Raw genomic sequence first — 52,694 nt, forward strand, 5'->3', positions numbered from 1 at the left:
CTCTCAAAGGGGGCTGTAGCGTTCCTTATGGAGAAAGGAACAAGTTTCCATTTTTAAAAAGTTTTTGAAGGGGGTCCAGGGGGAAACTTTTTTCAAAAAGTTTCCCCCTGGCCGCCGGAGGCATTCCCCTATTCCTTATTCCGAATGACGGCTCGGGGTTTGCTGCCCTCCTGGGGGCCGAGCAGTCCGTCGCGTTCCATCTGTTCGATGAACCGCGCCGCCCGGTTGAAGCCGATGCGAAAACGGCGCTGGATGAGCGAAATGGAAGCCTTGCCCTGTTCCATGACAAAATCCACGGCCTGGGGATAGACGGCGTCCGAGGCCGTGTCGTCGCCGCCCTCGCCGCCGCCGAAGTCGCCGCCGCCATTGCCGTCGGCGCTTTTTTGCCAGTCGCTGAAATCCAGAGCGTAATTGGGCGCGGCCTTGCTCTTCCAATGCTCGATCACCGCCGCCGCTTCCTCGTCCGAGACGAACGCGCCGTGCATGCGTGTGGTCTTGCCGCCGCTCGGCTTATAGAGCATGTCGCCGCGCCCGAGCAAATATTCCGCGCCCACGGCGTCGAGAATGGTGCGCGAATCGTGCTTGCTCGTCACCTGGAAGGCGATGCGGGTGGGGAAGTTGGCCTTGATGAGCCCCGTGACCACGTCCACGCTCGGGCGCTGGGTGGCCAAAATAAGATGGATGCCGGCGGCCCGGGCCAGCTGGGCCAGCCGCACGATGCTCACTTCCACTTCCTTGGCCGCGGTCATCATGAGGTCGGCCAGTTCGTCGATGACGATGACGAGATAGGGCAGCGGCTCGAGTCCCGCCAGCTCCTCGGGCCGGTTATCCCCGAGCTTGGCCAGCTTTTCGTTGTAACCGGCGATGTTGCGCACGCCCAAAAGCGCCATGGCCTCGTAGCGGCGGTCCATATCGGCCACGGCCCAGTCCAGGGCGGATTTGGCCATGGCCGTCTCTGTCACCACCGGATGCACCAGATGGGGCAGGTCGTTGTAGACCGAAAGCTCGATGCGCTTGGGGTCGACCAGTAGCAGCTTCACCTCGTCGGGCGTGGCCTTGTAGAGAATCGAAAGCAGGATCCCGTTGATGCACACGCTCTTGCCCGAGCCGGTCGCGCCGGCCACGAGCAGATGTGGCATGCGGGCCAGGTCGGCCACCTGCGGCCGCCCCTGGATGTCCTTGCCGATGGCCAGCGTCAATTTCGAGGACGAGGCGCGAAAGGCCTCGGTGTCGAGCACGTCGCGGAAATAGACCGTCTGCCGCCGGGCGTTGGGGATCTCGACGCCGACGGTATCCTTGCCCGAGAGGGGTTCGATGCGAACGGCCAGGGCCTTCATGGCCAAAGCCAGATCCACCGAAAGGCCCACGATACGGCTGATCTTGACCCCGGGAGCGGGCTTGACCTCGAACATGGTGACGACAGGCCCAGGGATGACCCGGGTGACCTCGCACTGGATGCCGAAGTCACTCAGGCACGTAATAAGGCTTTCGGCCTGCCGGCGGCAGACTTCCGGGTCGGCCGGGGCGGCCTCGGCCGGCGGCGGCACGGAGAGCAGGTCCAGCGGCGGCATGGGATTGTCGCCCGCTGTGGACTTCCTGGCCGGGGCCTTGGCCGCGCGCGCCGGCGCGGGCTTGGGCGCGGCAGGGATGACCGGCGCAGGCGGAGGCGAAAGGGCCGGCTGGGGAACGGCCGGCGGCGCGGCGGGCGGTTCGTCATGCCGGGCGACCTGTCCGACAATGGCGTCGAGAAAGCGGTCCACGGCCTCGGTCGGAGCCCCCGCGGCAGTGGCATCGACGGCCGGTGAGTTCTTCGGGGCGGGCGGACGTTTTTCCCTGGCCGGCTTTTTATCGCGCCCAGGGGACGGCGAGGCCTCTTCCCGGGCCAGACGTTCCTCCCGCGCGACCTCCCGAGCCTGGGCCCGCGCCTCCCGCCACGCCTGCCAGGCATCATAAAGCTGCCAGCCTTTTTCCTTGGCCACATCCAGCACCGGCCGCCAGAAATTGGTCCAGGTGAGGCCAAAGGTCACCTGGATAGCGGCGATCAGGGCGAACGTCAGGAAAAAGTAGGCGCCAAAAGAGCTCAAGTAACGATTCAAAAATCCGAACAGATGCTGCCCGGCGCCGCCGCCGCCCCGCACATTGCCGAGGCTTAGGCCAAAAAATCCCCAGGGCGAACCCAGAAAGGCCAGCAGCACAAGGCTCAGGAAAAAAGCCCCGAGCCCACGCCAGAAGGGGACCTTGAGGCCGGGGGCCAGGAACCGCAGTCCCCGCCAGGCGATGGCCAGGGGGACCAGATAGGCCCACAGGCCGAACAAGTCGGCCAGAGCCCCCCCCACGTACGCCCCCACCAACCCGGCCTTGTTGGCCACGACACGGCGGGTGACGGACTGGTTGAAACCGGGGTCACCGTCGCTTATGGTATAGAGCGCGACGCACAGAAAGGCGGCCACGAAGAACGCGGCCAACCCGACAAGCTCGCGGGAGAGGCGAAAACCGCCGGGAGCATCCTTCCCGGCGTCCTTGTTATTCCCGGCCAATGTACTCGCCCGTGCGGGTATCCACCTTGATCTTGTCGCCGGTATTGACGAACAGCGGCACGTTGACCGAGATGCCCGTTTCGAGAGCGGCCGGCTTGCTGGCGCCGCTGACGGTGTCGCCCTTGACCCCGGGCTCGGTGTCGGTCACCTCGAGCGTCACCGAGGCCGGCAGGTCGATGTCCAGGGGCTGGCCTTTGTAGAGGAGCATCTTGAGTTCCATGCCGTCTTTGAGGTAGCCGCCCTTCTCGCCCAGGTGATCGTTGCCCACGTGCAGCTGCTCGTAGCTCTCCATGTCCATGAACACGAATTCCTCGCCGTCATGGTAGAGGTACTGCATGTCCTTGCTCTCGAGGTCGGGCTTGATCATCTTTTCGCCGGACCGGAAGGTGTTTTCCACCACCCGGCCGTTGATCATGTTCTTGAGCTTGGTGCGGATAAACGCCCCGCCCTTGCCGGGCTTGACGTGCAGGAAGTCCACGATTTCGTAGGGCACGCCGTCCATTTCGATTTTCAGTCCGCGACGGAAGTCGGTGGTGGAAAGCATTGTATCTCCTTAGATGAAGTTGGGATTTTCGGTGATGTGCCGCCACAGGGCGATGACGGCCAAGGCGTAACTGGTCAGCCCGAAACCGGCGATGCAGCCGATGCAGTTGCGGCCGATCAGGCTCTTGTGGCGCAACGGTTCGTCGGTACGGGCGAAAATATTGGAAATGTGCACCTCGACGCAGGGAATGCCGATCCAGGCCAGGCAGTCGGCCAAGGCGAGGCTCGTATGGGTGTAGGCCCCGGCGTTTAAGACGATGCCGTCCAGACCATCCTTCCAGGCCTGCTCCAGCCGGTCGATGCAATGCCCTTCGCTGTTGGCCTGATGGAACTGCAATTCCAGGCGCTGGACGCTTTCGCCAAGCATTTCCCGGACCATTTCCGGCAGGTCCTCGATGGTGCGATGGCCGTAGATTTCCGGCTGCCGCACGCCAATAAACCCGAGATTGGGACCGTTTAACACCAGCAATCGGACCTTGCGCATGCTGCTTCCTTCATTCATTTGGGCGCATCCTCCGCCTTGACGGGGGCAACCGGGCCGGTCACAAGGCACGGATGGACAACGCCACGGAAAAAACACGTACGGAACTCAGTCTCGCCCTTCTGGCAACCGCCTACCTGACCGACCAGATCCCTGTGGTCGATGCACCCCAGGTCGCCCTGGCCGGCCGGTCCAACGTCGGCAAATCGACGTTGGTCAACTGTCTGGCCGGCCGCAAGGGGCTGGCCAAAATCAGCGCCACACCGGGCAAGACCCGAAGCCTCAACTTCTACATGGCCCAGGCCGCCGGCTATTGCCTGGTCGACCTGCCGGGTTACGGCTACGCCCGCTGCTCCATGGCCGAGCGGGAAAAATGGGCCAAACTCATCGATGCCTATCTCAAGAAGACCAGTCAGTTACGGGCCGTAACCGCCCTTGTCGACTGCCGCCTGCCGCCCCAGCGCCTGGATGTGGAGCTGGTCGACTGGCTACGGTCCCGGCACATACCCGTGCTCGTGGTGCTGACAAAGGCCGACAAATGCAAGCAGCGCGACCAGGAAGCCCGAAAAAAAGAGTGGCGGGAACTGGCGCGACCCGCCTTCCCGCCGATTCTTTTTTCCGGCAAGACCGGGCTTGGCCGGGAGGCGCTTTGCCGCGTCCTGGCCGAAGCCGCCCTTAGTCCCGACCCGGCTCCTTGTGTTCCTTGAAAAAACCGTCCAAGAACGCCGCGTCCTTGGGACCGAGATTGAACTGCACGGCCGCCTTTTCGCAAAGCGCGGCCAAGGGTTCATTGGTTTCGGCGCGTTTTGCGTCGACCCATTTGACCGCGCGTCGCATGAGTTCGCCCTGGGGCATGATCGTGGCCATGAAGCCTCCTTGCTCGGTCTCAAGACATACACGAGCACAAGCCGGCTTGCAACTTGCCCGGCCATCGGGTAGAGCCGCCCGGATACAGGATATTCCCCGCCAGGAGCAGCTTTTCCCATGACCGAATCCCTTGCCGCCACCATCCTCGGCCTTGTCGAGGGAGCGACCGAGTTTTTGCCCGTGTCCTCCACCGGCCATCTCATTCTCGTCGGCCATCTCATCGGGTTCACCGGAGCCAAGGCCGACAGTTTCGACGTCATCATCCAGCTCGGAGCCATTTTGGCCGTGGTGGTGCTCTACTGGAAACGCTTCTGGTGGCTGCTTTCGCCCAAGCCGCTGCACGCCTTTTCCGGCCCGCGCGGCTTGTGGATGCTTTTTTTGACTTCGCTGCCGGCCGGGCTTTTGGGGCTGGCCACCCGCAAGGCCATCAAAACCTATCTTTTCGGGCCGACCACCGTGGCCATGGCCCTGGCCGTGGGCGCGCTCATGATCTTCTGGGTGGAAAGCCGCAAGAAGCGGGACCGCTTCTATACCCTCGACGAGATGACGCCGGGGCTGGCGCTTGGCATCGGCTGCTTCCAATGTCTGGCGCTTTGGCCGGGATTTTCGCGCTCGGCGGCCACCATCATGGGCGGCATGCTGCTCGGGGCCAAGCGCGGTCTGGCCGCGGAATATTCCTTCATCGCCGCCGTGCCGCTGATGTTCGCGGCCACGCTGTACGACTTTTACAAAAGCGCGGCCCTGTTTTCCGCCGACGACCTGTGGATTCTGACCATCGGCTTTGTGGTGTCGTTTCTCTCCGCCCTGGTCGCGGTCAAGGGGTTTATCGTGCTGGTCAAACACATGTCCCTGCGGCCCTTTGCCTGGTACCGGTTGGCCCTGGCGGCGACGGTCTTTTTCTTCTGGCCGAAATAGGGGTTGCGAAATTCCCCGCGAAAAATACTTGCCAAGGGATGCCGGATCGGCTAAACACCCTCTTCTCCGCTGCCGGAGACATCTGGCGAGGTAGCTCAGACGGTTAGAGCATGCGGCTCATATCCGCAGTGTCGGGGGTTCAATTCCCTCCCTCGCTACCAAATATCGAAAGATGCCTAAGGATTTCAGGACAATACCCTGATGCCTTGGGCATCTTCTTTTGGTCCAAGCCAGTAGGGTCACAAAATGGTGCCACAAAAAATTCTCCGTGAAGGAGAATTGACCGTGCCCACTCCCCCGCCCTATACCTTCCTTAAGCCTAATCAAAATATTTTTTACTTTCGGGTCCGGGTCCCAGGGGAACTCGCCGCCCTGGTCGGTAAAACCGAAATTCGGCACTGTCTCCGCACCGGATATCGCCGTGTGGCCAAAACACGTGCAATTTTTTTGTTATCTTTGTATAAAGCGTACTTTGAAGAGGTACGGTTAATGGATTTCCAAGAAAAGCACATAGAAATTCATCAAAAGCTGATAGCAAAGCTCAAAAATGAACTTCTTTCGTGGGAAATAGACCACGCGGTAAAGCCACGGAAGACAACGGGGGACATTTCAAGACTGACTGATGAATGTCAGAATATAATTGATAATGAAAAAACAAATCTCCGAGAAGGAAGATATTGGGAGAAAAAAGACGATTCAATCAACCTATCAAAAATACTAAACTTGAACATTGAGGACGAAGAAGAACTAGTAAAACTGTTTTGTCATTTACGTACAAAGTACAACATAAAATACTTTGAAATAATAAAGAATAGGCTTATGGGTGATTATGACTCGGAAAACACCATATTAAAAGAATTAGACTTGAACATTCCAAAACAAAACGTTCTCATTGAAACAAAATGCAAAATCAAAAAATCAAAGAAACTATCCGCAGCAATAGATGATTACTTACAGCTCAACGAATCAAATTGGAAGAAAACAACCTCTAAAGATTACTACAATTACACAAATTGGTTTCTTGAAATCGTTGGAGACATACACCTTGAAGAAATCAGCCATGAAGTAATGAATACATTTGTTGACACGTTACAAAAAATTCCAGCACACAGAAACAAAAAGCCAGAATACAGAGGGAAAACCATTGAAGCTCTTATAAAAATGAAGTGCAAAGAAGTAATTTCACCGCGAACAATCCAAAATATTGTTGAACATATTTCCAGCTTTTTCAAGTGGTCTATTACGCGCGGATATATGGAAATAAATTATGCACAAGGGAAGTTCCGCTCCCGAAAAGAATCCAGGACAATATTTGAACCATATACTATTGAAGAACTGCATAAAATATTTTTCTCTGACTACTATTTGAAGAGCGTGTTTAAAAACAACTACCAATACTGGCTGCCAATATTAGGTTGTTATACAGGTTGCAGAATCAATGAATTAGCACAACTACAACGCAAAGATGTAATATTCAGTGGAATTCCTTATATAAAAATATCATCAACTGGAGAGAATCAATCAGTTAAAACACAAGCAGGCGAAAGAGATATTCCATTACACAAGGCAGTATTGAATCTTGGATTTGAATCTTACGTAAATATGGTTGCAAAAAATCAGGACAATAGGATATTCCCAGAATTACAATTTAAAAATTATTCATATGGTTCTACCGTGACACGCTGGTATGCTGATTATATTAAAGGATTAGGCATTGCTCCAATAAAACAAAATAACAAAAAGACATTTCATTGTTGGAGGTCTACATTTGCAATGGTATGCAAAGAGCAAGATTTACCCGAAAGACAGATACACGAACTCATTGGGCACAGAGATAGGGATATGAGCCTAGACTATTATGCACCGGCATATAGTGTTGAAAAATTATACAACGACGTAATCAGTAAACTAAATTTCAGAGTTGACACTACGAGACTAATGCACACAAGATATTTTCATCAACAAAAACTAGTCAAATAGACTGGTACAATCTCTAACTAACTTTAAAAAATCAATGTCTATAGAAATCGGAAAAGTTCCTTTTGGCAAAAGAATATTGAAATTGGAAGAATATATTGACATCCTGTTATCATTTTCAACCACTGACGACTGTCTCACAATAAACAACCTCGGAATGATAACTTCCGAATCGGTTGACGACTTTTACGCCGTTGAATTCGAAAACAAGTTCACCCTCCTCCCTGGGCCAGAATTTAACCCCCGCCTATATAGAGGGCAGACGAAATTTCACGAGCAATGCTTTCCGACTTTATACAGAAAGATGGACCAACTTAGTATTTTTGTAAAAATATTAAAAAACTACGAATTTTATAAATTTTTACTAGGTTCACATCCAATAATTAAAGAATTAAGGCAGTGGGTTTTTGATGGAAAACATTTCCATATTGACCTTGAAGGATTAGCTCAACACTATGGATTTTCAACCACATTTATTGACGTCACCCGCTCCAAGGATGTGGCGTTATTTTTTGCATATTGCAAGTTAAAAAACTCATTAACGAACGAATACGAACCTATCCTAGACACGAATCACTATTCGGTATTATACACCATTGATTTTTCTAGACTTTATAAACACGATACCAATTTTTTTAACCCAATAGGTTTCCAAGGGCTTCCTCGACCTGAAGAACAAAAAGCCTGCTCTATTCCTCTGTTTTTTGGCAATGACTTCAACAAACTCCCGCATATCAACTATGAATATTTAAAAATAACACCAACTGAATCAAATAAATACTATGAAATGTTTGAAGGAGGGAAAGCCTTATTCCCCACAGAACCGACTTCTAACATTGCACACGAAATAAAAGAATCGAAAACAATAGACATAGACGTACTCGAAAACACGTTCAACCTCAACTTAATACCAAAATATTTTACAACTATAAATGATGCAAAAAAATTTCTTGAAGCCAACAAATATTCAGTACAAGAAAAAAATATCAAAATTTCTTCAGAAACTCGTGAAACAATCATCAAAAACTGGCAACAAAAACTTCCTACAGTTTTAAATAAAATCAAAGCAAGATTTGCTTCAGACTCAACAAAAGATAACAAAACATAGACGGTTTATGTTTCACTAGAAATATATTACTGCCAGGACCATATTATCGCAGCAAAAAAATTACTAAGCCCTACACCACAAATCAACTAGCTAAACTTAATCCTAAACGATTTAGCAATCGAGAGACACTTGCGGAATACCACTTGCCCCCACCACGTGGAGTCAATACCCCCATATCCATCAGCCTAAGCGCGATATCGTTCAACGTCAAACAGTCCGTCAATAGTGGCTCTACAATTGAACGCAATTCATCGGCTTTTAATTGCGCTTTTTTCTTTAAAGCCGCAACACCATATTTATTGCCATAATTCTTTAGATGCCCAGTAGGCACTCTATCATTAGCGCCACCCAATTTTACACCACGTTCTTTAGCAGCAGCAAGGGCTTGTTTGGTCCTTAACGATATTCGCTCAGCCTCGTCTTGTGCTACCAACGCAAGTATACCAATGGTCAATTTATTCGCATTAGGATTGTCACAACAAACAAAATCAACCCCGGAATCATTTAAACTCATCAAAAAAGCCGCGTTTCTGCTCAAGCGGTCGAGCTTCGCTATCAAAAGTTTAGCGCCAGTGGCCTTAGCTAATTGTATAGCACATTGCAGTTTCGGGCGGTTGTCATCACGTTTGCCGGATTCCACTTCCATAAATTCGGCGATGACTTCCCACGTGCCACCGTTGAGATATTGAGTTATTGCAGCCTCTTGCGCCTCTAATCCCAGGCCAGATTGCCCCTGTGTCTTAGTGCTAACCCGCAAGTATTTGATATATTTACCGTTCATAATTTATCTCCTTATTTTAACATTTCTCCAAACGTTCGTTAGGTTATTTGTAAAAAACACGAGTGAATTTGTCAAGAATATTTCCTATCGAATTTGTCAACAATTTGATGATTCTTTCGACCTGCCGCGCATTACCTCGGGCCACCCCCTGGCCGACTCGACATGGCTCGCCCACTTACCCAAGTTACCCACGCGCATATCCCAGGATAGCAAATTTAGGGCCGATATACGCCCGTATTTGCCGTGCTGGGGCTATTGGTAGCTTGGACTATCCCTCGCCTACCAAACGCGGCTAATTTGTGAGATATTTTCACACTAGAAAAATATGGAATATACCCGGCAAAGTTCCGGGACATCATAGACTTAGATTTCTCCATCCTGGAGGCTGCCGGGATGGATTCCCAATTCCGGCAACCATTCATTTCACTTTCAGTTCATTATAAAATGTTACTTTCATTGAAAGTAACAAGTGCTGATATCCAACAGCACTTGGCAGTTTACTTTAAAAATCACTTTCATTTTCAATGCCGGAATTAAAACATATTTTAGATGATTTTACTTTGTCCGAAATTAACTTTTTTAATTAAAACAACCAATAACGATGTATGTATGGAAATGGAGTAAACAAAATTATGGAAATTAAAATTGAAGACATAATTGAGAAAAACATTCATTTAGTTGATTGTATGCTATTTAACGAAAGCGTCAGCGAGTCAAACGGAAATGTCTTAATAACAGATTCGAGAGACGTAACATTTGAGTTAAAAGCCAAACATTACAATAAGAGTTTTCCAATCCCTGGGTATACAATAACACAGACCTGTATAAACCTTTTAAAGAAATCTGGAATAAAAGGAGTTTACTTGTATGAGAATGAAAATTTAAATGACATTAGTATATTTTTTGTAAATCAAGGTTACAAGGTAAATGTACTAAAGGACATCAACTCTAAAACCATTCAGAATATGTCTTCTAAAGAGATTGACAGATTTTGTGTCAAATCAATGACTTACTATAAATATTGGCTAACAGTGTTAAGCACCAAAAACAATATATTGAACAAACCAGAAGTACTAGAACAAAGCCTATCTGAACTATTATCCAAGCTAAATTTTTCAATAATTGACAATGAACAATTTGACCAATTCTTGGGACAGGATGTATTTTCGTTGCAAGATAAATGGTATAATCCATTGATATATCAGCTCGCCAAGAGATGTATAGTTCAAACCTTACAAAAAATTAATTAAAGAGGTCTACATGTATGAGAATGAAGCCCAAAACAACAAAAACAACAAACGTAAACAATCGTTTTAAATTATCACCAGCCAGTACATCGGCAATCAACAAAAAAGTTATATATCAGGTAAAATTACGCCGGCTGCACCAAATCCTTGAAAAATATGGCGTAGAAGCTCTTGACCTTAAACACTTGACCATACTTTGTGATGCATTGTGCCAAATAGTAGACAACAAAATCAAAAAAGGAATCATTAAAAAATAGGGGTTAATATGTCAAAGACAACTGATAATCCTTCCAAAATGCGGCTAGATATTTATACTGAGTATTCCAACGGGTTACAACTTAAAAAATTTTGTAACGTAAACCGTATAAGCATTAATTCAATGGTAAATTTTTTAATAGTTCAATTTCTGTTGAATGACAACAGTTTCAAATTCACAAATCCAACAAAACCGATGAACAATCAAATCAAAACAGTTGAAGCAAATGATGAATACGAAGACGACCATAACAATATTGTAGATATTTTAAAGCAACTGATGGAAGACAAAAGCGATGGAAAAAGCACTGATAGTATTGAGTACACATTTTAACCATTAAAATGCCACGTAGTGAAATGCATAAAACACTACGTGGCCAACAAAAGATTGAAAATGATATAAATAACATCGGTCAGTAACTTACACTATATGTTTTACAAAAACTAAAAGTAAAAAGTAAAGTGAACTTTTCCCGGTATAAATCCACTCCGTTTTGGGCGTTTTCAAAAAAAGTTCTTGCCTCTGGTCTGGTCCCACAACACCTTGAGTTAGGCTAGTTTTTTACAAGGGTAGCGGTACAGGAAGTTCATATAAGTCACTAGCAACGCAGGAAATATGCTAAAGACATATCCGAAACATTAACCTGAAGAGACTATAAGTTTTCATGGAGTTTATTAAACACAAGTTGTTAAAAACAATGCGGCAATGGTTAAAGCAACCTCAACATAGATACCTTGACGTTCAAACGCAACTAAACAATTCGATACGCCATTCAATTTTTAATCCGAGCAAATACTATTTCATATTAGGACAAAAAAAAATGATTCACAGACAATAGCTTCTGAAATACTAATTCGTAATAATTTAGAAAACATTTAAGCACCAGGACTAGTACTAGGACTATGATTTTGCTCATTTTTACGACATTTTCATTGATAAGTCCCAGTAGTCCTAGTTTTTTAATGAAAATGTCTATTCATAAAATCAACCAAGCCCGCTTATGGTAATGAGTCTGTTTTCTTATTGAACAATTTTTCAAATAAACCCGGACATCTGGGACTAATCTCAAAAACAACGAGAAAATGCACATAATTTCTGTCCCAGCCAATAACGAGGCACTAGGACTGATTATTTATTAATACATACAATCATTGGGAGCGAATAATTTTGTTAGTCCTAGCACCTATCCTTAGGACTAGGACTAACAAACTAATTTTATGCAACTAGTTGATAATATGACAATCCACTGACCCACCATCTAGAAGACTATCTATCTCTTGTCTAAAATCGTTGGGAATATCTTCATCGCCAACCAAACCTTCAAATTGGTGGCTGTTGTCCGCAGATTTAAACACGCTAAACTTGATTAATTCCTCAAATTCCTGACGACAGGTTTCTAAGGGTGGGAATATGTAGCAATGACCGTAATCATTTCTTAAGTCATCCTTTTTCTTCGTTGAGCTAAGTGATTTACACAGTTCATTCACACGGCGTCCAAAAATTAATTGCGCCAATGGATTTCTTACATGTAAATCCTTGGCATACACCAAATAATTGTCATACAAATATTTCTTGCTAATATATGTATTCCACTTGTTGTTTTTTCCATTAGCCCCATCTTCAAGCATCTGATACCAAAATTTAAATTCAACTGGAGAGCTTAACAACGTTTGTTCCCATAAGGCTTGAGTTTTCGGCACAACCCCTACATCAATACTTGAATAATCGTACTTTAACAAATAGTCAAGCAATGCTCCAGCACCATCATTTTCAAATTCTGAATTCATTGCCTTGAAATACTTGCGGTCCTGCATATACTTAGTGCTCACATCTAACACAACATAACGTCTCTCCCGTTTCCCTGCTGGAACTACCCACTCATTATTACTTGCAAGTATCAAATGCAAATGATTAGGAACCTGGATGGCATCTCTACCTTTGCCTTCAACAACAAATTCTTGTTCAGTTATCATCATTTTTAATGATGATTCACTTGATTTATCCCCAGCATAAAAAGCTTCATCAGCAAATACCAAAACCTTATTCATAAGTTGCGCGTTAAATTTCCCAACCAGTTGAGAGGGATTTGACAGATGCAAATAATGGACACCGAATATTTTCGCAAGATACAATACAAATGTACCTTTTCCTGTTCCTTGTTCACCTTTTAAAACCAAAGACGTCCCTGGTTTATTTTCAGGATGCTGGACCATCTGTGCCAACCATCCCATAATATATTTATACAATCCGATATCGTTGTTAGCGATGACTTCCAAGACATGTTTTTTAAATAAATCACACGAAGCTCGTGGATTAGGTTCAATCGCAAATCCTTTCCACAGATTATAATAGGCGGGGTCGCACTCTCCTGGGCAGAAAGTTAAATCCTCATATTCCCTTCTATTTGGAGACTCCAACCAATAATTCCCCCCGTTTTTCTTTTTAGATTTTCCGTTTTCGTCAACCTCATACACTGGTCTATTTTTCATATACATAACAAACGCTGCTGGACTATAAAATCTAGGCGCATTACGCTTATGGCCATCATTTGCAACAATATCAATAATCCGTATATTTCCATCCATTTTAACGAGCGCATACTGTTCATTAATTTTATTGATGAAATCGTCATTGGCATTGCTGTTATTTTTTTTTGAAATTGGACTTTTTGTATTTCCCCAGGACGGACACGCTTCACACCCTCCGCATTGCAATGTAGTATGGACATATTCACACGTAACAGGCTTGCTATCTTTGATGGCGTGTGCAATCTTATCATTAGTTTCTTTCTCTGAGTACCCTGGATAACAATTTCCCCACTGATGTATAATTTCTTCACCACCTTCATAACGACATAAGATTGAAATTGATGCATACCATTCTGGTTCACTCAAAGTTGCAGCATCATCACGACAATGCTTCAACCAAGAACACTTTTCAATTATCGCATCGACCGAGGACAACATGACCGATTTTTGATTATCCATAACCACTCCCTTCGCTTGAGATATATCCGTTATAAATTCATCAAAATTATCAATATCATACCTCATAGTGTTATCTAAAGACATAATCCTTGCAAGTCGTGGTGTATCTGTTTTGAAATTAAATGTTCCCGGCAGTCTGAAAATTCTATCTAAATTCGATGTATTGTCTAATTTCCATCCTTTACTATTAAATATCCTTCTAAGATATGATTGCAGCCCAGATGATATAGCCTTGACAAATACTTGATGTTCATAGCTTTCAATTGTTATTATGTTCTTCAACAGATAATATGGATAAAAACCACCACCAGAATTGACAATCATTGTTGGCTTTATTGGCATTTTATTCATTACTACATCAAGCGCATCGTCAATTGTTGGTGGCAATTTTGTTTCTTTGTGTCCAGGTCCCAATATATCTACATCAATTGCAAATCCAGCAATAGCCGTCACATCAGATTCTTTCCCTTTTTTCCCATATCTTGGACTATCAAAGCAGAGACCAATGCTCGAGTATATATTGCGAGAATTTCGGTTGTTGGCAACAAAATCTTTAATATCACTACGATTGTTTGACTGGAAATGGGAATGTCTCATTTTCTTTAAACTATCCAGTGTTGATAATGTCAAAAATCCGTAAGATTTATCTTCATTATTTTTATAATTCCAAACGTTATCAATAAAAACTATAGCATCATCATTATTTATATTCATTAAACCTACTCCTTATTATTAGTGCGGTCCTGCCAGACCGCTTTTTCTTTTACATTTTAATCTTACCTTCAATGAATTTTAATATGTCATCAGTAAAATACATTACTTTTCCCCCAAACTTATACTTTGGAATACCTAAACCGTCCGATTCTAAATTTGCCAATGATTTTTGATGCAAAATTCCGGGAAAAAAATTTTCAATCTCTGTTCTCCCAATCATTGGTGGATAAAAATTCCTCAAACTCATTAAATCAATCTTACGTTCATTCATTCCCATCACCTCCTACCTATTCCTATTTGTTCTTAATAATGTTTTTTGACAAAAAAAATATTAAAGTAAACTTCTGGAAAAAATTATTTTCATTTTTCCGTTCAACCTCGATGAGGAATCTAATCAATCCTTCAGCAAAAGTCAACGGAAAATACAAAAATGAGTCAAATTTATGCATTGCTAGTGCGTTGAATGTGTATTAATTGATGCAACTCTGAACATATATCAATTCATCGTATTTTTATGACAACTTTTCATTACTACTCAACTTACAATTTTTTGTATTGTATTTTTGGATGCTATCTACGGAACAATATTTTTGTTCATATTTTTGAGATACCCACTCTGAACAGAAAAATACCCCTTGTGCTTCGCAAACCAAAGGGGTATTTAGGTGCCATTATTTGGTGCGCCCTAGTTATTTATTGTAAATAATTTCAGCGTTTTACAGGAAATTTTTTGGTGCCACAAAATTTCCCTCCCTCGCTACCAGAACACAACGCGGCTCAAGGCAACCCCTTGGGCCGCTTCTGTTTTTTTTGCAGGCCGGAAAGGTTGGCCCGACGCTCCCGTTTCCGGAGTTCAAAAACACGTCGCCCCGTGCTATCGTCTCCACGACCGGCCTGGCCGGATCCGTTGCCACGACGCGGATCGAAGGCCCAAAACGACGACAACAAGGAGACTTCATGAACCCGCTGCGACTGCTGCTCATTGCGGCCTTGGCGATGTTGCCGATCATGGCGGGCTGCGCGCCCAAATCGAGCGACGGCATGGATTTCGCCAAGGGGTTCGGCGTGGATGTCGGCTTCAAGGCGGTGGACATGTGCCAGAACGTTTCGCCCGAAATGCACATCCATGGTGTTCCGCCCAAGACCAAGAAGCTCAATGTGAAGGTGCTGGACTTCGATTTCGGGACGGAAATCTTCAACCAGGATTTCGGGTTCCAGACCACCGACAGGGGCCTGTACATCAACGGCGCCCAAGCCATGGTCCCCAAGGGGTCGCTCTACGGCCCGAACCAGATGCCCTGCCCCAAGGAGATGCCGAAAAAGATGCAGGTCAAGGTGACGGCCCTTGACGCGAAGGACCGCGAACTGGCCAACGTCTCGGTGACCCGCGACGTCAAGCCCGCGCCCTGAAGACGGGGATTGCGCCACGCATGCCATAGCTTTTTTTGCTCCCCGACAAAAAAGGGCCCGGAGGCAAACTCCGGGCCCTTTCCTTTTGTAACGACGGGCGTCTTCGGCATCGACCAAGTGCGCCGCCCTGCTACTCCACGTAGCCCGGAGGCAGGGATTGCCAGGCCTTGCCTTCCTTGCCCAGGGCATAGCCCATGTCGAAGGTCTTGCGCATGGCCGCGGGGTCGAAGGGCTCCTTGTTGGGGCTGTCGAAATCTTCCGGAATGACGATGTAATCAAGCGTCATCCCGTCACGCTTGGTGAGCAGATAGCTGTAGGCAAGCGAACCCTTGGCCTGGGACTTGATCAACGTGGAAATGGAGCGCAACGCGATGGGGGCAAGACGCGGCCGGACGGATTCGCTGACCGGGCCGAGCTTGTTGTTGACGATGATGCAGACATGCTTGTGCAGCGCATCGTAGGCCGCCATGGCATGGGCATCCTCCGCGATCTCCTTGGGCAGCAGATAGGCGTCGTAGACGATGAACTGCGAAATCACCCCGCCGTCCACGTGCATTTCGTCGAAGGTTTCGCCGTTTTTCTCCACCGGGATATACACCGGCGGGAAGGCTACCGGGATGGAAGCCGAGGCGATCAGGATCTTGTGGATCAACTCGAGCGCCTTGGGGTTGCCCGAGGAGGCGATGGCCCCGATATCCCAGACCACGTTGCGCTGGGCGTCCAGGTTGGTGGTGGCGATGAAAAGCCGGCGCCCCCGGGCATGTTCCCGGGCCAACTCGGCCATCATTTCCGACGTGACAGCGGTTTCGACCAATTTTTTGAGCGGTCCGGTATCCGCCACCGAATCGCCCCGGATGATGTCCCAGATGCTTTTGAGAAAGAAAATATCCTTGGTTTGGATATTGGTATACAGCTTGCGCAAAACCGGGTCGTATTTCTTGCCCAAAAAGGCGAACGGCGCGGACAAGGCCCCCGTGGAGACGCCCGTCACCACGCGAAATTCGGGCCGGTCCCCTTTGTCCGTCCAGCCGCACAACACGCCTGCGCCAAAAGCGCCGTCCGCGCCGCCGCCGGACAGGGCAAGCAGGTACAAATCCTTTTCAGGGCCAAGGTCGTTGGCCTTGCGCCAGGCGGCGTATTGGCGTGCCCCCGTAACGAGGCTTTTCTGGAGCATGGGCGAAAGCGCATCCCCCCAATCCCGCACGTTGCGCATGCCCATGACGGACAATTCCTGGGCATTGGGGTCGATGAGCGGATGCCGTTTCCGAGCCGCGCCGCAACCGGCCAGGGAAACCATACAGACGAAAACCAAAAACCAGCCGGCGATGCGCTTGACCATGAATCCTCCGTTATCAGTCCCTCTCCGTACATGAGAAGGCAGGCCGAGGCAACCGAAGGCACAACAATACAACGCCCCCAGTCACAACGCGATAACAGAGTCCGTCTCGCCCAACGCCTGTTGTCGTATTATCCCATTCTCACCGGCGGTTGCCGGCCAGGGTGTGATTGCACCATGCGAGGACCTTGCAACAGTCCATGCACGCCACAACCCATCGTCGTATTCCCGTGGCGTAAAGGACCACAATCGGCCCTTTCGACCTTTTTTCTTGCCGCAAAGGGGGATAAGATGTCAGAGGACGGCTGGCAAGAATTCAAGAAACACGTCGCCGACATGGCGGCCGACGGGGAGGCCAATGTGGAACAGGGACAACGGGAAGCGGAAATCGCCGCCATCGCCACGCGCCTTGACAGCCTCAAACTCGCGGCCGGCTTCACCTTCGAGGAAATCCGGCTCCTTGCCGCCTATCTTCAGGAGAGCGCCTTTCCGGCCGGCACGGTCGTTATTCAGGAAGGCCGCAAGGCCAATTCCCTGGCCTTCATGGAAGAGGGCGTGGTGACCATCCAGAAAGAGGATACCGGCGCGCCCGAACGTCACATCATCGACCTGAGCCGGGACGCCGTCATCGGGGAGATCGCCTTTTTCGACAACGAGCCGCGTTCGGCCACGGTGGTGGCCAAAACCGACGTGCGACTCCTGGTCCTGACCCGCGAACAGTTCGACGCCCTGGCCGCCGAACAGCCACAATTGGCCATCAAGGTCCTTTTCGCCGTGGGCCAGGTCCTCAGCCGTCGCCTGCGCCAGGTGACGGGGCGCTTCGTGGGCTTGCTGGCCTAGGAGAAAGGGGAAAACGCACGCGAGGCAACGCCCCTTTTAAAGGCGTCACCTCTCGGCATCTTTCGGATTCCTCTCTCGAACGAACGCCCCGCCAGTGTCACGTGCCGCAATTAACTATGCGCCATTTTGCAGTCTCAACTACCCCAACATGCCTTAATGGCTCATCTTTAAGCCAACACAAACACATGCTTATTGGTAGAGCGCCCCGCTAGGCGGCAATGGCGTTCTTGCCGGATTCCAGGCCCGAAACCACGGTCTCCAGGCTCCGCGCCTGTCCGCCCAGTTCGGCCACGGCCTTGGCCGAGGCGGCCATGGCCTCCAGGGTATCGATGGCGATGCGGTTGATCTCCTCCGTGGCCCGGCGAATCTCCTCGGACGTGGCGGACTGCTCCTCGGCGGCGGTGGCCATGGAGCGGATCTGGTCGGACGTTTTGACCACGATGCCCACGATCTCCTGCAACATTTCTCCTGAATCGTTGGCTTTTTTCGTACCATCCTGAATGGCGAGGCTGGTCTGTTCGGTCTTTTCGATGTTCTTGCGCGTGCTTTGCTGCATGGTGGTGATAAACCCGGCCACGTCCTTGGTGGCGGTCATGGTCTTTTCGGCCAGCTTTCGCACCTCGTCGGCCACCACGGCGAACCCCCGGCCGGCGTCCCCGGCCCGGGCCGCCTCGATGGCGGCATTGAGCGCCAGCAGGTTGGTCTGGTCGGCGATGTCGGCGATGACGCCCATGATCTTGCCGATGCCCTCGGCCTGCCCGCCGAGCTCGTCCATGTCCCGCCGCAGTTCGTCGGCAAGCCGGTTGACGTTGCGGATGGCCTCCACCACACCGGCCACCATCCCGGCCCCGGTTTCAGCCTTGTCCTTGGCCGCCTCGGCCAGGGAATCGGCGGCGGCGGCGTTTTGCGCCACTTCCGTCACCGCTTCGGTCATGGCGTCCATGGCCGAGGCGGTCTCGCCGATGCGGTCCTTTTGCTGCATGGCGCCGCTTTCGACCATGTTCACACGCTGGGTCAGGTCCTCGATTTCCCGGGCCAGACTGTCGGCGATGGCCTGGGCTTCCCGGGCCGTTTCGCGCATGCGGTTGGTCTGGGCCTGCATGGCGGCCTCGCCCCGGCGCAGTTCGGTGAAGTCCAGGTACACGCAAAGCGAGCCCATCAATTGGCCGTTTATGGTGTTGTAAAGCGGGGACGCGTCAATAAGGACATTGCGCTCGTTGCCCTTGTGAGAAGTGATCACGACTTCCTCGCGGATGTTTTTGTTCTCGGCCATGGCGGTGGCCAGTACGGTCTTGCGCGAGGAATCCCCGTAAAAAAAACCGGCCACGTTTTTCCCGTAATGCTGCTGCGGCGTGCCGGATTGCTCGATCAACGCCATGAGGCTATCGTTGGTAATTTGCAGATTTTCCTCGGTATCCACCACGACGTAGGGCGTTGCGATGCCGCGCACGATGCCCTGGTAATATCCAAGCGAGGTTTCCAGATAACGGACCATCTCCAGCAATGACGCGGCGATCTGGGCGAATTCGCGGGGCAGGCCCGAGATCGGCTTGGTGCTGAAATCCCCGCCCCCGATGGTCTTGGCGTAATCGATAATGGCCGCCGCGCCCCGGCCAAGGCCGCGAATCAAAAAGACGATCAGCGCCATGAGCAGGATCACCGAAACAATGGCCATGCCCAGGAACATATGGAAAACCGAGGTTTCTCCGGCTTCGATGGCCTTGAGGTTGTCCGCCGCGACACGCTGCTGCACGCTGACGAGGGAAAGCACTGTTTTCTTAATGGCCCGCCACAAGGGCGTTTCCTCGGTATTGAGCATGGTCACGGCTTTTTTCACATCGCCGGCGGTGGCCATTTCCATCAATTGCAACTTGAGGTCGTGACTCTTGTTCCATTGCGGTTCAACACCGGAGAGTTGCCGGGCCATGTCTCCACGGGCCAGGGAAGCGGCCGCCGCGAGGGCTTTGCGGAACTTCTTGTCGGCAGCGGCGAAATTATCTTTGGCCTTTTGATCGTTGGGATTGAGAATCACATTGCGGGTGGCCTGTTCCGTTTGCAGCCCCTGGGCATAAACATCCTGGAGGTGAAAGAGCAACGGGCTGTCAACATTCCCGATTTTTTCCAGATAACCGAACATCCTTCCTTGTTGCAAATAGAGAAGAAAGATGGTGAGCGCTGCACCTATGACGCTTGCTATACCCAGTGTCATTAACAACCATTTTATGCTCATTCGCCTCATGATAATCTCCAGTGCAAAAGCGAAACGCCTTTCGTGTTAAAGAGCCCCCTCGGGGCTGGCCCGACAGAGATAGTTCTTGTCAAAAGCGTGAATATTCTATTTTTCACATAACTGAATAGCAAGCAAAAGATGTCTTTTTCGTCACAAAGATCATTTTTTGCGAAAATTCTCACAAGAGAGGCATTTTCCACGACAAGCCAGTATATCATTTTGTGATTTAAATAACAATCATCACCTACATCATCGTCCGATCGCAAGAACGGCAAGCGGTCCTACGGCTTTCTTCTTGCAAGGATAACGGCGCGGCTACAAGGGCGGAGCATTTGGCAGAAAACGGACGGGCATCCTGCCTAAAGAGCCGCGCGAAGCGCGCTGCTGCCCAGGCTTCGGACCATGCGTCGCGCGGAAAGGTGTACGCAGGATGGCCGATGCCCGTACTCCAGATGTTTCCGACGCGCGTTCCGGGGGCTCGGACTGAAAAAACGCTTCCCGAAACCGGCGGCAAACGGTAAGTTAAAAGGCATGCGGTTCGGGCCTGTTCGTCGGGATATCGTCGCAACAGTGTCTTTTCGTCACTCTCATGCGCCGCGTCGCTCTTTGCCCTGTCGACGCGAGGAGGCTCGTCATGCGCTCCACCATCTTGGCGTTCCTTGTCATTTTTGGCCTTATCGCCGGCTGCACCCGTGCCCCCTATTCCAAGCCGGGCGTGGAGCAAGCCACGGTGGAAAACGATTATTCCGATTGTTTCAGCAAGGCGTCGCTTGAGGTCAACACGCCGCCCTTTCCGGACAGCCCCATCGGGCAGCGTAAGCAGGATACCGATGCCTGCATGAAGGAGCGTGGCTACCAGGGCCATCTCCAGATGTTTTAGCCGAAGTGCTCCTTGCCTTTCGGCCGCAATGCGTTATAGTAAAGTTTCGACGGGGGCGCCCTGGTTTCGACGGGGATAGTGAAGCCCTGGTTGCAGGTCGAGGTGCCGCGAGGCCTCGTAAAACACGCGGCAACTGGTTAACTGCCAACGATTACGATTACGCTCTGGCTGCTTAATGACAGTCAGCGTCCCCTCGGCTGACGCCTGATACGCTGAACCGGGACGCCAACCCCATCAGGCTGGCGCAAACCTTCGTCCGTTGAGGGGCGCGCGAGACAACAGACGGACTGGCCGAAGGCGGCCCGGCCGGAAGGCCTGCCCGAGGCGAGATTGTTTTTCGGTCTAAGCCTGTAGACGCTAGGAGCGGAGCATTCTCGGACGGGGGTTCGATTCCCCCCGCCTCCACCAACTGACTATCCGACACCGTCCGATACGGTTCAAAAAGTCAGAAATTTCAGCCAAGAAGCCGGTCCGCAAGGGTCGGCTTCTTCCGTTTTGGTCCGTTGACATCCGGACAACTCACCGGATAACTAACCGGACAACACGCCAATTCCTCAACTTTCCGCAAGGAGGTTGTCCGGTGGCTCTTACCAACGTAGCAATTTCTAACGCAAAACCGGGAAAGTCTGTTGTCCGGTTGAAGGACGAGCGAGGCCTGTATTTAGAAATCTCACCACGGGGCGGAAAATGGTGGCGGCTGCGCTACTGGATCGGCGGGAAGGAGAATCGGATTTCCCTTGGAGTCTATCCTGACATCTCCCTCAAGGATGCCCGGGAGCGCCGCGACGAAGCGCGTAGACTCATCGCCAACGGCATTGACCCGAGCCAAGCCCGCAAAGACGAAAAAGCCGAAATCGCCGCCGACGTCGTGACCTTTGAGAAGGTGGCTCGGGAATGGTTTGCCAAGTTCAAGGAGAACTGGACACCCGGCCATGCCGCCAGGACCATGCGCCGCTTTGAAATGGACGTCTTCCCGTGGATCGGCACGCGCCCTATCCGCGACATCTTGGCCCCGGAGCTACTGACCACTATTCGCCGCATCGAATCCCGTGGAGCCATCGAGACGGCGCACAGGACCTTGCAGAACTGCGGCCAAGTCTTCCGCTACGCCGTCGCGTCTGGCCATGCCGACCGCGACATATCAAGCGACCTGCGCGGAGCCATCCCGCCTTCCAAGGAAAAGCACCACGCCAGCGTCACCGATCCAAAGGACGTAGCCGTCCTTCTACGAACCATCGAAACGTACCAGGGCTCTTTCGTGACCATGTGCGCCTTGCGACTTGCCCCCATGCTCTTCGTCCGCCCCGGCGAGCTCCGCCATGCCGAATGGTCGGAAATCGACTTGGACAAGGCGGAATGGCGCATCCCGAAGAACAAAATGAAGATGCGGGAGCAACATATCGTGCCGCTCTCCCGGCAAGCTGTCGCCATTCTATGGGAATTGCATCCCCTGACCGGAACCGGCCGCTACGTATTCCCTTCCTTGCGGACCGCAGCAAGACCCATGTCCGAGAATACGGTCAATGCCGCCTTACGCCGGCTTGGTTACTCCAAGGAAGAAATGACCGGGCACGGTTTCCGCTCCATGGCCTCTACCCTGCTCAATGAAATGGGCTGGAACCGAGACGCCATTGAGCGCCAACTTGCCCATGCCGAGCGAAATTCCATCCGTGCGGCCTACAATTTCGCGGAGTTTCTACCCGAGCGCCGGAAGATGATGCAGGCATGGGCTGACTACTTGGACAAGCTCAAGACAGGAGCCCAGGTCATTATGCTGCACTCTGCATCCGGGGAATCCTGAAACATTGGGGCCAAGACGAAAATTTAGCATATTTGGGATGCCAAATAATGTATTTACAATTTATAATTTTAGAAAAAGGTACTTTTTATGTACGATATGCCTAAGAATGGAATCTTAGTGTCTTTAGATGAAGTCCTTTGTTTTGCTGAGTTGATTTTGCGATGGAAGCATGAGGCTGGGCAAAAAATTATATCTGAGATTAACAAAGGGACACTTACACTTTACCATATAATAAAAGAATTGGATTTTGACACAGACGATCCTAGGATAGCCATTGTTAAATTATTTTCGACAACAGGAAGTGTTGGATTTTTATTTAGCAATATAAAATCATTTGTTTTTTTACTTTCTGAGATTGAAGACATTGAAAGCAACAACAACACATACAAACGATCATGTAGCAAAAACGACATATCATATGATTTTGAATTATGTACACTTAACAATGTGCATACCGTAGCACCCCAGGTTATATATGCTATGTGCAAACATACAGGCGTCGACATATTGACAGGCCATGCGCCACGAATATCATCTCTTCAAATCCGCACAACCATGGCATCAGATAAAATTGAACTCGATCTATGTCCTGCAGGAAATAAAAAGGATTGGGCAATTCCTAGAGAACAATTATTCTACATTAGACTGAAGTCATTTACGACCGATTCTATAGATGGAGCGTCATACAATATTCATAAAATACGAAGTCACATTAAATATTTACAGGAAATTGAAGGGGATGACGTTATACCGATCTTGAAACAAGTTCTCACTCGTTATCCAAAACTGACAGATGCTAAGATCGGCAAGTTATTTCCAGCGAACAAAAATAGCGAAAAGAATACGCACGCGGGCCATCAAAATAGGGGAAAACTGCTGATAAGGAAATTTAAGGAAAGTGACCCAGAATTTTGGATTAAATTTGCACCTATTGCTGGAAGAAAACTATAAGCAACTCACCAAAATAACTCTGTAAAAAAACCTCCGACAGCATCTCTTAGAAAGGGACAACCCACTATTCTCATTTTGACCCACCTGCAACCCATTGACAGACCCACTAGGTGCTTCCGCCATATTCGGCCCGGTTTGAACGAACTGGGCCTTTTTTATGCCAAAACGGCCCAAGCCATGGAGGTCATTTCATGTCGCAGTCTAGACGTACGCAGTCTCCTGCTCCCCTTCCCCAAGAAGGATTTGCCCGCCTGCCCCAAGTTCTTCACGTGTTGGGCATTGGGAAAACGAGTTTCTGGGAAGGAGTAAAGGCCGGTCGATTTCCATCACCTGTTAGTCTTGGCCCTAGAACCAGGGTCTGGAGAGTTGAAGACATCCGTCACTTCATCTCCTCGATGCGCTAAAGGAAATATCGTATGAAAAAATTAAGTATTCATTGGAGTTTTTCTTGTGGCGGTAGAATGCGATGCCAATACCGTTCAACGCTGTGGGCTCCCGTCGTTTGTGGTAGTTACAATGGACGACTTTCTCTCGATGGCACTTCCAGAACGCGACTACCTCCTCTACCCTGTCATTCCGACTCAAGGAATTGTCATCATGTTTGCCCCGCGAGGTATCGGAAAAACTTTTGCTGCCCTCAGTGCTGCATTGGCGGTGGCAGGAGGTTTGTCGGTTTTCAATTGGCGTGCGCCGAAAGCCAATCGAGTGCTCTATGTGGATGGAGAGATGCCCGCCCTGGCGATGCAAGAACGTCTCTCTGCTCTGGCACTTGGAATGGCTGCACCCGCCCATGCAATGAAGAACCTTTCCTTGCTGACTCCAGACATGCAGCCCCGGCCTATGCCGGATTTGGCGACAGTTGCCGGTCAAATGGCCCTGGAACCGTTTCTTGAGGGCATCAACATGTTGGTCCTCGACAACCTCGCGACCTTGGCCCGGACAGGCAAGGAAAACGAATCCCAGTCGTGGCAGCCTATGCAGAGCTGGTTGCTGGACCTACGCCGACGGGGCCTCGCCGTCCTGCTCATCCATCATGCGGGCAAGTCCGGGGATCAACGAGGTACATCTGCTCGCGAAGATATCATGGACACGGTGATCAGCCTGAGACGCCCACGACAATACAGCATGGCCGAGGGGGCACGCTTTGAGGTGCATCTGACCAAGGCACGCGGGATTGTCGGCGATGACGCCAAGCCCTTCGAGGTTCACCTTAAGGCGGAAGAGAACATTCTGCATTGGGAAGTGCAGGAATTGGAGGATGTGGAAATGGAACAGCTCAAGGGCCTTTTGGCTGAGGGGATGAGCATCCGAGAATGCGCGGAGGAAATGAGCATGTCCAAGTCTGCCATCCATCGTTTGAAACGGCGTCTGGAGGGGCTCGCATAAACGACCAAGCGAGGTGTCCCACTGTCCCACTCTCTAGCTCTGGGACAGTGGGACACCCTGTCTGCGGTCCCGGGCACGTCCACCACCCACCTGCGAGCCGCGCACGAACGGGCTGGAAGCAAGCCATGTTTTCGCTGCGCTCAAACGTCTTGCTCTGCGAGGCTCGGAGCCAGTGCCACCGCTCATGCGGTAGCCATCAAAACGGAGACTGAAGCACATGAATGGACGCCAAGGAAAAGACAAAGGCGGCCGCCCGAAGGGCGACCCTGCCGCCGTGAGGGACATCACCATAGGAGTGAGGGTCAACGCAGCCGAACGGGAAGCTTTGAACAGAAAAGCCCGACACATGGGCATGAGCCCCAGCCAGTGGCTACGGACGGCAGCGTTGCTCCGCAAGCTCCCCCCAACGCCCGCGCCTAAGGCCAACCGCGAAGCCTACGGAGAATTGACCCGACTCGCTGTGAGCATCAACCAGCTCGCCCGAGCCGCAAACGAGGGGCGAGCCGTGGTCTCTCCCTCCCTCCTCCTTGGCGTCCGCAAGGAAATCATCCAGCTCCAGCGGGCCTTGTTAGGGGAAGAGCCGTGATCGCCAAGCTCATCAAAGGGAGAGGATTTCGGGGAGCGGTCGAGTATGATCTCCAACCCGACAAAAGCGTCATGTTGGAAAGTAATATGGCAGGGTCAACTCCACGCGCCCTTGCGGCCGAATTCGGGGCAGTGCGCGCCATGCGACCGGGAGTCGGGAGAGCGGTCGGCCATGTGAGCATTAGCGTCCACCCAGACGAACGCCTTACCGACGACCAATGGCGCGAGACGGCTCACGCCTGGATGGAGGGAATGGGCTTCGTGAACAACCAGTACATTATCAGCCGTCACACCGACGCGGCCCATCCGCATATCCACATCCTGGTGAATCGGATCACGCTCGACGGCCAGGTTGTCAGCGACGCACACGACTACAAGCGGCAGGAGCCCATCATGCGCAACCTGGAACGACATTTCGACCTGCGCATGGTCGCCCCGAGCCAGGAAGTGGGCCGCGCAGCTCCTAAAAAAGGAGAGCTTGAGCACTCCCTGAGGACGGGCGAGACTTCCGCCCGAATGCGGCTGCAAAACGCAGTGGACACGGCACTTGGCCACGGATGCCCACTTGAAAACTTCCGTGACCGGCTAGCCCTGGTGGGGGTGGAAGTCCGCCTGAACATGGCCAGCACTGGCTTCATCTCGGGAATCAGTTTTGCCCTTGATGGTGTCGCCTTCAAGGGAAGCAAGCTCGGCAAGAGCTATACGTGGAATTCACTTCAACAAAGAGGCTTACGGCATGAGCAAGACAGACGACGTTCGGAAGAGGAGCTTGGGCTTGGGATTGGGCGGCGGAGATGGACCGGAACCGGGAGAAGCTGCGATGCTCCAGGATCGGCTTGCCCTGCTGAACAAACAGGAATTTCTGAGGGCCAAGAGTACGGCAGAAGTGATTACGCTTCTACAAGATTTACAGCGGGACATAAAAAGTGCGAGCGAGAACGTGAGAGCCTCCGCTCACGAAGTCAGGGGTTATCCCGTTGAGGTGGTAACGCAACTTAGCACACGGCTTGAAGTCTGTGTTGCACGATGTGAAGATGCCGCAAAGCGGGCAACCTCTCTATTTTTTAAGTCAGAATCTATGTATAATAAGATTGATAGATATAATTTTACTTTGCTTTTTGCGAGTAGCATTACTAGCAGTTTGCTCATAACATCCTTATTTGTCGTTGTTCCTAAATTTTTCCAATAAAATTTACAAAAGTGACTGGGATCATTTTCTAATGGTCCCAGTCTAATTCTCTATCTACTCCCCATCTTGATTTGTGATCTCGGCCGTGGTCAGGCCCGAGCAGCCCCTAGAAGCGTCCACGGTTTCCGGCCTGGTCATGACGGCCACATCGTTCATAGTGGGAAACTCTGGTTAATTGCTTTGCATTATGATATCAACTTTTTATATGATGATAGAATGTTTCGTCTCGTTGCGCACCAAACCGGCAGCGGTTTCCAACGGCCAATGTCGTTCCCATGAATAGTCGCATGGGGCACAACGACAGCGTCTGGACCCATGCCGTAGTAACTAGGCCCTGGCTGTTGTCACCGGCGGCTTATCCTAGCTGGTCTATCCCTTTTTCACCGAACGGATCATGCGAACCCACAACCTGCTTCAGGCCTGACGACCGGTCCAAATAGAACGAAAGGCACAGGGGATATCTCGGCATGGATTGGCATAGCACCTGGGAATTTTTGAGGGACGACAAGAACCTCGCCATCCTCAAGTGGCTTGGAGGAGGAGTTATTGTCGTCTTAGGCGCACTATGGGCGGTCTTCAAATTCGTGAAGAAGAGCGCCACAACACAGACTCCAATCAATGTTTCTAACAGCACTGGCGTTGCCATCGGAAACACGGTCAATCAAGAAGGTATGCAGGTTGTGGCTGGTTCGGATGCCACCATCAATATTGCTCCGACTTCCGGGAACGATGCTAAATGTTGAAGAAAAAGGACCAACAACCAGCGGCCAAGGTTGACAACAGTTCTGGCGTTGCCATTGGCAATCTGGTTGCCCCGGGTGGCACGCTGGTCGTGGCCGGCACGGGTTCCTCCATCAATATCACATCGCTTTCTCCGGAAGCACTTGCCTCCCTTGTCAAAGCGGCCAGTGAACCTGCCAGGCTGCAACTCGCCGACAAAGAAAAGGAACTTCGAGAGCTGGCCGTAAAGCTCGGGGTACACGAAACCGCTGTAGCCGGGATGTTGCGCATTCTCGGTGAAAAAGAAGTTCCTCTTGAGTTGCTGGCCATCCGATTGGGTGAGATTGCCAACCGCTATTGCGAACTCCGTCAACAGATACAAGGGCTGCAAAGCGACGACCCAGATGTTGACTGTTTGCGAACACAGGCGTCACAGGCCTTGGAAGAAGGCGAATACGATAACGCTGATCGTTTGCTTGATCAGGCTCAGAAAATCGATATCTCCGCACTCCAGGCACAACAGAAGGCTTTGGACGCGAGGAAATATTCTGCCGCCCAAACCATGGCCGCCCGCGGTGCACTCGAAGCCAGCCGCTTGAATTATATTCAAGCGGCCGCTCACTACGCCTCGGCCGTTACTATTGTCCCTCCGAATAGTCGAGAACATCTGGCATATCTGTTTGCTCAAGCCTGTACACTCTCGAAGCAGGGAGACGAGCTAGGTGATAACCAGGCATTTCAAGATGCCATCGTCCTGTATGAACAGGCGTTGGCATTGTGTCCAAGAGAAGTGTCCCCTTATGAGTGGGCCATAATCCAAAACGAGCTGGGTACCGCGTTGGCAAGGCTCGGGGAACGGGAATCAGGAACAGCGTATTTGGAAGAAGCTATAGCCGCCTTTCGGGCTTCTCTGGAGGTGCGGAAGCGTAACCGGATGCCCCTGGATTGGGCCGCAACCCAGAACAATCTGGGGATTGTGCTGGCGAATCTTGGGGAACGGGGGGTGGGGACGACGCATCTGGAAGAAGCTATGATCGCCTTTCGTGCTGCCCTGGAGGAGCGGAGACGTGATCGAATGCCCCGGGATTGGGCCGCGACCCAAAACAATCTGGGAGTTGCATTGGCAGAGCTTGGGAAACGGGAACTCGGCACGGTACATCTGGAAGAAGCTGTGACTGCCTATCGCGCGGTTCTGGAAGAATGGACGCATGAACGGGTGCCCTTGGAGTGGGCCGCAACCCAGAATAATCTGGGCACGGCGCTGACAAAGCTTGGGGAACGGGAATCGGGAACAGCACATCTGAAGGAGGCCGTAACTGCCTTTCGTGCGGCTTTGGAGGAGCGGAGGCGTGACCGGGTACCTCTGGCTTGGGCTGTGATTCAAAACAATCTGGGCAATGCGCTGGCAGTACTCGGGGAACGGGAATCGGGAACGGCGCATTTGGAAGAAGCCGTAACCGCTTATAGTGCAGCCCTTGAGGAGCAGCGGCGTGACCGGGTGCCCCTGGATTGGGCCGCAACCCAGAATAATCTGGGCACGGTGCTGGCAAAGCTCGGGGAAGGGGTATCGGGAACGGCGCAACTGGAAGCGGCCATAACCGCCTATCACGGGGCTTTAGAGGAACGAACGCGTGAACGGGTACCCCTGGATTGGGCAGAGACTCAGTACAATCTGGGAGTTGCGCTGGTAAAACTCGGGGAACGGGAATCGGGAACAGCGCAACTGGAAGCGGCCATAACCGCCTATCGCGGGGCTTTAGAGGAACGAACGCGTGACCGGGTGCCCAAGGCTTGGGCCGAGACCCAAAACAATCTTGGTGTTGCGCTGCTGGAACTCGGGAAACGGGAATCGGGAACAGCGCATCTGAAAGAGGCCGTGACTGCCTTTCGTGCGGCTCTGGAGGGGTGGAAGCGTGACCGGGAGCCCCAGGCTTGGGCAGGTGCCCAGAACAATTTGGGCAATGCTTTGGGGAGACTTGGGGAACGGGTATCGGGAACAGCACATTTTGAGGAGGCCGTGGCCGCCTATCGCTCGGCTCTGAAGGAGCGGAGGCGCGACCTGGACCCCCTGGCTTGGGCAAGGACTCAGCACAATCTGGGAGTTACGCTGGTAAAACTCGGGGAACGGGAATCGGGAACTGTACATTTTGAGGAAGCCGTGGCCGCTTACCGTGCAGCTCTAGAGGAGCGGAGGCGCGACCTGGCCCCCTTGGCTTGGGCAGGGACCCAGAGCAATCTGGGTGCCGCATTGGTAAAACTCGGGGAACGGGTATCGGGAACGGTGCATCTGGAGGAGGCCGTAACCGTTTATCGGGCTCTGGAGGAATGGACGCGCGAACGGGAGCCCCTGGATTGGGCCATGACCAAAAACAATTTGGGCATTGTGCTAGCATTGCTCGGGGAACGGGAATCCAACAGGCAACATTTGCAAGATGCAGCTACATGCTTCCAAGACACCATTGCAGTTTTTGAGCGTACCGAGGTTGGGCCTTGGACGCAGAGAGCCAAGGATAATTTAGAGAACGTTGAGAAATCGCTGGCCAAGATGGAGAACTGAGAAGGCATCCGCCATGTGTTTAACGAGTTCAAACGCGGTTGTTCCTATTCTACAATCAAGAGCATGGGGTTGTCTTTTGGGTGCAGCGGCCATTCTGGTCCTATGGCTCGGGGGCACCACAGTCTGGGCCGGGGGAGAGAAGCCGCAGCAGCCTTGGACCGGAAAGCTTGCAGACGGCACGGTGATCACGAAAGAGGATCTGCAAAAGCGGCTGGAAAAGCACAAAAAGTGGTTAGAGACCGAGGGGAAGGAGGGGATGAGGCTTGATCTCTCGAGCGCCAATCTTGTCGGGGCCTATCTTCCTTGGGCCGATCTCTCCAGGGCCGATCTTTTGGGAGCGGATTTTTATTGTGCCTTTCTCTTTAACGCCAATCTTTCCAAAGCGAATCTCTCCGAGGCCAATCTCTCCGAGGCCAATCTCTCCGGGGCTGACCTCTCCGGGGCCGATCTCTCCGAAGCCAAGATTTCCGGAGCTACACTTTCCTGGGCCAAATTCTCCGGGGCCAATCTTGGCGATGCCGATCTGTCCGGGGCCGATCTCTATGGGGTCGATCTTTCTGGGGCCATGATCACTGATGCAAACCTTGACGGAATTATATTTGAATCGATCAGAGGCCTTCCGGAAAAAGGGAAGCTAGATGGCATACAACATCTCGATACCGTCCGTTATAAATCTGAGGAGGGCTATATAAGTCTCGTTTTGCTTCGCACAGCCTTGAAGGATGCTGGCCTGCGCGCCTCAGAGAGACAGGCAACCTATGCCATCGAACACGGGAAGCTTACGCACATGCTGTGGCAGGGCAATGGCACCGTCACCCTGGCCAACGGCTATGCGGTCGTGCTTAGCGGTCTGGAACGAATTTTTCGTACTGTGATGTTTGACTGGCCATGTGCCTTTGGGATGTACCCCGGCCGGCCCCTCTTGATTCTTCTGCTCGGCATCCCCGTGTTTAGCCTTGGCTATTTCTTGGCTATTCGTCGCCCCTTCGGGGAGGGCAGCATCTACCAACTCTGGCCGGTTGAACGCCTGCCCGCCTACATTGGCGCGGACAAGCCCCAACTCATCCAGGCCACCGGCTGGGCCGCCATTCGCTGGGCACTGTATTTCAGCATCCTTTCCGCCTGCCGCATCGGCTGGCGCGAACTCAACCCAGGTTCCTGGATCGTCAACATGCAGCGCCGGGAATACCTTCTTAAGCCCACGGGCTGGGTCCGTACCTTGTCCGGCGTCCAGGCCCTCCTCAGCGTCTATATGCTCGCCCTGGCCGTTTTAACCTATTTTGGAAGACCGTTTGAATAACGAGGAAGTTACATACAGCACGTGGTTTATCCGGATAACTTTCCGGATAACATTAAAAACACGAACTAATTTTATCATGTAAAATCATTGTATTATAGCATCAATATGGTTGACCCCGCCCCACCAAAACACTTTTCCCCTAGGCCCCGCATGGATTTTCGAACCATGCGGGGCCTATGTTTTTGGCGGCTACTGGTTCCCGGTGGTTCCTGAGAGTTCCTTGACAGCCCGAGCACATCGGGGGCAAAAATGGGGCAAAATTGAGCCTGACGGCACCTCAAAGATGTATTTTACCCCAACGCACCGAAGTGAAGATAAAATCCATCAAGTCTGCCGGAAAAATAGTTCGCTTTTATGACAAGGAAGACTGTATCTGGAATTGAGCGTTGCGGGTGGGAAACACTCCCTCCAACTTTTCCACGCACCCTGTGCAAAAAAGCCCCCGGACCCTACGCTCGGGGGCTTATTTTTTGAGGTGTTGCGGCGCGCACGCGCCGGGATACTGCATTGAACTCTCCCGCTATTTCCGACACCCTCGAAAGGCCGACACGCCCCCCCCCTTGCGGAAATAATTGTTGTAAAAAAAACCCGCGTTGGCTTATAGTGGGAAAAACCATGAACGCTCTCGAGGGGATATGCAACGCGACAGACCCACCGACACGCCCCCGGAACAACACGGCCGGCAGGAAGGCAACGACGCCCCAGAGCCCGGCCGACGGGAAATCCCCCCCGGGGTCCCTCGTTTCGAGGACATCTTTTCCCTGGAAGACATCCAGCGCATCCAGGACGCCTTTGCCGCCGCCGCCGATGTCGCCTCCCTCATCACCACCACCGACGGACGCCCCCTGACCAAGCCAAGCAATTTCACAACCTTGTGCCGTGATTGCATCCGCAACACGCCCAAAGGGCGCGCCAACTGCACCCGCTCGGACGTCGCCCTCGGTCAGGCCTGCCTCCGTGGCCCGGCTGTGGCCAAGTGCCTGAGCGTCGGGCTGCTCGACGGGGCAACCCCCATCTTTTTCGGCCAGCGCCATATCGCCACCTGGCTGATTGGCCAAGTGGCCGACGAATCCTTCGATGCCGCGGCCGCCATGGCCTACGCCCGGGAAATCGGCGCCGACGAGGACGCCTTCCGCCAGGCGCTTCAAAAGGTGCCCCACATGTCCCGGGAGCGGTTCGCCAAGGTGTGCACGGCCCTGCACCGCTTTGCCGAGCATCTCTCCACCCTGGCGCTTACAAACCACCAGCAGTCGCTGCGCATCGACGACCTGCGCCAGGCCCAGGCGGGGCTCAAGATCCGCGACCGCAACCTGGCCGACATCATCGAGTTCCTCCCCGACCCGACCATGGTCGTCGATGCGCAAGGTTCCGTGGTTTTCTGGAACAGGGCCATGGAAAAGCTCACCGGCATCTCGGCCGTGGACATGCTCGGCAAGTCGCATTTCGAATACGGGACGCCTTTTTACGGAACCCCGATGCCCCTTTTGATCGATTACGCCCGGGGCGCCGTGGGCCAGCCGGACGCACGCTACGCCGTGGCGGACATGGGCGTGGATTCCATCATCGCGGAGGTCGCCGTGGCCGCACTGCCCCGAGGCCCCCGCCATATCTGGGCCAAGGCCGTGGCCCTGCGCGACGAGGCGGGCAGGATCACCGGCGGCATCGAAGTTATCCGGGACATTACGGACAAGCAGCGGGCCGATCTGGCCTTGCGGGAGAGCGAGGAAAATTTCCGCCGCATCGTGGAAACCGCCAACGAAGGGGTCTGGGTGCTCGATGCGGACCACAAGACGGCCTTCGTCAACCGCCGCATGGCCGCCATGCTCGGCTGCGCGCCGGAAGAGATGCCCGGTCGCCCGATGGATCCCTACCTGACGGGAAAATCCCTGGCCACTGTCCGGGAGCATTTGGAAAAACTGCGCCAGGGGCAAAGCCCGGTGTTCGAACACGAGCTTCGGACCGTAACGGGTGCGTCGCTGTGGGTCATGGTGTCGGCAAGTCCCCTCTACGACGCCTCGGGCAGCTATATCGGTGCGCTCGGCATGTTCACGGACATCACGGCCAGGAAGAAAATCGAGGAGGAATTGGCCGAAAGCCGTCAGCGCCTCGAGGCCGAGGTGGAGGAACGCACCCGCGACCTGCGCCTGCAAACCCTGGAACTGGCCGAGGCCAACATCCGCCTCAGCGAACTCGACCGCCTCAAGTCGGCCTTTTTGTCCACCGTGTCCCACGAACTGCGCACCCCCCTGACCTCCATCCTGGGCTTCGCCAAGTTGATAGGGCGCGATTTCAACGAGCAGTTCCTGCCTCTGGCCGAAGGCACCCCGGCCTTGCAAGCCAAGGGCCGGCGCATCGCCGCCAACCTGGGCGTGGTGTACGGCGAGGCCGAGCGCCTCACGCGCCTGATCAACGACGTCCTGGACCTCAACCGCATCGAGTCCGGCAACATGCTCTGGCGCGACACGCGTTTCAACCCCATGGAAGTGCTCGGGACAACAGCTCGCAACATCAAAGGCCTCCTGGCCCAGCGGCCGGAAATTTCCTTTGTCCTCGAGGCGGACGAGGATGTCCCGGAAGTCTGCATGGACCCGGACCAACTGATTCAGGTCACAACCAACCTGCTGCAAAACGCGGTGAAATTCACCCGGGAGGGTACGGTGCGCATGACGGTCCGGCGCGAAGGCGAGGCGCTTATGCTCGCCATCGCCGATTCCGGGATCGGTATTCCGGCCGAGGAACTGGAAGCCATTTTCGGCAAGTTCCATCAGGTCGGCCGCGGCGACACCATGCGGGAAACGACCAAAGGAACGGGGCTTGGCCTGGCCATCTGCCGGCAGATTGTGCGCCATTACGGCGGCCGGATATGGGCGGAGTCGCAGCCCGGCCAGGGCAGCGTCTTTTACGTGCTCCTGCCCGGTTGCGACGCCACCCGGTCCGATGCGCCGGCCACGATGGAACCGCGTGACCCCGCCGCCCCGAGGCCGAGGCCATACCGTTAAAACTCCAGATGCCGCCAGGTGCGGGCAAAGGCCATGACGTCGCGGATGTTGCCGATGCCGGTGACGAGCATGACCAGCCGCTCGAAGCCCAGCCCAAAACCGGCATGGGGCACGGTGCCGAAACGACGCGTGTCCAGGTACCACCAGTAGCTCTCCATGGGCAGCGACAGCTCGCGGATGCGGGCGGTCAGCACGTCCAGGCGCTCCTCGCGGGCGCTGCCGCCGATAATCTCGCCGATGCCCGGAACCAGCACGTCCATAGCCGCGACCGTTTGGCCGTCGTCGTTTTGGCGCATATAAAACGCCTTGATCTCCTTGGGATAGTCGTAGACCACCACCGGCCGCTTGAAATGCTTCTCGGTCAGGTACCGCTCGTGCTCGCTTTGCAGGTCGCAGCCGAACCCTACCGGAAACTGGAACTTGGCCTCCGCCCTGGACAAAATATCCACGGCCTCGGCGTAGGGCAGGCGCACGAAAGGCTGCTCGAGAATCGCCCCCAACGTCTCGGGCAGGGACGGATCCACGTATTTGACGAACAGCCCGAAGTCCTCGGCGCAGTCGTTTACAGCCACCCCGACCAGATGCTTGAGCAGGGCCTCGCCCAGGTCCATGTCGTCGTCCAGGTCGGCAAAGGCCATCTCCGGTTCGAGCATCCAAAATTCGGCGGCATGGCGCGAGGTGTCGGAGTGCTCGGCCCGGAAGGTGGGGCCAAAGGTGTAGACCTGGCCCAGGGCCAGGGCGAGCGGTTCGGCCGAGAGCTGGCCCGAGACGGTGAGGTAGGCGTCCTTGCCGAAAAAATCCCGGGCGGCCCGCTCACCGGGCGGCAGGCAGGCTTCGGCGTCGGAAAGCGCCGTGACCCGGAACATCTCGCCCGCGCCCTCGCAATCCGAACCGGTGATGATGGGCGTCTGGACCCAGGCGAAGCCGCGCGCAGCGAAAAAGGCGTGCACGGCCTGGCCCAGGGCCGAGCGCAGGCGCAGCATGGCCCCGTACTTGTTGGTGCGCGGGCGCAAGTGGGCGATGGTGCGCAGGAATTCGTCGGAGTGGCGTTTTTTCTGGAGCGGATAGGCTTCGGGATCGGCCGCGCCGAGCAGTTCCAGGCCCGTCGCCCGCAGCTCGAAGCGCTGCCCCTTGCCGGGCGAGGGAACCAGTTCGCCGGTCACGGCCACTGCCGCGCCCGTGCCGAGGTCCTTGAGAACGTCGGCTCCCTGCACGCCCGCATCCACGATCACTTGCAGGTTGGTCAAACAGGAACCGTCGTTTATTTCCAGAAACGAAAACCCCTTGGCGTCGCGGCGGGTGCGCACCCAGCCCATGACGCGGGCCTCGGCCCCGCTGCCGACGCCTTTTAGGGCCGCCTGGACGGTGGTACGGCGCATGCTCATCGTTTTTCCCAGGTGAAGGTGAACGGACAGCGGCTTTCGCCCGAGGCGATGGTGCCGGGGCGGGTGAGCCGCAATTTGTCGCAGTAGCCGGCCACGAACGCGCCGTCGCGCAGGCAGGAGATGCGTGTGACCAATTCCTCGGGCAGGCCCATCTCACGGTAGCTTTCGGCGTAGCGGCAGCGGGTCACGTCGAAGGAAAGGCTGTCCGGCTGGCGACACACGTTTTCGATGGCAAGCGCCCCACCGGCCCGCCACATGTCGGTGACGGCCGCGAAATGCGTAAGGCTCGGCCCGCCCGGCGCTTTGGCGGCAAAATTCCGACCGGCCTTGCGCGCCGCCCTTTCGACGGTTTCCTCGACCACGTCCAGGGCGGCATCCTTGCCGATCGTATCCACCAACACGGCATAGACCTCGGCCAGCATGGCCGCCTCGATGCAACGTTGCGTGAGCATCGTCGTGACCGGGGCGCTCGCCTCTTCCGGTTTCATGCAGCAGACTCCTTTCGGGAACGCATGGCGCGTCTCCCGCCTGCGGGTCTTTTGCCACAAGGCGACAACCAACCACAACCGCCCAACGCCACTGAGTGCCCGGGCGGTTGCGCCCAACCCTGCGCCCGGCTATACCTTGAGGCCGCGCGCTGCCTTGCGCGCTCCTGCCACACCGATTTCCACCCGAACACAAGGATGCCGTTCATGGGCTTTTTTTCGAAGATCAAGAAATTCTGGAAGACGGACGAGGAAACACAGACAGCCGCCACGTCCCCGGAGGAAACCGACACTCCCGAAACCGCCCCTTCTCCTGAACCCGCCGCCGCCATGGCCGAAAAGCCGGCCGCGCCCATCGACGAAGCCGTCGCGCCCGAGCCAGAAGCACCCGAGGCGACGGCCGGGCCCGGGCAACCGGTGATCGAACCCAAGCCGACCCCGGTTGCTCCTCCGGCGCAACCGGCCGCGCCCGAAGCCGCACCCCAAGCGGCCAAACCAATCGCAGCCGAGTCCCAGGCTTCGACGGTTCCGGGAGAAAACGCACCCTGGCGCGACGCGCTGATTCTCGAGTTGCGACAAGCCGAACCCAAGCTCTCGGCCTGGCTCGATATTCTCCTTGCCGACGTCACCGAGGCCGGACCGGACCTGTGGGACCGGCTGCGGTTTTTGTTCGCGAGCTTGCAGGCTCCGGCCGACGAGGCCGACGCGTTCGTGGCCAAGTTCGCGGACTGGGTCGCGCTCATGGAATACGACGAGGTGGAGTTGTTCCGTTCGGAACTGCAATACCGCCTGGCTTTGGCCCTTGACCTTGAGGATGAGGAGGACGAGCGCAACCGGCTTTTCCTCAAGCTCTCCGAAGGGCTGGCCAAGACCAAGGAACAGATCGTCAAGCGCATCGACGGGCTGCTCGGCAACCATGCCGTCATCGACGAGGCGTTTTGGGAGGAGCTCGAGGAAATCCTCATCATGGCCGACGTCGGCTACGAGCCGGCGGCCAAGCTCATGGACAACCTGCGCGAAAAGGTCAGAAAACGCGGCACCACCGACCCGGCCGTGTTCAAGGACATCCTGCGCGAGGAATTGGCGGAAATCTTCCAGGTCCAAAAGACCATCAAGGCCATCAACCCGCCGGAAGTGGTCATGATGATCGGCGTCAACGGTGTGGGCAAGACCACCACCATCGCCAAGCTGGCCCACCGCGACATCATGCAGGGCAAGAAGGTGCTCATCGCCGCCGGCGACACCTTCCGGGCCGCGGCCATCGAACAGCTCAAAATCTGGGCCGACCGGGCCGGCGCGAGCTTTTACACCAAGGGCGAAAACGCCGACCCGGCGGCCGTGGCCTTCGAGGCCATGGACAAGGCCCTGGCCGAGGGCTTCGACGTGCTCTATCTCGACACCGCCGGCCGGCTGCACACCAAGGCCAACCTCATGGAGGAGCTCAAGAAAATCCGCCGGGTCGTAAGTAAGAAACACCCCGGCGCGCCCCACCGTTCGGTGCTGGTGCTCGACGCCACCACCGGCCAGAACGCCCTGTCCCAGACCAAGCTTTTCAACGAGGCGGCGGGCGTGGACGAGATCATCCTGACCAAGCTCGACGGCACGGCCAAGGGCGGCGTGGTGGTAGGCATCGCGCTGTCCTTCGGCGTGCCCATCACCTATGTGGGGCTGGGGGAAAAGATGGAGGACTTGCGGCCCTTCGTGGGCCAGGACTTCGCCCAGGCGCTTTTGGGCGTGGAATAAAAAAGCCAGGGGAGGCCAAGCCTCCCCTGGTTCCGCACCAAATAATCAGGAAATCCAGGTCGCTATATCCGCTTTCGGCGGAATCGACCCCACGGACTTGATCACTCCGTCGACAACCACCGCCGGCGTGGTGAAAACGCCCATCATGGCGATCTGCTTGATGTCGGTCACCTTTTCGACTTGGGCGTCACTGCCCTTTTCCGCGACCGTCTCCCGCACCAGCTTTTCCAGTTCCTTACACTTGGCGCAGCCCGTGCCGAGCACTTGAATCAACATCGTATGTTCCTCCTGGCGCCTATTTCTTGCAGGCGCAGTCAATGTTGCCGGACACGATATCGGCCACGTCGCCGAGCACGTCGTGGGTCCAGCAGTCGTCGGCCCCGGCCGCCTCGCGCATGACCAGGGCCAGGATGTAGGCCAGTTCCTTAAGGCTCGCCCCGGCCTCGAGGGCTCCCTTGAAGTGCTTGAGCACGCAGGGTTTGGACCGGGCCTTGATGGAGACGGCAAAGCAAATGAACTGATAGGTCTTTTCGTCGATGAGCCGCTTTTCGGCATAGAGCGCGTCCATGGCATCGAGCGAGGACGCGAATTCCGGGAAGAGCTGGGCCAAAAAACGCATGGCAACCTCCTTCTTCGTTACAACAGTGCGTTGAACACATACCCCACAAGCAAAATGCCGCAGCCGACAATGGCGGCAAAGGCCACCAGCAGCGGCACCTTGAGCACCTTGCGCAAAATGACCATCTCCGGCAGCGACAAGGCGATGACCGACATCATGAAGGCCAGCACCGTGCCGAGGGCCGCGCCCTTGGCCAAAAGCGCCTGCACCACCGGCACGATGCCGGCCGCGTTGGAATACATGGGGATGCCGATCAGGACGGCCAGCGGCACCGACCACCAGTTCCCCTGCCCCATGATGGAAGCCATGAACCCCTCGGGCACGTAGCCGTGGATGCCGGCGCCCACGGCGATGCCGGCCAGCACCCACTTCCAGGTGCGCCCGACAATCTCGCGCACCGCGCCAAAGGCGTAACCGATGCGCGCGCTTGCGGTCATGGATTCGGGCATGGCCTCGCCTTCGCCGCCCCGCACGGCCAGGACCCAGTCCTCGATGTAGCCTTCAAGCTTGAGCCGCCCCAGCGTCCAGCCGGCAACGATGGCCACGGCAAGCCCCATGGCCATGTAGAGGGCGGCAACCTTCCAGCCAAGCAGGCCGTAAAGCAGCACCACGGCGATTTCATTGACCATGGGCGCGGAGATGAGAAAGGAGAAGGTGACCCCGAGCGGCACTCCGGCCGAGACGAAGCCGATAAAAAGCGGCACAGCCGAACAGGAGCAAAAAGGGGTGACGATGCCGAGCATGGCGGCCAGGCCGTTGCCGGCAATCTCGCGCCGGCCGGCCAGAATGCGCCGCGTGCGTTCAGGGGTGAAAAACGACCGGAGGATGCCGACGAAAAAAACCACCAGGGTGAGCAGCATGAGCACCTTGGGCGAATCGTAGAGGAAAAATTCCACGGCATCGGCCAGGTGCGAGCCCGGCGTCAGGCCAAAGACCTGATAGGTGAAAAATCGGGACAGGGGCAGGAGCCAGCTGTAGACAAAGGCCCAGGCCCCAAGCGCCGCCAAGCCGAGCAGCAACTTCACAAGCATCGGCCAGCGGCTCCCCTGCCCCGAGGCGGCGGGCCGCTCGCAGGCGCAGCCTTCAATTTTCCTGGAGATATCCATGATTGCCTCCCTGGCCGTGGCAACACCATCGTTGGCTATTTGGCCAAGAAGAAAAGTATAGTTCCGCTCGAGAATTGGCAAGCCTAAATTTGGCCATTATGCCAAATAGCCGCAAATACCGACCTGACGCGGCGGTCGCCATGGAGATGGGACGAAGAGGAAAGATGGCCAGCGGGTCATTCCAGAAGTAAAATCGCATCAGGCGCGGCCGGGAGCGGGGAGACGAGGCAACGACGAGCGAGGCCCGGAAGGGCCCGAATACAAAAGCGAAGGTCGGGCAAACGGCCGGATCAGATCCGCTCCAGCAGTTCCCGCATGCGCTGCCCCACGTGCAAGGGGCTGAAACGTTCCATGTCCTGCCGCGCCCGTGTCGGAAGGCCCGGAGCGTACTTCTTCCGCCGCACCTTGCGCAGCAGATAGGCGAGGTGGCGCCGGTCGATTTCCGCCCAGACCATGTCCCGCGTATACAGGGGGATGAGGTCGCACATGCGTCCGGAAACAGGGACCAGGGTGAAATTGACCGGAAAGCTGTTTTGCGGGTTCATATACGACATGTTGCCGGAAAAGCCGGTCGCAATGACCGGTTTGCCGCAAAGCATGGCGTCGGAAAGCGACAGCCCCCAGGCTTCGGCGTGATGCGCGCTGACATAGCAATCGAGCAGGCCATGCAAGGCCGCGATCTGCCCGGGGCTTAAAAAAGCGTCCAGGCTGACGACATTGGGCAAGCCGGCAAGGTTCCAGGAATTTCTGTACTGCTTGACCACGAGTTTCACGTCGCCGACGTTCCCGAAGGTGGAAACAAACGTTTGCAGCAAGGCTTCCAGGTTTTTGCGGGGATTGACCGAATCGACCATGGTGTAAAAGTAGAACGTGTCCGGATCATAGGCGATCTGCGCCTTGATGGCGTCAAGGTCGCCTGCCGTCGGCGGATCGACGCGCACCACATGCGGCACGACATCCACGGCGAATCCGGCTGCGGCAAAGGCGGTCGCGGAAAAGGGCGAACAGGTCCAGACCCGGTCCACACCGCAAAGCGCTTTCGCATAGGAATCGGAAAGCGTCTGTGTCTCCCAGACCGAATAGGCGATGCGGAATTTATCGCCGTAGCGCGGGATGATTTCGGCCAGGGCCATGGGTTCGTCGTGCAGGATCAGCACGTCGGCCGCGGCGGGATCGGCAACACAGGCGATCCCCACGGCCCCGAGCGCGGCGATGAAATCCTCGCCGGCACGCTTATGGCTGATGTAGCGGCTCACATGGTAATAGATGCGTCTCATGACATGTCCCCATAGGCAGCGCGTCCTTTCCGCCTCGCGCCCCGAAGCGTTCGCCTCGTGGCATGCTACCCTGTTGCGGGCCGAGACGAAACAGGCCCGAAACGGTTCGACGCCGCCATCCTGAACGGTGGTCGGGACCTCGGGGCTGGTCCAGGCAGCCCAAACGGCACAAGTTCCAGCTTCGGACTATTTTTTGCTTTTAAATTTAATAAGCTTGTTTTATTGATAAAACGCATATTTTGCCATGCCGGACGTATTTTGCTATTGCAGATTGCCACAGCATGATGGCGACTTTTGACCCAAAAAGCCCAAATTCAGGGTAGATTTTACGCAATGCTGTAACCTTCTGTTATGTTTAATTTGACATAACAAAAAAGCCGAAAGTGCACCCCGTACACACGGGACATCCGGCTCCTTCCGCACCGCTTCCCGAGCCCAACCGCCACGACGAATTCACAACACACTGCAATTAATTAGTAATTATTTTGGACCGATAGTTGCTAATATTAGCATATCTGGTCCTGACATCCTGCGCATCCTGCCCGCCCAAGGCAGTCCCCTGACGTGATGCCTCGACCGGACGCTCAAAAAAGGAGGAACACATGGCCTTGCCGTACGCGTCGGTCAGACAGCCCAAGCGCAGCCTGTCCGGCCTCGATCCCCCGTTTCCCCTCCCCGACGTCGCCTGACGTCACGACTCTACGGTTCGCCCAGGCGGCGGGCTTCAAGCACCCGCCGCCGCCCTTTCGCACCGCATCCGGCGGCGTGCGCTCTCTGTGTTGTCGCCCGCGCCGATTACAATCCGCAAAGGAGTCCGGTCCATGAAACCCACGCTCGACGAAACCTACAAACTCTTCATTGATGGGAAATGGGTTGAAAGCAGCTGCGGCAAGACGTTTGAGGCCACCAACCCGGCCAACGGCGAAACCCTGGCCACCTGCGCCAATGCCTGCCCCGGCGATGTGGACATGGCCGTGGCCGCCGCCTGGGACGCCTTCCCCGCCTGGAAAAAGACCAGCCCCCAGGAACGCGCCGCCATGCTCAACAAGATCGCCGACCTCATCGACGAAAACGCCGAGCACCTGGCCATGGTGGAGACCTGCGACAACGGCAAACCCATCCGCGAGACCAGAAATATCGATGTGCCCCTGTCCTCGGACCACTTCCGCTACTTCGCCTCGGTGGTGCGCACCGAGGAAGGCCGGGCCGCCATGATCGACGACCAGACCATGAGCATCATCCTGCGTGAGCCCATCGGCGTGGTCGGCCAGATCATCCCCTGGAACTTTCCCCTGCTCATGGCCGCCTGGAAAATCTCCCCGGCCTTGGCCGCCGGCGACTGCGTGGTCATCAAGCCCTCCATCGAGACCTCGCTGTCCCTGCTCGAACTGGCCAAGCTCATGGAGCAGGTGCTGCCGGCCGGCGTGGTCAACGTCATCACCGGCAAGGGATCGCTGGCCGGCAACGCCATGCTGCAGCACGACGGCTTCACCAAGCTGGCGTTTACCGGCTCCACCGAGGTCGGCTACACCGTGGCCGAATCGGCCTCTAAGCGGCTGATTCCCAGCACCCTGGAACTCGGCGGCAAGTCGGCCAACATCTTCTTTTCCGACGCGCCCATGGAGAAGGCCATCGAGGGCATCCAACTCGGCATCCTGCTGAACCAGGGCCAGGTCTGCTGCGCCGGCTCCCGCGCCTTTATCCACGAAGACATTTACGATGCCTTTGTCGAGAAGGCGGCCGAGGCGTTTGCCAAGGTCAAGGTCGGGCTGCCCTGGGAGTCGGATACCCAGATGGGTTCGCAAATCAACGAGCGCCAGCTGGAAAAGATCCTGGCCTACGTCCAGGTGGGCAAGGACGAAGGGGCCAAGGTGGCCGTCGGCGGGGAGCGCATCAACGGCAAGCTCGGCAAGGGCGCGTTCATGCGCCCCACGCTTCTGGCCGGCGTGACCAACGACATGCGCGTGGCCCGGGAGGAAATCTTCGGCCCCGTGGTCTGCGCCATCAAGTTCAAAGACGAGGACGAGGTCGTGGCCATGGCCAACGACAACGAATACGGCCTTGGCGGCGCGGTCTGGACCAAGGACATCAACCGGGCGCTGCGCGTGGCCCGGGGCGTCGAAACCGGACGCATGTGGGTCAACACCTACAACATCCTGCCCGCCCACGCCCCCTTCGGCGGCTACAAGAAATCGGGCATCGGCCGGGAAAATCACAGCATGATGCTCGACCACTACACCCAGAGCAAGAACATCTTCATCAGCCTCTCCGAAGACAAGATCGGTCTGTACTAGTGCAGTGTTCCTTGAAAATACGATCGTATTTTTAAGGATGGTAATTATTCAAGTATGGCATCCTCGAAAGAAGCATCGCCTTCTTCGGGGAGGCGATACTGGAAAAAACCCGGACAGGCGGCGGCCATGGGCCGTCACGGGCCGCCGCCGCCCGTGCGAGAAAACCCGAAGGAAGCTGCCATGATCACCAGGAACACCCCGGCCGAAGCCATTTTGGATATCCCTGGCGTCATCGCCTACTGCATCGCCAAGGGAATTACGCCCTACACCTGCTCCGGAGACTACACCCAGAGCCTCGGCAGGCTGCTCGAACTGCGCGATGTGGCCGATCCGGAAGGGTTCATCGCCGGGCTCAACAGGCTTGCGGCCAAGCATCGGCCGCGCTGACGACGCCAAAGCGGGGAATTTCCCGCCATCGCCAAGGAGCACGCTGTCCATGACCAACACCATCCTCCGCAAACGCATCCTCATCCCGGGCCAGACCAGCGAACTGGTCATCGAGGCCCCGCAAATCGCGGCCAAGGCCAGGCCCGGCAATTTCATCATCCTGCGGGTCTGCCCCCAAGGGGAGCGCATCCCGCTCACCATCGCCGACGCCGATGCCGAGGCCGGCACCATCACCCTGGTCTATCTGGTCCTCGGCAAAACCACCGCCCAGCTCGACACGCTTAAGCAGGGCGACGCCATCCTCGACCTGTGCGGTCCCCTCGGCAAGCCCACCGACATCAGTAAGCAGGACGGCACGGTAGTCTGCGTCGGCGGCGGCACGGGCATCGCCGCCATGCACCACATCGCCAAAGGGCATAGCCAGGCCGGCAATCGCGTGGTCGGCATCATCGGCGCGCGCAACAAGGACCTGCTGCTTTTCGAGGAGGAACTGGGAAACGTGTGCGACGAGGTGCTCGTTTCCACCAACGACGGTTCGCGAGGCAGGCAAGGCCTGGTGACGGACATTCTTACGGATGTGCTGGAGGAATCCGGCAAGGGCGTGGCCGAGGTGCTGGCCGTGGGCCCGGTGCCCATGATGGCCGCCGTTTCCGATGTGGCGACGCGGTTTACGGTACCCTGCCTGGTCAGCCTCAATTCCATCATGCTCGACGGCATCGGCATGTGCGGGGCCTGTCGGGTCAATGTCGGCGGCGAGACGCTCTTCGCCTGTGTGGATGGCCCGGAATTCGACGGCAGCCTGGTGGATTTCCGGGAGCTGTCCCAGCGTCTGGGGGCCTTCAAATCCTTGGAACGCCAGTCCTACGAGGAGTATAGGAAAAACCATGTGTGCCGCTGTGCCAACTGAGGGCAAAGGGAAAAAGACGCCGCGCACGCCCATGCCCGAGCAGTCGCCGCGCCTGCGCGTGGCCAACTTCGACGAAGTGGCCCTGGGCTACACGCGGGAGATGGCCATGGCCGAGGCCGGGCGCTGCCTGCGCTGCAAAAAGCCCGCCTGCGTCGCGGGCTGCCCGGTCGGCATCGACATCCCGGGGTTCATCGCCGCGCTCGGCGCGGGCGATACCGGCGGGGCCTACGCCATCATCCGCAAGACCAACTCCCTGCCGGCGGTGTGCGGCCGGGTCTGCCCCCAGGAAAGCCAGTGCGAGTCCCGCTGTATCTTGGGCAAAAAGGGCGAGCCCGTGGCCATCGGCCGGCTCGAGCGCTTTGTGGCCGACACCTTCATGGCCGGCGGCGCCTGCGAGGAGCTGACCGGCGCGCCGGCCTGCCCGCCGGGGCTCGATGGCGGACGCGTGGCCTGCATCGGGGCCGGACCGGCGAGCCTCACCGTGGCCGGAACGCTGGCCGCCAAAGGCATCGGCGTCGACGTTTACGAAGCCCTGCACGAGCCCGGGGGGGTGCTGGTCTACGGCATTCCGGAGTTCCGCCTGCCCAAAGCCGTGGTGCGGCGCGAGGTCGAGGCCATGCAGGGCCTGGGGGTACGGTTTTACACCAACTGGGTGGGCGGCCGGACCGTCGGCATCGAGGAGCTGCTGGAGCGCGGCTACAAGGCCGTGTTCATCGGCGTGGGCGCGGGGCTGCCCGTGTTCCTGGGCATTCCCGGGGAAAACGCCATCGGCGTGTGCTCGGCCAACGAATACCTGACGCGCGTGAACCTGGGCCGGGCCTACGCCTTCCCGGAATGGGACACGCCGGTCTACCCTGGCAAGCAGGTGATGGTCTTCGGCGCGGGCAACGTGGCCCTGGACTCGGCCCGCACGGCCCGGCGTATGGGGGCCGAGCGCGTGGCCATCGTCTACCGACGCACGGAAAACGAGATGCCGGCCCGGCGCGAGGAACTGCACCACGCCAAGGAGGAAGGCGTGGAGCTTTTCTGCCTGCACAGCCCCCTTTCCTTCAACAGCGACGGCAACGGCCATCTCGTTTCGGTGGTGTTGCAAAAGATGCGCCTGGGCGAGCCCGACGATTCGGGGCGCTGCCGGCCGCTGGCCTGCGAGGGGCAGTACTGCGAGATCCCGGCGGACATGGCCATCGTGGCCGTGGGCACCCGGGCCAATCCGCTGTTGCCGCGCGTCACGCCGGGGCTTGCCGCCAATACCCGGGGCTATATCGTCATCGACGAGGAAACCGGCGAAACGAGCATGCCCAACGTCTTCGCCGGGGGCGATATCGTGACCGGCGCGGCCACGGTTATCTCGGCCATGGGCACCGGCCGCCGCGCCGCCGCCGCCATCGCCGACAGGCTCCTGTAACAAGCGCCACTGCAGGGAAAAATCCCCTGCGCGCCAGAGCGGGTTCGCTTCCCCGGCCGACCCGCTCCGGATGCCCGCCGCGGTCCGGGGAAGCGGCCGGATTCGGAAGATCTCCCCGCGACACGCGAACACGGCACGCCGCAAACAGACGGCAAAAAACAAAAGGCCCGGCGAAACCGGGCCTTTTTCCGAAAATCTGATGGGGTGACTGGTGGGATAAGATTTGATTCTCAGCAAACCCAGGAAATACGGGCCTGCCGCTCACATGCCTCCAAAACAGAAGGGCACACGAAAGTGCCCCTTCATGTGCCCCCAAGGGTGCCGGATGTCAAAGGACGTAAAAAGACGAAACCGGACGATCTCTCGCCCGGTTTCGTTAATGTTCCCAGGATGTTTCGGTCTTTATTGGACCGTCCTGGACTCTAATATGGTGCGAAGGGGGGACTCGAAAATAATATATATCTCATTGTTATTATGTTTGAAAATAAATTATAATTACTAATATTGCCCCCAAAGTTGCCCCCCATATTTTTTTCTACTCCACCGGCACAATGTGCTCTCCTCTGCCCGGTTTGACTGGCAGCCTGTAAGGAACGGAGAGCCGAATATGGAAACATTCTGAATATGCCAAGTGCTCGGCAAGAGGCTATCCTCAGTTTTCCGCATTCTCTATGCCCCACACGCCCCCTCAGGGGGCTTACACCGCCAGCGTCAGACCAGAATGCTTCGCCAAGGCCCTTGAGTATTACTTTTGCCCGTTGCGCTTAACGCGAGTTGAAGCGCTGGGAAACCGCCTGGGTCAGATCGTCGATGGCGGCCGTTTTCCGATAGCGTATCCCCTCGGGGCTATTGAGAAAGCGCAATGCCGTCCCATCAACGCCCACCAGGGAAAAGGCTTGTGGCCCAAGCGAGCCTTGCTGGCGAAATGGCACTTCCCCTTCCGCGGGGAGCACGACCGCATACCCGTGCTCACGGGCATAGCGGCTTACGAGCGCACGAATGGCCGTCACCATGGGGACAACCATGGCCTTCAGTCGCTGCTCGCGCTCCTGCCTGGATATCCCCTCCATCCGGGCCAGCCTGCCGACCAATTGCGGCAACTGATTGCTGTCGAGCACGACTTTCTTGATATCAACTTTTCCGATGCGCGGCGCGCTGCTCCCAGGCGGCGCCATGCGGGCCGGCTGCGGCGCCGATCGTCCCTCGCCCGAAGGCGGGATCCCCCGAGCGGCCAGATTCCGGCAGGTTTCAAGCGCCCGCGCCGCGGCACGCTGCACGCACACCTCCCCGTACTTGTCCTTTTCCCGATCCAGGAAGCCGAGGGTGTTGTCCATGTTGCGGGTGAACAGGCAGGTGTTGACGAAGCTGGCGTAAGCGTAATCCTCCTGCTTGAGATAGCCGAAAATCTGCCCCAGGACGAACCACGCGGCGCCATAGCCCGGTTTTATCTCGAGAGACTCGATCTCCGTGTCGCGGGCCTGTGTGAAGCGCCCGTTGCGAAACAGAGCATGGCCGTAGCTGCCGTTTATTTCGGAACTTGATTTGTCCTTTGCGTACGCAGCCGCGTAGGCCTCGAGCGCGCCGGCCATATCCCCCTGTTGGTTGAGCAGCATATTGCCCTTGCGGCTGAGCACGTTGGCCGCGGCGCGATCGTATGTTTCATGGAAAACCTTCTTCGGCATTCGCTCCTTGAGAGCGATCGTCGCGTCATAGCGCCCATGGAGCGTGTTTTCGAGCATGGCCACGATCGGAGAAGCGCTCGCGGGAGCGGCAGCCCCGGACGGAACGTTCTGCCGGAAAGATGGCACTGCCGCGGCAGGTGGTTCCACTCGGGCCGGCGGGGAAGGAACCATGGCGCGTTGTGGCGTTACGGGCGGCGGTGTGGCGGGAGCCGTTTCGGGCGGCAGCGATTCAAGGTTGTCGAGGGTTATGGATATTTCCGGCTTGGCGTCCCGGACCGCCTTTTCGGAAGCCACCTTGGACGAGGATTCAGCCGGTGACATGCCGGACGCCGAAGGTTCGTCCGTTCCCGTGGAATAACCGACTTCGCCTTGCCCCCCGTCCGCATTGACGGCCTGACAAGGGACGCCCCCTGCCAGCATCAGGACCGCAATGAAGGCCAGGTAGTGAAACCAGTGGACGCGCATGCAGCCTCCCTTGCCGGGTATTGGCCGGACTGGCCCTCCCCCGTTTTGTCAAGCGGCGAAGGAGGTGCCAGTCCGGCCGTCGTTATCGTACGCTACGAGTAATCGTCACTGGGCGTCTTCGGCGTCTTTTTGGCCGGCGTCTTCACCGGAGCATCGGACGGCGGCGTCGGCGCATCGGGTTTGAGATCGGGCATATTGATGCGGACCTTGTCCTGGACCGGGATCTTGTCTTCGGGCGCCGTAGCGGCTGGCGTCGTCCGGGCGGGAGTGCGCGGCGAAGCGGCTTCGACGGGAATATCCCGGATGGGTTCCAGAGGAGTGGGTTGCACCGCTTCAGGCGCAGGCTCGGCCGTAGCGGGCTTCGCGGCAGTCTGCGCTTTTTCCTGCCTGGACGGCTGATTCTTGTGCCGCGCGGCCTGTTGCCGCGCTTGGCGCCGGGCTTTGCGCGCCTGCTCCTCCTCCTGCTGCCGCTGCAATGCTTCCTCGCGCGCCCGCGCCACGGCCTGAGCCTGCAGAATGTTGCGCACGCTGGCGATGCGGGCGGGCAACGCCCGGCGCAAATTGATGGGACAGCCGCTGACGCTGATCAGGTCCCGGCAATGGTGGTCGTAGACATTGTCGTTGTACAGATCGACAGCTCTATCGTAGTAGGCCAAAGCAGCTTCATAATAACCGAGTTGTTCTGCAGCCGCACCAAGGAAATAATAGGCGATATCGATCTCATGCCCGGTGGTCATGACCAAAATTGCCAGCCGCTTCCAGTGATGGGCGTTGTAGGCGTCGGCCATGCTACGCCAACTTCCGATAAAATAGAAGCTCGCATTGAGATTGTTGCCCACAAGGACCATTTTCCCTTCTTGCAAATCCCGCAGCATCTGTGCTTCAATATCAGGCGTGACGACCTTGTGCACCGGAGCGCCGCATCCGCCAAGAACAAGCGTCAAGGACAGGAAAAGGTCGGTGAATACGGAGAAAACAACATGATTTCTCTTTCTGTACGACATGACTTCTCCTTGTTGCAATCGGCTGCTTCATGCGTCTCGAACTGATGGTAACCTCTTGCGGACAACGATCAGGCCGCTTTCGCCTTTTTCTCGACAATAGGCGACTGTGCATCGAGCGCGGCAACGCACGCTTCAAGGGTGGGCGTCACGGTCTCGGTCACCAACAGGCCGCGCAGAAATTGTGTGCTCACTTTGAGGCAAAATCCGGGCACGAGGCCGATCACTGTTGCCATGAGATAGCAGGCAAACGACTCCATCCAATGCAACGTTCCGTTAACAAGGCTGAAATTCTTTCCCGGCAGCAGAACATTGCAGGCAAAGAAAAGTGAAAGCGCCGCACCGAGGAAAAGATACAACATAATCAACCCGCTATAAATTCTCGATGCAATCTCCAGACGTATTGCGCTGTTCTTGAGCGAAACGGCCTTTTGCAACAAGGACAGGGCCTTTTCTCTCTCCGCCACAGCTTGCCGCAACATGGCGTTCCCGTTCGCAACGGCCCCGGAAAAATAGTCCTGCGCAAGCTTGTTGAGGACGAACTGCTCCTCCTTGAAAGCCACGCCACCGGGTTCCGCCACAATGGACAGCAGGATAAGCGTTTCGATGGCTTGTTCCTCGGTCAGGCTCTTCGGCTCGTTCGTGAGGAAATCGCGAAACAGGCGATCGAGCTCAGGAATCAGCGCCCGCCGCACCAGTTTGATATCCGGGTCCGAACCGGCCAACTCATGTTGTGCGAAAAGGACAGGCGCCGGAAGGGTTTCGAAGCCCTTGAGGGCCTGCGCGGAAAAAGCCGGCGCCACGCCGCGCAGGTCAAAGGTTTCGTTGGGCAGGCGCAGATCGGCGATGCTTTGCGGCGCATTGGCGAAAACATGCTCAAGGAGCTTGTAAAAAGCCGTTTTATCTTTCTGAAAGAGGACGATGAGCAGGCCGTTGGCCAGGGAAGTCTTCTTGGCGAAATAGTCCTCGAAAGCCTTTATCTGTTGTGGCGTCAACACCGTGACAAGCGACAGAAACAGCTTGCCGTTCCGATTAAACTTAAAATCCGTGCTCATATCGTATGTAAAAACGGATTCCGCAAAAGCCTCGGGCTTCTCTCCCATGAGCCCGGCCGCTTTAAAAACATCGTCCTTCGTATAAGGGACATTAAACTCCACAACGGCGCGAGCCAGCGCATTTACAATATCCCCATTGCCGTTTTTATTGTACTTCGCCGTCATATCGGCAAACAGACGCAAGACTTTTGGATCACGAAAAACGAGGTCCCCGGCGTCATGCCCGATGCTGTTATAGGCAACGCCGGCCAAAGAGGTGTCAACGCTATCAAGAAGGCTCGTTATCTGAACGCGAAGCGCATTAGGCTGTTGTTGCAGGGACTTATACAGGCTATCTGTATCGTAAATCGGTCGAAACGCCGCGACGCCGGACAACTCCTGCATCAGCTCGACCATTTTTTGCGTCAAGACGGGCGACTCCACGAATTTGCGGAAATCCAACCGAATATCATTGAACAATTTCCGCGACATGTCCTTGTCGATGCGGAAGTAGACCCGGGCGGCGTACACCGTGTCGGAAAAAGAGAGACGACTGGGGATGGTCTTCAAGACCTTGGCCGTGGGCTCGCGCAGGGTTTCAAAGGCGTCGTTGGCAACGGCCAGTCCGACAAGGGCATCGAGCCCTTCCAGGTCACGGATCTGACTTACGGCCTTTGCCAGGAAGGTTTTGACCAGCCCGTTGGCCAAAAGGCGGTTGTCGCTTCCAGCCAAGGCGGCAAGCAACATATTGAAGCGATCGATGGACACCCCCACCTGCCGGCGACCCTGATCGCAAATACTATCGATGACTTTTTCGGCGGCGGCCTGAACCGCATCCTTGGGCAATTGAACCAACAACTCGAAAACCATCCGTCGCTGCGCGTCGTTGTCGGCTCTGTCGTACAACCAAGCGAGTTCACCCGCGGAAACGGAAAGGTGCAGCCCGATCAGATGGGCAACCATGTCATATGCACGCTCAAAGCCGGGACCTGGTTGCTTGATGACCGGAATATTGTTTACGGCCGTATAATCAAGAGTGAATGGTTTTTTTGAATACTTACACAGCAAATACCCTTTTTCAAACTGATTTCCCGCATAGTACATATTAATATCTTGTAAGACATTTGTCTTTGCCTTGGCCGCTGTGGCAACCCCCATAAGAAGAGCGACGATAATCAACGGCAACAGGCCATTGTTGCGCAATATTTTTTGTTTAAGAAAAGAGAACGTCTTGCACGATGTTGAAAGAGTCCATCTACAAGGGTGCCATTTTTTCAAATACACGATATACAATATCGAGGCGATCAAGCTAATTATGAAACCAACATATATAGGCATTTCGATCTTATGCAAAACGAGACTATATTTTTTTAATATACCAATCGTTTCATTACCAAGTTCTTTTTTTTGTTCTTCTATTTTACTGTTCATAATTGAAATTTCATTCTCAAATCCTTTTCGTTCTTCAATGTACTGCTTAAATATATCTGTTTGTATCAAGGATTGTCCGACTACTTCTGCCTGGGCGCCCAGGCTACAGCAAAGAAGACTTATCGCGATACAAAGGACACAAAAAAACTTTTTCATTTTAAAAATACCACCATTTTACTGTTTCGCTTCGAAGAACACCACACTTCTTCAAAACATACAATCAAAGTCAACTTTATCATCACGAAAATACTACCGCATACGAGGCCCGGTGTAAAGATCAGCGTCTAAATGCGGTTTATCCTGTGGCAGTCCTTTTGCGTATCGATCGTATTTCACGGTTCCCATTACCGCCCACCTGAATCGAGACCGATGCGCACTTCTTGACGTCCGGCGATTTTTCCTTGGCCAAACAGCCGCCAAAATCATCGTGGACGAGTAAAACTCAAGGACTTACGGGCACGATCCGCAAGGTCCTCTTCCTTCCCCCACCCTGAAGCTTGTGGGCGAACGTTCGCCTGACAAGTATCCACGGAGGCATCGCCATGAATGAACCTGTAGCGAAAGCTGTGTAAACATCCACGCACAGATAAGAACCAGAATATTTTCGTTATGTGCTTTAAAACAGATATCGTCTTGACTTGACCTCAGGCACAACGTGGTCCAGAAAAAGGATGGAACGCACTCCCATATATAATTTTATTGATTACGGCAGGTCAGTGTTCAACACCCTGCTTCGCAAACTCTTTCAACGTAAGCGCTCAATAAGGCGCATCTTGTCAGGGCAATCGGAAGGCGGCAGAAGTTTTAGGCAGGAATAATCAGGCGTTTGGGATCGATGTACTGTGGCAGGAGGGCCTTGCGCTGGGCGTCGGAAGT

At 55.0% G+C, this 52,694-nt stretch carries 42 protein-coding genes, 1 tRNA gene, 1 other RNA gene and 1 pseudogene; 27 read left to right on the forward strand and 18 right to left on the reverse strand.

Annotated elements, in window-relative coordinates:
- Positions 1 to 128: 128 nt before the first annotated feature.
- The 3 genes from ACMZ6R_RS09730 to ACMZ6R_RS09740 are packed head-to-tail and all read right to left on the reverse strand — an operon-like array spanning position 129 to position 3,564.
- Positions 129 to 2,537 carry a DNA translocase FtsK 4TM domain-containing protein gene (locus ACMZ6R_RS09730; RefSeq protein ID WP_416110833.1) on the reverse strand — a complete coding sequence of 803 codons (2,409 nt, stop codon included), beginning with the start codon at positions 2,535 to 2,537 and terminating at the stop codon, positions 129 to 131.
- The gene (gene efp, locus ACMZ6R_RS09735; RefSeq protein ID WP_416110835.1) at positions 2,524 to 3,081 is read right to left on the reverse strand and encodes an elongation factor P; all 558 of its coding nucleotides are present in this window, start codon (positions 3,079 to 3,081) and stop codon (positions 2,524 to 2,526) included. The genes ACMZ6R_RS09730 and efp overlap by 14 nt, the downstream gene beginning before the upstream one ends.
- Before the next feature lie 9 nt (positions 3,082 to 3,090).
- On the reverse strand, positions 3,091 to 3,564 hold the full coding sequence (locus tag ACMZ6R_RS09740) for a type II 3-dehydroquinate dehydratase (protein WP_416110909.1): 474 nt from the start codon (positions 3,562 to 3,564) through the stop codon (positions 3,091 to 3,093).
- 71 nt (positions 3,565 to 3,635) lie between these two features.
- Between ACMZ6R_RS09740 and yihA the strand changes: the two genes are divergently transcribed.
- A complete protein-coding gene (gene yihA / locus ACMZ6R_RS09745; RefSeq protein WP_416110837.1) occupies positions 3,636 to 4,268 on the forward strand; it encodes a ribosome biogenesis GTP-binding protein YihA/YsxC in 633 nt (210 codons plus the stop codon).
- Here yihA and ACMZ6R_RS09750 read toward each other — a convergent pair.
- Positions 4,237 to 4,428: a hypothetical protein gene (locus ACMZ6R_RS09750; protein ID WP_416110839.1), complete on the reverse strand. Its 192-nt coding sequence runs from the start codon at positions 4,426 to 4,428 to the stop codon at positions 4,237 to 4,239. The genes yihA and ACMZ6R_RS09750 overlap by 32 nt on opposite strands.
- Positions 4,429 to 4,545: 117 nt before the next feature.
- On the opposite strand from ACMZ6R_RS09750, the gene ACMZ6R_RS09755 reads away from it, so the two are divergent.
- The 5 genes and pseudogenes from ACMZ6R_RS09755 to ACMZ6R_RS09775 all read left to right on the forward strand — a co-directional run bounded on the left by ACMZ6R_RS09755 (position 4,546) and on the right by ACMZ6R_RS09775 (position 8,428).
- Entirely contained in the window at positions 4,546 to 5,343 is a 798-nt protein-coding gene (locus ACMZ6R_RS09755) for an undecaprenyl-diphosphate phosphatase (RefSeq protein ID WP_416110841.1), read from the forward strand.
- Positions 5,344 to 5,427: 84 nt separating this feature from the next.
- A tRNA-Met gene (locus tag ACMZ6R_RS09760) sits at positions 5,428 to 5,504 on the forward strand.
- Between the two features lie 85 nt (positions 5,505 to 5,589).
- Positions 5,590 to 5,817, forward strand: a pseudogene (locus tag ACMZ6R_RS09765) (DUF6538 domain-containing protein); the annotation flags it as partial.
- Between the two features lie 15 nt (positions 5,818 to 5,832).
- Positions 5,833 to 7,323, forward strand: coding sequence for a site-specific integrase (locus ACMZ6R_RS09770; protein ID WP_416110911.1), 1,491 nt, complete (start codon positions 5,833 to 5,835; stop codon positions 7,321 to 7,323).
- A 154-nt stretch (positions 7,324 to 7,477) separates the two neighbouring features.
- Entirely contained in the window at positions 7,478 to 8,428 is a 951-nt protein-coding gene (locus ACMZ6R_RS09775) for an FRG domain-containing protein (protein WP_416110913.1), read from the forward strand.
- Positions 8,429 to 8,510: 82 nt separating this feature from the next.
- Here ACMZ6R_RS09775 and ACMZ6R_RS09780 read toward each other — a convergent pair whose 3' ends face one another.
- The gene (locus ACMZ6R_RS09780) at positions 8,511 to 9,209 is read right to left on the reverse strand and encodes a recombinase family protein (RefSeq protein ID WP_416110843.1); all 699 of its coding nucleotides are present in this window, start codon (positions 9,207 to 9,209) and stop codon (positions 8,511 to 8,513) included.
- Between the two features lie 632 nt (positions 9,210 to 9,841).
- Here ACMZ6R_RS09780 and ACMZ6R_RS09785 point away from each other — a divergent pair.
- Together ACMZ6R_RS09785 and ACMZ6R_RS09790 are read left to right on the forward strand one after the other, a co-directional pair.
- The gene (locus ACMZ6R_RS09785) at positions 9,842 to 10,459 is read left to right on the forward strand and encodes a hypothetical protein (protein WP_416110845.1); all 618 of its coding nucleotides are present in this window, start codon (positions 9,842 to 9,844) and stop codon (positions 10,457 to 10,459) included.
- A 14-nt stretch (positions 10,460 to 10,473) separates the two neighbouring features.
- Positions 10,474 to 10,713, forward strand: a complete 240-nt coding sequence (locus ACMZ6R_RS09790) for a hypothetical protein (RefSeq protein ID WP_416110847.1) — start codon at positions 10,474 to 10,476, stop codon at positions 10,711 to 10,713.
- A 1,222-nt stretch (positions 10,714 to 11,935) separates the two neighbouring features.
- Here ACMZ6R_RS09790 and ACMZ6R_RS09795 read toward each other — a convergent pair.
- Both ACMZ6R_RS09795 and ACMZ6R_RS09800 read right to left on the reverse strand, forming a co-directional pair.
- Complete coding sequence (locus ACMZ6R_RS09795) at positions 11,936 to 14,413, reverse strand: primase-helicase family protein (protein WP_416110849.1); 2,478 nt, start codon at positions 14,411 to 14,413, stop codon at positions 11,936 to 11,938.
- A 49-nt stretch (positions 14,414 to 14,462) separates the two neighbouring features.
- A complete protein-coding gene (locus ACMZ6R_RS09800) occupies positions 14,463 to 14,684 on the reverse strand; it encodes a hypothetical protein (protein ID WP_416110851.1) in 222 nt (73 codons plus the stop codon).
- A 686-nt stretch (positions 14,685 to 15,370) separates the two neighbouring features.
- Here ACMZ6R_RS09800 and ACMZ6R_RS09805 point away from each other — a divergent pair.
- Complete coding sequence (locus ACMZ6R_RS09805; protein ID WP_416110853.1) at positions 15,371 to 15,823, forward strand: hypothetical protein; 453 nt, start codon at positions 15,371 to 15,373, stop codon at positions 15,821 to 15,823.
- A 130-nt stretch (positions 15,824 to 15,953) separates the two neighbouring features.
- Here the strand turns inward: ACMZ6R_RS09805 and ACMZ6R_RS09810 are convergent, their stop codons facing one another.
- A complete protein-coding gene (locus ACMZ6R_RS09810) occupies positions 15,954 to 17,162 on the reverse strand; it encodes a patatin-like phospholipase family protein (RefSeq protein ID WP_416110855.1) in 1,209 nt (402 codons plus the stop codon).
- 288 nt (positions 17,163 to 17,450) lie between these two features.
- On the opposite strand from ACMZ6R_RS09810, the gene ACMZ6R_RS09815 reads away from it, so the two are divergent.
- Positions 17,451 to 17,999: a cyclic nucleotide-binding domain-containing protein gene (locus tag ACMZ6R_RS09815; RefSeq protein ID WP_416110857.1), complete on the forward strand. Its 549-nt coding sequence runs from the start codon at positions 17,451 to 17,453 to the stop codon at positions 17,997 to 17,999.
- 208 nt (positions 18,000 to 18,207) lie between these two features.
- On the opposite strand, the gene ACMZ6R_RS09820 is transcribed toward ACMZ6R_RS09815, so the two are convergent.
- Entirely contained in the window at positions 18,208 to 20,136 is a 1,929-nt protein-coding gene (locus ACMZ6R_RS09820) for a methyl-accepting chemotaxis protein (protein ID WP_416110859.1), read from the reverse strand.
- A 727-nt stretch (positions 20,137 to 20,863) separates the two neighbouring features.
- Here ACMZ6R_RS09820 and ACMZ6R_RS09825 point away from each other — a divergent pair.
- From ACMZ6R_RS09825 to ACMZ6R_RS09880, 12 genes are all read left to right on the forward strand, one after another.
- Positions 20,864 to 21,109, forward strand: a complete 246-nt coding sequence (locus ACMZ6R_RS09825; protein ID WP_416110861.1) for a hypothetical protein — start codon at positions 20,864 to 20,866, stop codon at positions 21,107 to 21,109.
- 51 nt (positions 21,110 to 21,160) lie between these two features.
- Positions 21,161 to 21,517, forward strand: a transfer-messenger RNA (tmRNA) gene (ssrA, locus tag ACMZ6R_RS09830).
- Between the two features lie 172 nt (positions 21,518 to 21,689).
- Positions 21,690 to 22,910 (forward strand): tyrosine-type recombinase/integrase, encoded by a 1,221-nt coding sequence (locus ACMZ6R_RS09835; protein WP_416110863.1) that lies wholly within the window; start codon positions 21,690 to 21,692, stop codon positions 22,908 to 22,910.
- Positions 22,911 to 22,997: 87 nt separating this feature from the next.
- On the forward strand, positions 22,998 to 23,861 hold the full coding sequence (locus ACMZ6R_RS09840; protein WP_416110865.1) for a hypothetical protein: 864 nt from the start codon (positions 22,998 to 23,000) through the stop codon (positions 23,859 to 23,861).
- 191 nt (positions 23,862 to 24,052) lie between these two features.
- Positions 24,053 to 24,265 (forward strand): helix-turn-helix transcriptional regulator, encoded by a 213-nt coding sequence (locus tag ACMZ6R_RS09845; RefSeq protein ID WP_416110867.1) that lies wholly within the window; start codon positions 24,053 to 24,055, stop codon positions 24,263 to 24,265.
- A gap of 112 nt (positions 24,266 to 24,377) precedes the next feature.
- Complete coding sequence (locus ACMZ6R_RS09850; protein ID WP_416110869.1) at positions 24,378 to 25,247, forward strand: AAA family ATPase; 870 nt, start codon at positions 24,378 to 24,380, stop codon at positions 25,245 to 25,247.
- A gap of 217 nt (positions 25,248 to 25,464) precedes the next feature.
- Complete coding sequence (locus ACMZ6R_RS09855) at positions 25,465 to 25,833, forward strand: plasmid mobilization protein (protein ID WP_416110871.1); 369 nt, start codon at positions 25,465 to 25,467, stop codon at positions 25,831 to 25,833.
- Positions 25,830 to 26,813: a relaxase/mobilization nuclease domain-containing protein gene (locus tag ACMZ6R_RS09860; RefSeq protein ID WP_416110873.1), complete on the forward strand. Its 984-nt coding sequence runs from the start codon at positions 25,830 to 25,832 to the stop codon at positions 26,811 to 26,813. Before ACMZ6R_RS09855 ends, ACMZ6R_RS09860 begins: the two co-directional genes overlap by 4 nt.
- Before the next feature lie 675 nt (positions 26,814 to 27,488).
- Positions 27,489 to 27,764, forward strand: coding sequence for a hypothetical protein (locus ACMZ6R_RS09865; protein WP_416110875.1), 276 nt, complete (start codon positions 27,489 to 27,491; stop codon positions 27,762 to 27,764).
- Positions 27,758 to 30,298 carry a tetratricopeptide repeat protein gene (locus tag ACMZ6R_RS09870; RefSeq protein WP_416110877.1) on the forward strand — a complete coding sequence of 847 codons (2,541 nt, stop codon included), beginning with the start codon at positions 27,758 to 27,760 and terminating at the stop codon, positions 30,296 to 30,298. Before ACMZ6R_RS09865 ends, ACMZ6R_RS09870 begins: the two co-directional genes overlap by 7 nt.
- A 76-nt stretch (positions 30,299 to 30,374) precedes the next feature.
- Positions 30,375 to 31,598 (forward strand): pentapeptide repeat-containing protein, encoded by a 1,224-nt coding sequence (locus tag ACMZ6R_RS09875; protein ID WP_416110879.1) that lies wholly within the window; start codon positions 30,375 to 30,377, stop codon positions 31,596 to 31,598.
- 635 nt (positions 31,599 to 32,233) lie between these two features.
- Positions 32,234 to 34,597, forward strand: coding sequence for a PocR ligand-binding domain-containing protein (locus ACMZ6R_RS09880; RefSeq protein ID WP_416110881.1), 2,364 nt, complete (start codon positions 32,234 to 32,236; stop codon positions 34,595 to 34,597).
- On the opposite strand, the gene asnS is transcribed toward ACMZ6R_RS09880, so the two are convergent.
- Complete coding sequence (gene asnS, locus ACMZ6R_RS09885; RefSeq protein ID WP_416110883.1) at positions 34,594 to 35,982, reverse strand: asparagine--tRNA ligase; 1,389 nt, start codon at positions 35,980 to 35,982, stop codon at positions 34,594 to 34,596. The two genes, ACMZ6R_RS09880 and asnS, sit on opposite strands and share 4 nt — an antisense overlap.
- Entirely contained in the window at positions 35,979 to 36,470 is a 492-nt protein-coding gene (locus ACMZ6R_RS09890; protein ID WP_416110885.1) for an L-2-amino-thiazoline-4-carboxylic acid hydrolase, read from the reverse strand. Before ACMZ6R_RS09890 ends, asnS begins: the two co-directional genes overlap by 4 nt.
- Positions 36,471 to 36,674: 204 nt before the next feature.
- Between ACMZ6R_RS09890 and ftsY the strand changes: the two genes are divergently transcribed.
- Complete coding sequence (ftsY, locus tag ACMZ6R_RS09895; protein ID WP_416110887.1) at positions 36,675 to 38,210, forward strand: signal recognition particle-docking protein FtsY; 1,536 nt, start codon at positions 36,675 to 36,677, stop codon at positions 38,208 to 38,210.
- 45 nt (positions 38,211 to 38,255) lie between these two features.
- Here the strand turns inward: ftsY and ACMZ6R_RS09900 are convergent, their stop codons facing one another.
- The 4 genes from ACMZ6R_RS09900 to ACMZ6R_RS09915 form a co-directional block, all read right to left on the reverse strand.
- Positions 38,256 to 38,486 (reverse strand): thioredoxin family protein, encoded by a 231-nt coding sequence (locus ACMZ6R_RS09900; RefSeq protein ID WP_416110889.1) that lies wholly within the window; start codon positions 38,484 to 38,486, stop codon positions 38,256 to 38,258.
- 19 nt (positions 38,487 to 38,505) lie between these two features.
- Positions 38,506 to 38,829, reverse strand: coding sequence for a carboxymuconolactone decarboxylase family protein (locus tag ACMZ6R_RS09905; protein ID WP_416110891.1), 324 nt, complete (start codon positions 38,827 to 38,829; stop codon positions 38,506 to 38,508).
- A 17-nt stretch (positions 38,830 to 38,846) separates the two neighbouring features.
- Positions 38,847 to 39,860 carry a permease gene (locus ACMZ6R_RS09910; protein WP_416110915.1) on the reverse strand — a complete coding sequence of 338 codons (1,014 nt, stop codon included), beginning with the start codon at positions 39,858 to 39,860 and terminating at the stop codon, positions 38,847 to 38,849.
- A gap of 365 nt (positions 39,861 to 40,225) precedes the next feature.
- Positions 40,226 to 41,212: a glycosyltransferase gene (locus ACMZ6R_RS09915; RefSeq protein ID WP_416110893.1), complete on the reverse strand. Its 987-nt coding sequence runs from the start codon at positions 41,210 to 41,212 to the stop codon at positions 40,226 to 40,228.
- An 821-nt stretch (positions 41,213 to 42,033) separates the two neighbouring features.
- On the opposite strand from ACMZ6R_RS09915, the gene ACMZ6R_RS09920 reads away from it, so the two are divergent.
- The 4 genes from ACMZ6R_RS09920 (at position 42,034) to gltA (ending at position 46,205) form a co-directional block, all read left to right on the forward strand.
- On the forward strand, positions 42,034 to 43,506 hold the full coding sequence (locus ACMZ6R_RS09920; protein ID WP_416110895.1) for an aldehyde dehydrogenase family protein: 1,473 nt from the start codon (positions 42,034 to 42,036) through the stop codon (positions 43,504 to 43,506).
- Between the two features lie 180 nt (positions 43,507 to 43,686).
- The gene (locus ACMZ6R_RS09925; protein WP_416110897.1) at positions 43,687 to 43,893 is read left to right on the forward strand and encodes a hypothetical protein; all 207 of its coding nucleotides are present in this window, start codon (positions 43,687 to 43,689) and stop codon (positions 43,891 to 43,893) included.
- 49 nt (positions 43,894 to 43,942) lie between these two features.
- Positions 43,943 to 44,800, forward strand: a complete 858-nt coding sequence (locus tag ACMZ6R_RS09930; protein ID WP_416110899.1) for a sulfide/dihydroorotate dehydrogenase-like FAD/NAD-binding protein — start codon at positions 43,943 to 43,945, stop codon at positions 44,798 to 44,800.
- Positions 44,778 to 46,205, forward strand: coding sequence for an NADPH-dependent glutamate synthase (gene gltA, locus ACMZ6R_RS09935; RefSeq protein ID WP_416110901.1), 1,428 nt, complete (start codon positions 44,778 to 44,780; stop codon positions 46,203 to 46,205). Before ACMZ6R_RS09930 ends, gltA begins: the two co-directional genes overlap by 23 nt.
- Positions 46,206 to 46,969: 764 nt before the next feature.
- Here the strand turns inward: gltA and ACMZ6R_RS09940 are convergent.
- The 3 genes from ACMZ6R_RS09940 to ACMZ6R_RS09950 form a co-directional block, all read right to left on the reverse strand.
- The gene (locus tag ACMZ6R_RS09940) at positions 46,970 to 48,352 is read right to left on the reverse strand and encodes a tetratricopeptide repeat protein (RefSeq protein ID WP_416110903.1); all 1,383 of its coding nucleotides are present in this window, start codon (positions 48,350 to 48,352) and stop codon (positions 46,970 to 46,972) included.
- Positions 48,353 to 48,444: 92 nt separating this feature from the next.
- Complete coding sequence (locus ACMZ6R_RS09945) at positions 48,445 to 49,356, reverse strand: hypothetical protein (RefSeq protein WP_416110905.1); 912 nt, start codon at positions 49,354 to 49,356, stop codon at positions 48,445 to 48,447.
- 68 nt (positions 49,357 to 49,424) lie between these two features.
- Positions 49,425 to 51,887 (reverse strand): hypothetical protein, encoded by a 2,463-nt coding sequence (locus ACMZ6R_RS09950; RefSeq protein WP_416110907.1) that lies wholly within the window; start codon positions 51,885 to 51,887, stop codon positions 49,425 to 49,427.
- Between the last annotated feature and the right edge of the window lie 807 nt (positions 51,888 to 52,694).

Source organism: Solidesulfovibrio sp. C21, assembly GCF_047785625.1.
Lineage (GTDB): Bacteria > Desulfobacterota > Desulfovibrionia > Desulfovibrionales > Desulfovibrionaceae > Solidesulfovibrio.

What these genes read in the sequence shown, in the direction of transcription:
- efp (WP_416110835.1), bottom strand. Translation starts at nt 3,081, where the DNA reads ATGCTTTCCACCACCGACTTCCGTCGCGGACTGAAAATCGAAATGGAC.
- ACMZ6R_RS09740 (WP_416110909.1), bottom strand. Translation starts at nt 3,564, where the DNA reads ATGCGCAAGGTCCGATTGCTGGTGTTAAACGGTCCCAATCTCGGGTTT.
- yihA (WP_416110837.1), top strand. Translation starts at nt 3,636, where the DNA reads ATGGACAACGCCACGGAAAAAACACGTACGGAACTCAGTCTCGCCCTT.
- ACMZ6R_RS09750 (WP_416110839.1), bottom strand. Translation starts at nt 4,428, where the DNA reads ATGGCCACGATCATGCCCCAGGGCGAACTCATGCGACGCGCGGTCAAA.
- ACMZ6R_RS09755 (WP_416110841.1), top strand. Translation starts at nt 4,546, where the DNA reads ATGACCGAATCCCTTGCCGCCACCATCCTCGGCCTTGTCGAGGGAGCG.
- ACMZ6R_RS09770 (WP_416110911.1), top strand. Translation starts at nt 5,833, where the DNA reads ATGGATTTCCAAGAAAAGCACATAGAAATTCATCAAAAGCTGATAGCA.
- ACMZ6R_RS09775 (WP_416110913.1), top strand. Translation starts at nt 7,478, where the DNA reads ATGATAACTTCCGAATCGGTTGACGACTTTTACGCCGTTGAATTCGAA.
- ACMZ6R_RS09780 (WP_416110843.1), bottom strand. Translation starts at nt 9,209, where the DNA reads ATGAACGGTAAATATATCAAATACTTGCGGGTTAGCACTAAGACACAG.
- ACMZ6R_RS09785 (WP_416110845.1), top strand. Translation starts at nt 9,842, where the DNA reads ATGGAAATTAAAATTGAAGACATAATTGAGAAAAACATTCATTTAGTT.
- ACMZ6R_RS09790 (WP_416110847.1), top strand. Translation starts at nt 10,474, where the DNA reads ATGAGAATGAAGCCCAAAACAACAAAAACAACAAACGTAAACAATCGT.
- ACMZ6R_RS09795 (WP_416110849.1), bottom strand. Translation starts at nt 14,413, where the DNA reads ATGAATATAAATAATGATGATGCTATAGTTTTTATTGATAACGTTTGG.
- ACMZ6R_RS09800 (WP_416110851.1), bottom strand. Translation starts at nt 14,684, where the DNA reads ATGAATGAACGTAAGATTGATTTAATGAGTTTGAGGAATTTTTATCCA.
- ACMZ6R_RS09805 (WP_416110853.1), top strand. Translation starts at nt 15,371, where the DNA reads ATGAACCCGCTGCGACTGCTGCTCATTGCGGCCTTGGCGATGTTGCCG.
- ACMZ6R_RS09810 (WP_416110855.1), bottom strand. Translation starts at nt 17,162, where the DNA reads ATGGTCAAGCGCATCGCCGGCTGGTTTTTGGTTTTCGTCTGTATGGTT.
- ACMZ6R_RS09815 (WP_416110857.1), top strand. Translation starts at nt 17,451, where the DNA reads ATGTCAGAGGACGGCTGGCAAGAATTCAAGAAACACGTCGCCGACATG.
- ACMZ6R_RS09820 (WP_416110859.1), bottom strand. Translation starts at nt 20,136, where the DNA reads ATGTTCGGTTATCTGGAAAAAATCGGGAATGTTGACAGCCCGTTGCTC.
- ACMZ6R_RS09825 (WP_416110861.1), top strand. Translation starts at nt 20,864, where the DNA reads ATGCGCTCCACCATCTTGGCGTTCCTTGTCATTTTTGGCCTTATCGCC.
- ACMZ6R_RS09840 (WP_416110865.1), top strand. Translation starts at nt 22,998, where the DNA reads ATGTACGATATGCCTAAGAATGGAATCTTAGTGTCTTTAGATGAAGTC.
- ACMZ6R_RS09845 (WP_416110867.1), top strand. Translation starts at nt 24,053, where the DNA reads ATGTCGCAGTCTAGACGTACGCAGTCTCCTGCTCCCCTTCCCCAAGAA.
- ACMZ6R_RS09850 (WP_416110869.1), top strand. Translation starts at nt 24,378, where the DNA reads ATGGACGACTTTCTCTCGATGGCACTTCCAGAACGCGACTACCTCCTC.
- ACMZ6R_RS09855 (WP_416110871.1), top strand. Translation starts at nt 25,465, where the DNA reads ATGAATGGACGCCAAGGAAAAGACAAAGGCGGCCGCCCGAAGGGCGAC.
- ACMZ6R_RS09865 (WP_416110875.1), top strand. Translation starts at nt 27,489, where the DNA reads ATGGATTGGCATAGCACCTGGGAATTTTTGAGGGACGACAAGAACCTC.
- ACMZ6R_RS09870 (WP_416110877.1), top strand. Translation starts at nt 27,758, where the DNA reads ATGTTGAAGAAAAAGGACCAACAACCAGCGGCCAAGGTTGACAACAGT.
- ACMZ6R_RS09880 (WP_416110881.1), top strand. Translation starts at nt 32,234, where the DNA reads ATGCAACGCGACAGACCCACCGACACGCCCCCGGAACAACACGGCCGG.
- asnS (WP_416110883.1), bottom strand. Translation starts at nt 35,982, where the DNA reads ATGAGCATGCGCCGTACCACCGTCCAGGCGGCCCTAAAAGGCGTCGGC.
- ACMZ6R_RS09890 (WP_416110885.1), bottom strand. Translation starts at nt 36,470, where the DNA reads ATGAAACCGGAAGAGGCGAGCGCCCCGGTCACGACGATGCTCACGCAA.
- ftsY (WP_416110887.1), top strand. Translation starts at nt 36,675, where the DNA reads ATGGGCTTTTTTTCGAAGATCAAGAAATTCTGGAAGACGGACGAGGAA.
- ACMZ6R_RS09900 (WP_416110889.1), bottom strand. Translation starts at nt 38,486, where the DNA reads ATGTTGATTCAAGTGCTCGGCACGGGCTGCGCCAAGTGTAAGGAACTG.
- ACMZ6R_RS09905 (WP_416110891.1), bottom strand. Translation starts at nt 38,829, where the DNA reads ATGCGTTTTTTGGCCCAGCTCTTCCCGGAATTCGCGTCCTCGCTCGAT.
- ACMZ6R_RS09910 (WP_416110915.1), bottom strand. Translation starts at nt 39,860, where the DNA reads ATGCTTGTGAAGTTGCTGCTCGGCTTGGCGGCGCTTGGGGCCTGGGCC.
- ACMZ6R_RS09915 (WP_416110893.1), bottom strand. Translation starts at nt 41,212, where the DNA reads ATGAGACGCATCTATTACCATGTGAGCCGCTACATCAGCCATAAGCGT.
- ACMZ6R_RS09920 (WP_416110895.1), top strand. Translation starts at nt 42,034, where the DNA reads ATGAAACCCACGCTCGACGAAACCTACAAACTCTTCATTGATGGGAAA.
- ACMZ6R_RS09925 (WP_416110897.1), top strand. Translation starts at nt 43,687, where the DNA reads ATGATCACCAGGAACACCCCGGCCGAAGCCATTTTGGATATCCCTGGC.
- ACMZ6R_RS09930 (WP_416110899.1), top strand. Translation starts at nt 43,943, where the DNA reads ATGACCAACACCATCCTCCGCAAACGCATCCTCATCCCGGGCCAGACC.
- gltA (WP_416110901.1), top strand. Translation starts at nt 44,778, where the DNA reads ATGTGTGCCGCTGTGCCAACTGAGGGCAAAGGGAAAAAGACGCCGCGC.
- ACMZ6R_RS09940 (WP_416110903.1), bottom strand. Translation starts at nt 48,352, where the DNA reads ATGCGCGTCCACTGGTTTCACTACCTGGCCTTCATTGCGGTCCTGATG.
- ACMZ6R_RS09945 (WP_416110905.1), bottom strand. Translation starts at nt 49,356, where the DNA reads ATGTCGTACAGAAAGAGAAATCATGTTGTTTTCTCCGTATTCACCGAC.